This is a genomic window from Compostimonas suwonensis (assembly GCF_002797855.1).
Lineage (GTDB): Bacteria > Actinomycetota > Actinomycetes > Actinomycetales > Microbacteriaceae > Compostimonas > Compostimonas suwonensis.
Window position 1 is genome coordinate 57672 of the sequence record NZ_PGFB01000006.1, and the last position, 57671, is coordinate 115342.

Sequence of the window (57671 nt, forward strand, 5' to 3'; positions counted from 1 at the left end):
TGCTCGATATGGCCGTGCAGATCAGGGGCCGCACCTATGACATGACCGAGCTTCACCGCTTTAGCGACCCCGAATACGCGGCCCTTTCCTTGGCAATGCGTGACCGGGAGAATCCCGGAGAGGTGTTCGACCAGCTTGCCGCTATGGGCCTGGTGACCCTGCACGGCGACGAGGAACACGCCCAACAGCACATCGCCGAGAACGCCCACGACGGCGAAGCAGTCACGGTTGCGACGAACGACGAAGCCGCCGAGCTGAACGAGCGCATCCGCACCGGGCGCATCGAACGGGGCGAGGTCGATGACGCGCTGACGGCAACCGGTAGCGACGGCCTCCCCATCGGGGTCGGTGACCTGATCCAAACCCGCAGAAACGACACCGCGCTCGGAGTCGCGAACCGGCAGCAATGGATCGTCCAACAAGTCACCGACGACGGCACCGTCTACGCCCGTGAGACAGCGGACGCAAGAACCCCTGCACCGTCACCCTGCCGCCGGAGTATGTGGCAGAGCATGCGCACCTGTCTTACGCTGCAACCGCGTATGGTGTTCAAGGCGCAACCGTCACCAGTTCCCACACCGTCTTGTCAGGGGCGACGAGAGCGTCAGGCGTCTACGTCGGCATGACCAGAGGCCGGGAGGCCAACCGGCTGCACATCGTCGCTGAGAGCATGGCGGAGGCGCGAGCACAGTTCGTCGACGCGATGGAACGTGACCCTGCTGACCGGGGCATTGACCACGCTACCCGAGCCGCGAAAGAAGCGGTGCGCGGCTTTGTCAGTGATGGCCCGGTCAAGCTCGTCACCGAAGAACTCGCACGCCTCGACTACGAAGCCGAACGTGCCCGGAGGCAGGCGGAACGGTGGGAACAGATCGCCGAACGACTCGACGCCCAGCGAGCCGTCCAACGCGCGGAGGACGACGAGAGTATTGCCGCGCTCCACACGGCCGAAAACGAGGCTGCACGAGTGCGGGCCGAGGTCGCTGGGCCGCTCACGGCCCAGGCCGCACACGACGGTAAAACCTATCTCGGTGCGGTCGAGGGCGAAGCCGCTGCACGCGCCCGACTCGCCACCGTGGGCAGGTTCGGCAGGCGTAAGGCCCGTGCCGAGCACCGCACCGCGACCGAACACACTCAGAGCTTGCGCGAGCAGGTCAGCACCGAATGGGGCACCACGCCGAGCGGCCCTGACTGTCTCCCGGAATGGGCGTCCCGCGTTGCTGCCAAGCGCGCCGAGACGACCCCGCGCGTGACCGACGCCGCCCGGACCATCGAGGCCGCCATCGCCGATCGGGAAGCGACACTCGGGCGGCACGAGCAGGAACGGCTGGCGTTGCTGGTCAGCGAGTACGGAGCCGAGAGAGTACGCCCTGACCGCCTCGGGATGCGCATTGTCAAGCCTCACCGCGACGCAAGGGACGCCCGAGCGCGAGCCGCCATGAGTCGTGCTGAAGCTGAGGAGCTGCGCGATCTCCCGATAACCGAGGCAGCTCAGCGCGTCGAGGTCAGGCGTGCCGAGCAGAAGAACGCCCGACAACGAGCGGCACAGCGGGCGCGGCAACTGCACGACCCATTCGAGCACAACCCCCACCGAAGCAACCCGCGCCGCGAGGGGCCAACGCGCAGCGTGTAGCCGTAGGGCACCCGCGCTGATGCTAAACGCAACATGTGGTGTTCGCTGCAATCCCGCCTACATTTTCAGTCCGGTATTGCTTTCCTAACCGGGCAGCTCACGTCTAGCGTAAGAGCACCGATACGGGACGGCCCGAGCGCTCGATACCCTGAGTAGATGCGAGATACCCGCCTCGATCCGTTGCCGTCTGAGCTTCGCCGTCGTCGTGCGCAAGCTGCCGCTGAATTCGAGACCGGTATCAAGTGGATCGACGGATGTCCGACCGCGGTGGGCACCGAAGTCATGTCAGCGCTGGAGACCTTCACGAACATGCCTGGACGGGTGCTCAACATGGCGGACAAACGCCTGGGCATACACGACTCAAGGGAATGGGTGAGCGCGAACCGCTTGCGGGGCGAAGGTGACGACCACGAGCGACTCGATGCTCTGGCGGCCGTCGTGAATGCGTTCGTCTGGCTCTCCGAGACTGACGAGGAGCTGGAGGACTCGGGGTACAGCAACCGTCCCGATGAGGAGCCGGAGTACAACCTTGATGCCTTCATTGAGGTTGTTAACGATCGGTTACTCCATGCCCGCTCCGACTGGCTTTTCGAGGACGGGCGCTTCCAGGAGCGTGGGAACTATGTGATGCACTCCGAAGTACTGCGACCAGCAACCGTCCTACTCGGAGACGACCCCGTGTTCCGAACAGCCTCCGACGCCTTCCAGAGCGCGCTCACGCGACTCTCGAAAAACGAGACGGATGTGGCGCTGACGCAGGCCGCGACCTCGCTTCAGGAGTTCTTCCGTGCCCTTGGCGTGGAAGGCAATTCAGTGTCAGACCAGCTCGACAAGGCTCAACGCCAGAAGGTCATCACTCCCGCCGATCGCTCTCTCATGAAGCCATTGGTTGCTTGGGTGAACGCGGATCGATCCGATCGAGGGAACGCGCACCGTCATCGTGAAGGCGATGTGACGAAGGCGGATGCGTGGCTCATGATGCATGTCGTCGGTGCACTTATGGTGCGGCTATCGAACCGAGATCCGCGTGACATCGTAGCCGCGCGAGAGAAGCGCGAGGCCGACGACGCAGCCAAACGCGAGGAGGCGAGACGCGCCGAACGCGAAGCGGCAGCAACTGCGGCCGCGGCGCGCGAGCCTGACCCCTGGGAGCAGCTGGGCCGGGATCGAGAAGACACGCCGTTCTGAATCGCATGCCGCTCAGTTGCTTAGCTCTTAGCTCGCTTAATGAGTTCGGTAACAGCATCGGCGAGTACAGCGAGATCCTCAACAACCGTCCTGGAGAACTCCTTGGGGTTCGACCCTTCGTCGGATCGGAAGTCTCGCGCGCGTGCCACAACGTCCTGCACCCGCGCCAGATGTTCGTTGAGGTCACTCATGAGACCAGAGTAGAACCCATCGCGGCCACGTGCATGACCGCACGCAAGGACGGGATTGTCGTCGGTATCACTCATCCAGTGTCGGGCAAGCCGAGTTCTATGCCATCGATTCTGGCGTCCGTGATGCCTATGGGGCGCTCGAACGCGAGGGGATGGGCGTCGGCGACGTAACCGCCGCGAGTTCACGTAACCCCATCGATCGACGGTCTCGCTTCTCCCTATCCCTCACTACCAGCAAGCTGCTTCTCCAGCACTGCCTTCAGCGATTTGTAACGTTCTTCGAGTGCGGCCATTGCGCTCTGGATTACGTCAACTCTTTGGGTCGACCAGTTCGCAGCATCGGCGGCATAGAGTGCGTTGAAGCGGGGAATCAGCGAGTAGGCGAGGAACAAGCTCGTCTCAAGCATCAGTTCCGGCCGGTCGAGCATGTCCGGGAAATGCAGGCTGTTCCTCCGAACTTCGAAGCCTCCGTCTACGTGTAAGCGCACCTCGTAGGAGTGGTTCTCCTCGCCAACATGGTGAACGAAACAGATGTCGATCGGACCGAGAGTGTCTTTCTCCGCCACCGCGGTGAGGAAGTTGGATCGCTCGAAGTCCACCCCGTACCGCAGATCCGCCGTCCGGCTTGCAGTGTCGCGGCTGCTGATGCCCGCGATCTGATCCAGTTTGATGTCTGCTGCAAGCTGGGGTCTGTCGCGGTGCTGCACCGCCAGCCAAAGGAAAATCTCCTCGTCCATCAGTCGTAGATGCGACTGCCTTCGGTCGACCTTAATAGTCGCGTCCCTGGTCTGCAGGATCTTGTTCAAGGACGCAATAATGCCATCGCCCTTGCCGAGGTAGGACGGTGTTCGAGTTGAGAACAATAGGCCGATTCGCCCCTCCGCCGGTTCAGTAATCATTACGTCGATGGCGTTCAAGCGACGTGTGACAAGCGGGTCATGTCCCTGTTGGTCACCCATCCCCGCCGGGGCAGGATCCCAGTAGTAGAACCGTGCTCGCAGCATGCGCGGCAGCACATCGGTCGCAGCGGTAATCTCCGGCGTCGAAGCAGGCGGTTCGATCCCTGGTCTTCTGAGGTTTGACTCGTAATTGTTGATGCTCGCCCAACCTCCCTTGAAACCGTCCAAGCTTGGCGGGAGTGCTGCCATTGCGTCACGAATCTCCTCCAGCGACATCGCTGAACGGGAGTGCATGGGGAGCGCCTTGACGGAGTCCTGGCTCATTGTCGGCATATCACGGTCCTATTACTCGGAACTTGCGCACGTTCGTCGAACGCCGGATGAACAGATTCAGGAGGAACTGGGACAGCGGCTTCACGTGATTGAACACGTATTCGACGTTGAACTCATCGTCCATCGGGGTCGACTCATCCCTCCAGCGGACGTCGGCCCAGTGCCACGGCCCGGGGCGCCGCGGCACCTGGCCCAGATCCACGATGAACCCGTTCGTTGCGTCATCCGGGGCCACCGTAGGAACACCCGCTGTTTTGAACGAGGCCTCGCATGTGGGCACCACCGATGCTCTCTCGACGCGGATACTCAGCTGCGCCCCTGAGCGAAAGCAGCGCCGGAGGACGTGGTGCCCGATCAAACCACCAGAAGGCACCGATACCTTCAAAGAGAACACCTGCGACTCTCGATTCCCGGGGCGGATTCGCGCTGCCAACTCGGAGATGGGGGCTTCCTCGTCCTTGACACGCCAAGCGATCTTGATCGTTGGCCAGCCGAAGACGAACTGCACCAAGAGTTCAAGGATCAACGCCGCGACGATCGCAGAGACCAGGAAGCGAATCGGATCTCCAACAGTTGGGAACGTCTCTTCAAGCCAAGGGTCGAGCAAGATTACTGCCCACGCGGCGACCGCTACTTTGAGCGCGTCCCACAGCACGCTGATAATTCTGGTTCTCAAGATAGACGCAGCTCCCGCCATGCGGACTTCAGGAGCTGCTCAGCTTCCTGCGTCACAGATGTGTCCACGTAGCCGCGGCGACGCACCGAGATACGCATGCCGCTTGCCGAGCCGATCAAGTTCACCCCGACGATGTACAAGCCGTCGTACTCATTTTGTAGAGCAGCCTCGACCTCGTCACTCCCGTACGCGCGGAGCGCCTCAACAAGATCGTCCGATACCTCGGCTTGCTCGTCAGGAACGAGCGGAACGAGATAGGCGTCAGAGACCATGAATGAAGAGACCACGAAACCGCGCGCTGACGCATAGGCCGCGAGCCTGATCAGATCCTGACTCCCAAGGTGAAGTTCCGTGCCGACCGGAGTCCGCGCGGGGAGGCCTGAACCCACGTCGCTGATGCGCAGATCGGCACGCCCGTTCGCCGACGGGCTCAGCACCACCTTGCTCACCATGACTCCATCTTCTCGGATGGATACGACATTGTCGCCCCGCAGATCGGCGCGCCCAGTCCAAAAGATTCGAGAGTCGCTTCACTGGTCTCGTCACCGCGGCCAAACATCGTCGACACGATCACCGCATGGAGCGCCTCGCCGTGCTCGTACTGGCGTCACTGCCAGACACCGCTATGAAGTCGAACTTCCCATGCGGTATCTACGGGGCTCGCCTCCACCAAGCGGCGCCTAGTGCGCCTCAACGGCACAGGCCCGGAACGGCTCTCTGCTGTCCGAAAATCTGTCCGTTTACTCCCCGTAGCCGTCCGTAAACGTCGGGGGATACACTGAGCCCCAGGCGGCAGATGCCGCCTGGGGCTCAGTAAATCACTGGGCTCGCAGACCGGAAGTGCGGGTCTGCGGACCTCTCGGAGTCAGACGCCGAAGTACAGCTCGTACTCGAAGGGGTGCGGACGCTGCGCGAGGGGCTTGATCTCCTTCTCGCGCTTGTAGTCGATCCAGGTCTCGATGAGCTCCTGGGTGAAGACGCCACCGGCGAGCAGGAACTCGTGGTCGGCCTCGAGGGCGTCGAGCGCCGCGCCGAGCGACGCGGGAACCTGGGGGATGTTCTTCGCCTCCTCGGGCGGGAGCTCGTAGAGGTCCTTGTCGACGGGCTCGTGCGGCTCGATACGGTTCTTGATGCCGTCGATGCCGGCCATGAGCTGCGCGGCGAAGGCGAGGTACGGGTTGCCCGAGGCGTCCGGAGCACGGAACTCGATGCGCTTGGCCTTCGGGTTGGTGCCCGTGATCGGGATGCGGATCGAGGCCGAGCGGTTGCCGGCCGAGTAGACGAGGTTCACGGGAGCCTCGAAGCCCGGCACCAGGCGGTGGTAGCTGTTGACCGTCGGGTTCGTGAACGCGAGAACGGCCGGGGCGTGCTTGAGCAGGCCGCCGATGTACCAGCGCGCGACATCCGAGAGCCCGCCGTAGCCGGCCTCGTCGTAGAAGAGCGGCTTGCCGTCGTTCCACAGCGACTGGTGGGTGTGCATGCCCGAGCCGTTGTCGCCGAAGAGCGGCTTCGGCATGAACGTCGCGGTCTTGCCCCACTCGGCCGCGGTGTTCTTGACGATGTACTTGAACTTGAGGATGTCGTCTGCCGCGTGCACCATCGTGTCGAAGCGGTAGTTGATCTCACCCTGGCCTGCCGTGCCGACCTCGTGGTGGCTGCGCTCGAGGATGAGCCCGGCGTCGATGAGCTTGAGGCAGATGTCGTCGCGCAGGTCGGCGTGCTGGTCGACCGGGCTGACGGGGAAGTAGCCGCCCTTGTACGGGGTCTTGTTGGCGAGGTTGCCGCCCTCTTCGACGCGGCCCGAGTTCCAGGCCGCCTCGCTCGAGTCGACGCTGTAGAAGCTCGAGTGCTGGTTGACCTCGTAGCGCACGTCGTCGAAGATGTAGAACTCCGCCTCGGGGGCGAAGTACGCGGTGTCGGCGATGCCGGTGGAGGCGAGGTACTTCTCGGCCTTCTTGGCGACCTGACGGGGGTCTTTGGCGTAGATCTCGCCGTTGCGCGGGTTGTAGATGTCGAAGACCATGATGAGCGTGCGCTCGGCACGGAACGGGTCGACGTAGGCCGTGGAGACATCGGGGATGAGCTGCATGTCGGACTCGTGGATGTTGGCGAAGCCACGGATGGACGAGCCGTCGAAGAGCTGGCCCACTGAGAAGAACTCTTCGTCAACGGTGGAGGCGGGGATGTTGAAGTGCTGCTGGACACCGGGCAGGTCGGTGAAGCGGATATCAAGGAACTTGACGTCGGTTTCCTTGATGAACGTGAGCACCTCGGACGAATCACTGAACATGAGTGGGTCTCCCAAAGGCTTGGATCGGAACAGGCTGCACAGCGCAGCCGCTTCCGAGGGTATGGCCAAGGGGTTTCCCGACAGTGACGCCCATGTTTCCGGCATGTTACAAGCCCCTCATCAGGGCCGGGCTCGGGCCGGTGTTCAGGCCGCGTTCAGGCCCCGGATACACTGGATCCGTGCCGAGATCCGAGTCCACACCTTCACGTTCCGGCGAGACTTCTCCCAGCAGATACCCGGGTGAGCGCCTCGGTCTGCCCGAGTCGGGTCGGCGATCCGTCGCCCGGGTCGGCCGCCGCATCGGCGCCCTCGCGATCGACTGGGCGATCGCGAGCGTCATCGCTCTCGCGATCTTCGGGCAGACGCAATGGATGCCGCTCCTCATCTTCCTCGCGATGCAGATCCTGTTCATCGCGACCATCGGCGGCAGCATCGGGCACCGGCTGCTGGGCATGCAGCTGGTGCCGCTCAGGGGCGGCTATGTGGGCCTGTGGCGCCCGATCGTGCGCTCCGTGCTCCTGTGCCTCGCCATCCCTGCGCTCATCTGGGACTCGGATCAGCGCGGCTTCCACGACGTCGTCGCGGGCACCGTGCTCATCCGGGTATAGCGCGGATCATCCCGGTGCGGCGCGGGCGGAGCGGCTGACAGCCGGCTCGGCCCGGCCCGGCTCAGCTCAGCGCGCGCGCTGCGGGCGGGCCTTGTACGGGTCGACGCCTTTCGGGATGGGAAGCTGGCCGCCGAGCGAGCTCAGGCGGTTGCTGACCGCCAGCACCTCGGCCTTCGTGAGCGTCGGCTTGATCTTCGTGAGGCGCCGGGAGAGCTTGTGCAGGGGGATCGCGTCGTCATCCGGGCCGACCGACAGGAAGGTCACGGGAACGTTGGGCAGCACGCGGGAGACCTTGCGCTTCTCGTCCTCCATCATGCGCACGATGCGCGTGCGCGGGCCCTCGCCGATGATGACGACCCCGCCGCGGCCGACCGCGCGGTAGACGGCATCCTGCGTCTTGCCGTTGACGGCGACGGGCATCTCGCTGCCTCGCCAGCTGCGGCGCAGGGAGGAGCGCAGAACGGCGCCCACGGCTCCGGGCTGGCCCGCGATCTGCGAGTACGCGGCCTTCTCGGCGCGACGGCTCAGGATGATCATGGCCGTGAGCACACCACCGAGAACGCCCGCGACGACCCAGAGCGCGATGCTCAGGCCGTTGTCGGGGGTGAGGATGAGGGCGAGGGCGATGCCGAGGGCGATCGGCGCGAGGAACCCGAGGGCCATGAACCAGACGGCGCTGGAGTCGTAGCGCCGGGTCATCTGGAAGACCTGGTACATCTGCTTGAGGCGACCAGGCTCCTTCTGAGCGGCCTGAGCCTTGTCGTTGTTGCGTGCCATGCTCTCTAGGATACCGACTGCGCCCGGTCGATCGTCGCGGTTGCGCTCACGGCTTAGCCGGCACTGCGCGGGGCAGGGCGGGAGGGACGACACGCTCAGTCGTTCTGCACAGGCGCGGCGCGGCGCCGGGTTTCCCCATCCCGGCGCCGGCCATCGGATGAGCCGTCTCCGAGCGGTGACGATGGTGGCGTGATCCTCCACCGCAAGCCCGTCCCGGCCGAGCCGTCATCGTCGGCGCCGCCGCTCGGCGTCGGCGCGGGGATCGGTGCGGGTACGGGGATCGGTGCGGTCGCGGGGATCGGTGCGGGTACCGAAGCGGGAGCGCTCGTGGCGGGGTACCCGGTGATCCGGCGGATCGGCGGGGGCGGGCGTTCCGAGCTGTTCCTCGCTCGATCGGACCCCGGGCCGCCCGTTGTGCTCAAGGTCTACCGTCCCGAGGTCGCTCCCGAGTCCGTCCACGCCGAGATCCGCGCGCTCTCGGCCGGGCTGTCGGCGCACATCCTCGAGCTCATCGACGTGGCGAGCCTTCCCGACGGGCGGCTGTGCGTCGTGCTTCCCCACCTGGGCGGCGGATCGCTCGCCCGGATGGTCGACCACGGCCGCGCCATCGACCCGGGGGAGGCCGTGACGATCCTCGCCCCTCTCGTCGCCGCGAGCGGGGCTCTCTGGGCCGCCGGCCTCGTGCATCCGGCTCTGTCCCCCGCGACCGTGCTCTTCAGCGACGAGGGGGCGCCCGTCGTCGTCGGGCTCGGGCAGCTCGAGAGCTTCCAGCGGGAGTCGCGGGAGCAGTCGTCGTCGAGCCTCGACCTCGCCGCCCGCCGCCTCTCGCTCGTCGCTGCGAGCGTTCTGCACCGGGTCCCGAACGCCGCCGATCGGGGAGCTGAGGGCGTTCTCGCCGCCGCTGCGCCGGCACGGGCGGCTGCCGTGCGCGGTCTGGCGTACTTCCACGAGCTCGAAGACGTCGTCTTCGACTTCTCCGAGGCGGCTCCCGTGCGTCTCGAGGCGCCGGCAGCGGCTCGGGTGCCCGTGGCCTGGTCGGCGGCTGCAGCCCTGCGGCAAGAAGCCGCGGCGTCCGCCCCCGCGTCTCTCGTGCGGGCGAGCCCGACGAGCCCGACGGGTACGGGGAACCCGACGAATGCGACGAGCCCGGGAGACCCCGCGATCCCCGCGAACCGGATGCTGCACCTGCCCGGATTCGCGAGCGACACCCTCGAGGCGTTCCTCGACGCGGGCAGTCTCACGGGGCTCGCGCGAGGCCTGCGGGCGTGGCTGTCGCGCCGGTGGAAGCCGCTCGCCGTGGGGGCGGGCCTTGCGGCTGTCGCGCTCGTTCTCGTGCTGACGCTGACCGGTGACGGGTCGGGGGAGGCCGCGCGCGACGAGGCGGCGGACGCCTCGACGTCCGCGCCCTCGGACACCGCTGCGGATCCGGATCCTGCACCCGGCCCCGTGCCCGACTCCGTGCGCGATCCTGCACCCGACCCGGCGGCGCTCGCGGGGGAGGATCCGGTCGCGGCGGCCCGGGAGCTGCTGCGCGGCCGGGAACGCTGTCTGCGCCTCCGGTCGAGCGAATGCCTCGACGGAGTCGACCAGGCGGGGAGCGCTCTTCTCGCCGGCGACCGGCAGCGGGTGGGGGCGGCTGCCGAGTCGGGTGTTGCCGAGTCAGGTGTTGCCGCGGCGAACGTGCCGGAGTCGGCGGACGAGCCGGTCGTCGAGCTCGTGGAGCTTCACGGCGACTCGGCCGTGCTCACCGTCGCGATGGCCGCGACAGCCGGCACAACGGAACCGGCCTCGCTCCTGATCGTCAGGAGCGAGGCCGGTTGGCGTCTGCGGGAGATCTTCGAGCCGTGAGGCGCTGCTCGATGCCCCGGTGCGGCTAGATGCCCAGGTCGGCCTCGAAGTTGCCGTCTTCGAGACGGTTCTTCACGGCGACGAGGAATCGTGCGGCATCCGCACCGTCGATGATGCGGTGGTCGTACGAGAGCGCCAGGTAGACCGTCGAGCGGATCGCGATCGCCTCGACGCCGTCGGCCTTCACGACGACCGGCTTCTTCGTGACGATTCCCGTTCCGAGGATCGCCGACTGCGGCAGGAAGACCACCGGGGTGTCGAAGAGCGCTCCACGCGAGCCCGTGTTGGTGAGCGTGAAGGTTCCGCCGGCGAGCTCGTCGGGCTTGAGCTTGTTGTCGCGGGTGCGCTCGGCGAGGTCGGCGATCTCGGTGGCGAAACCGGCGAGATCGCGGGTTCCGGCATCCTTGATCACGGGAGTGAGCAATCCGCGCTCGGTGTCGACCGCGATGCTCAGGTTCTCCTGCTCGGGGTAGACGATGGACTCGCCGTCGACCGTCGCGTTGATGATCGGGTACGCCTTGAGCGCCTCGGTCGCCGCGAGGGCGAAGAACGGCAGGAAGGACAGCTTGGCGCCCGTCTTGGCGGCGAAGTCGCCCTTGACGCGGTCGCGCAGCGCCGCGATGCGGGTCACGTCGACCTCGACGACCGAGGTGAGCTGAGCCGTCGACTGCATGCTGAGAACGGCGCGCTCGGCGACGACCTTGCGCAGGCGCGACATCGGCTGCGTGGTACCGCGCAGCGGCGAGGTCTCGAGGGCGACGGCCTTGGCCGGTGCGGCTGCCGCTGCCGGGGCTGCCGAGGCGTTGAGCACGTCCTCCTTGCGGATGCGCCCTCCCACGCCGGTTCCCGACAGGGTCGAGAGGTCGACGCCCTGCTCGTGCGCGAGCTTGCGGACGAGCGGGGTGACGTAGCCGGCGTTGCCCGAGCCTGCGGGCGCTGCGGCGGCTGCGGGTGCAGCAGGAGCGGCGGGTGCCGGAGCCGCGGGTGCCGGAGCGGCCGGTGCTGCAGGCGCCGGTGCGGCCGGTGCTGCGGCGACAGGAGCAGGAGCAGCGGGCGCGGCAGGAGCAGGTGCGGCGGCCGGCGCGGGCGGTGCCGCGACGGGCTCCGCTGCGGGTGCCTCGACGGGTGCGTCGGTCGACGGGACCTCGGCCGCGGCCACGGGGGCCGGTGCAGCCTCCGGCGCCGGTGCTGCTTCGGCGGCCGGCGCGGCCTCCTCAGCCGGTGCTGCCGGCGCGGCCTCGCCGGAGCCCGAGCCGTCTCCGATGCGGACGAGGGGGGTTCCCACCTCGACCGTCTCGTCCTCCTGCACGAGGATCTCCTCGACGACGCCGGCGACAGGGGAGGGGATCTCCGTGTCGACCTTGTCCGTCGAGACTTCGAGCAGAGGCTCGTCAACCTCGACGTGGTCACCGACATTCTTAAGCCAGCGGGTGACCGTGCCCTCTGTGACACTCTCTCCGAGTGCCGGGAGGCTGACGGATTCGCTCATGAGCTTTGTCTCCTTCAAGAACCTTTTAGTTTCGATGTTTAGCTTAGTGACGCAAGGGGTGCGACTCGTCAGAGTGCGTGGAGCGGCTTGCCCGCGAGGGCGAGGTGCGCTTCTCCCAAAGCCTCGTTCTGGGTGGGGTGCGCGTGCACGAGGCTCGCGACGTCTTCCGGGTACGCCTCCCAGTTCACGATGAGCTGCGCCTCCCCGATGAGCTCGCCGACGCGGGCTCCGATCATGTGGATGCCGACGACGGGGCCGTCGTTGACGCGCACGACCTTGACGGAGCCCGAGGTGCCGATGATGTGGCTCTTGCCGTTGCCGGCGAGGTTGTAGTCGTAGAACGAGACGTTCTCGGCGCCGTACTTCTCCTCGGCCCGGGCCTGCGAGAGCCCGATGGAGGCGACCTCGGGATCGCTGTAGGTCACCTTGGGGATGTTGATGTCGTCGATGATCACGGGGTTGAGGCCGGCGATCTCCTCGGCGACGAAGATGCCCTGCTGGAAACCGCGGTGCGCGAGCTGGAGGCCGGGCACGATGTCGCCGACGGCGTAGACGCCGGGGATGTTCGTCTGCAGGCGCTCGTTCGTGATGACGAAGCCGCGGTCGAGGGTCAGGCCGACCTCCTCGAAGCCGAGTCCGGCGGTCGAGGGGCCACGTCCGACGGCGACGAGCAGCAGCTCGGCGTCGATGGTCTCGCCGTTCTCGAGGGTGACGACGACGCCGTTGTCGTTCTCGACGACGCCGGCGAAGCGCACGCCGATCGTGAAGTTGATGCCGCGCTTGCGGAAGGCCCGCTCGAGCTGCTTGCTCACCGACTCGTCTTCGTTCGGCACGAGGTGGGGCAGGGCCTCGATGATCGTGACATCTGCGCCGAAGGACTTCCAGACGCTCGCGAACTCGACGCCGATGACGCCGCCGCCGAGGATCGCGACCTTCTTCGGGATGAAGTCGAGCTCGAGCGCCTGCTCGCTCGTGATGACGCGGCCGGCGATGTCGAGGCCGGGGAGCGAGCGCGAGTAGGAGCCCGTCGCCAGGATGACGTTCTTGCCGACGACCGTGTCGTCGCCGACCTGGACGGTCGTAGGCGAGACGAGCTTGCCCTCGCCCTCGATGACGGTGATGCCGCGAGCCTTGATGAGGCCCTGGAGACCCTTGTACTTGCTCGAGACGATGCCCTCGCGGTAGGCGGTCACGCCCGCGATGTCGATGCCGTTGAACGTCGTGTCGACACCGTACTTGCTGGACTCACGCGAATAGTCGGCGACCTCGGCGGCGTGCAGGAGCGCCTTCGTCGGGATGCAGCCGCGGTGCAGACAGGTGCCGCCGAGCTTGCCCTTCTCGATCAGGCCGACGCTGAAACCCAGCTGGCTCGCTCGAAGGGCTGCCGCGTAACCGCCGCTGCCACCGCCGAGCACCACAATGTCAAAATTCTGTTCCGACACTCAGTTACTCCCTCGTGCATCAGGATTTGTGTCACTGATCCGATCGCAGGGCGGCGTCGTGCTCGATGAGTTCAGGCACAGCGCCTCCGCTCGTGACGGATGCATATGGGCAATGATTTTTGCCTCTACGAGCCTACTACCTGCGCGAAAGCTCCTCGCTCAGTTCGAGCAGCGTGCGCACGGCGATGCCGGTCGGCCCCTTGCCCGTGAAGCCGTAGGCGCTGTCCTTGTTGTTGGCCGGCCCGGCGATGTCGAGGTGGGCCCAGGGGATGCGCGGCGCGTCGTCGCCCTCGCCGGTGCGCCCCACGAACTCGCGCAGGAAGACGCCGGCGACGAGCATGCCCGCTGCGGGGTTGCCGGGCTTCGCGTTGGCGATGTCCGCGACATCCGAGCTCAGGATCGAGCGCAGCTCGGCGGGCAGCGGCATGGGCCACATGGTCTCTCCGGCGGCGGATGCGGCAGCGATCACCTGCGCGACGAGCGCGTCATCGCCCATGACCCCGGCGTAGCGGGTGCCGAGCGCGACGGTCTGGGCGCCCGTGAGGGTGGCGACGTCGATGATGTGGTCGGGGTGCTCCTCGCTCGCCGCGACGAGCCCGTCGGCCATCACGAGCCGGCCCTCGGCGTCGGTGTTGAGCACCTCGACGGTGCGCCCGCCGCGGATCGTGAGCACGTCGTTGGGGCGGGTGGCGCTGCCCGACGGCATGTTCTCGGCGATGCACAGCCAGGCGGTGATGCGGATCGGCAGGGCGAGGCGGGCGGCCGCGACCGTGACGGCGAGCACTGTTGCGGCGCCCGTCATGTCGTACTTCATGCCCACCATCGAGGCTGGCGGCTTGAGCGAGAGCCCGCCCGTGTCGAAGGTGATGCCCTTGCCGACGAGCGCCAGATGGCTCGACGCCCCGCTCGGGGCGTAGCTCACCTTGACCAGACGCGGCGGGCGGCTCGAGCCCTGCCCCACGCCGAGGATGCCGCCGAAGCCGTCGGCCTCGAGCTGGGACTCGTCCCACACCCGCACATCGAGCGGAAGACCGTCGGGGAGGCCGGCGGCGAGGTCGACGGCGAACCGGGCGAGCGCGTCCGGGTAGAGGTCGGAGGGCGCGATGTTGACGAGATCCTTGACGGTCGCGATGGCCTCGGCCGCGATCGAGGCGCGGGCGGCCAGCCGGGAGAGGGCGTCCGGGCCGGGGAGACCGGCCTCAGCGCCATCGTCAGCGCCGTCGGGAGCGCCGTCGACGAAGACCGTGATCTCGCCGACGGGGGTCTTCGCCGCCGCCGTGGAGGCCGAGCGGTAGCGCGTGAACGAATAGGAGCCGAGGGCCGCCCCCTCGAGCAGCGCCCCCAGCTCGGTCCCGTCGGCGACGGGCACGGCGAAGGCGACGGATGCCGCGCCGGCGAGCTGCCGCACGGCCGATCCCGCGGCCGAGCGCAGCGCGTTCGCATCGGGGGCGCGGCCGAGCCCGATGACGGCCCACGAGCGCGCGGAGCCGCGAGGAGCGGGCAGGCGCAGGAGCTCGTCGGCCGAGCCGGAGAATCCGAGCGCGGAGAGCTGCTCCGCGACATCCTGCGCCTCGACGATCGAGTGCACGACCACTCCGGCGGGACTGCTGCTCGCGGCGATCACGAGCACCTCTGCGGTGCTCCCGAGCGGGTCGGTTGTGTGGGTGGTCAAAGTCGGCGCTGTCATGCAGGCCATGCTAGTTGTTCGCTCTCGGCATGCCCTCGACGGGCGCGATTCCGGGGGGCGCTGCGCGGGCCGCCGATTAGAGTTGGACCATGCGCGACCCGAACGAACTTTACGAGCTCAGCCCCGAATCGGCTGAGGTGCCGGAGGGCCTGCACCTCGTCGCGGGCCTCACCGGTTTCGCGGATGCCGGAGCCGCTGTCACCCAGTTCAGCGACTACATCCTCGACACCCTCGAGAACCGCGTCGTCGCGACCTTCGACGTCGACGAGCTGCTCGACTACCGCGCTCGTCGCCCCACGATCTACTTCGATCAGGATCACCTGAGCGACTATCGCCCCTCGAGCCTCAACCTGTACCTCGTCTACGACGAGCTGCACCAGCCGTTCCTCTTCCTCGCGGGTTTCGAGCCCGACTTCCAGTGGGAGCGGTTCGCGGCCGCGGTGCTCGAGCTCATCGAGCGTTTCCAGGTGCACGACACGACGTGGGTGCACTCGATCCCCATGCCCGTGCCGCACACCCGCTCGATCGGCGTGACCGTGAGCGGCAACCGCTCCGAGCTCATCGAGAGCCTCTCGGTGTGGAGGCCGCACACGCAGGCGCCGGCCAACGCGCTGCACCTGCTCGAATACCGTCTCGACCAGCTCGACCGCCCCGTGGTGGGCTTCGTGCTGCTCATCTCGCACTACCTGGCCGACACCGAGTACCCGAGCGCGGCCCTCGCGTCGCTCGAGAGCATCAGCGCGTCGACGGGCCTCATCTTCCCGACCGATCACCTCCGTGAGCTGGGCCGCGAGTTCGTGGCCAAGATCGACGAGCAGGTCGCCGCCAACGGCGAGCTGGCCAAGCTCGTCGGCACGCTCGAGGAGCGCCACGACGCGTACATGGAGGGAAGCCCCCTGCGCTCACCGCTCACCGACGTCGACGGGGAGCTCCCGACGGCCGACGAGATCGCCGCGGAGCTCGAGAAGTTCCTCGCGATCAAGCGGCACGGCGACGACGACCTCGGCACCCCCTGAGCACGGAGCGCACAGTCTGCTGATCGCGCCGTCCGATCTCGGCTCGCCCTAGACTGACGAGAGTGAATTCGCGGCGCTCCTGGTTGATCTTCGGCGTCGGAGTGCTCGCCTACGTGATCGCCGTCATGCAGCGCACGAGCCTCGGTGTCGCGAGCGTCTCGGCCTCCGAGCGCTTCGGGGGAGCCGCGTCCGAGCTGGCCGCGCTCGCCGTGCTCCAGCTCGTGGTCTACGCCGGCATGCAGATCCCGGTCGGCGTGCTCATCGACCGTCTCGGCCCGCGGGTGCTCATGATCGCCGGCAGCTCGATCATGGTCGCCGGCCAGGTGACTGTCGCGTTCTCGACGACGATCGGCTTCGCCGTGCTCGGGCGCATCCTCGTCGGGGCGGGCGACGCGATGATCTTCATCTCGCTCATCCGGCTCGTGAACTCGTGGTTCGAGGGCAGGATCGTTCCGCAGCTCTCCCAGTGGATCGGCAACATCGGCCAGCTGGGGCAGGTGCTCTCCGCCGTGCCCTTCGCGATCGTGCTGCACAGCCTCGGCTGGGAGTGGGCGTTCCTGTCCGCGGCATCCGCCTCGGTCGTCGCGGTGATCGGCACGGTCGCGGCGATCCGGGACAGACCGGCGACGAGCTCGGAGCCCCCTCGTGTCACGAGCTGGTCGGTCGCGCTCGGCCAGCTGCGGGCGAGCTTCGCGAGGCCGGGGACGCAGCTCGGGTTCTGGTCCCACTTCGTGAGCCAGTCGCCGGGAACCGTCTTCAGCCTGCTCTGGGGCATCCCCTTCCTCGTCTACGGCCTCGGCTACTCGGAGGAGCTCTCGGCGAGCCTGCTCATCGTGCTCGTCGCGGCGGGAGTCGTCGCGGGGCCGATCCTCGGGCTGCTGAGCGCGCGCTTCCCGCTGCGGCGGAGCAACCTCGTGCTCGGGGTCGTGGCGGCGATGGCCGTCGTCTGGACCATCGTGCTGCTGTGGCCGGGTGTGCCGCCGCTGTGGCTCGTGGTCGTGCTCATCGCCGTGCTGGGCGTGGGCGGGCCCGGCTCGGTCATCGGCTTCGACTTCGCGCGCACCTTCAACCCGATCAGGAGCCTCGGCTCGGCGAACGGCGTCGTCAACGTGGGCGGCTTCCTCGCGAGCTTCGTGATGATGTTCGTGATCGGCCTCGTGCTCGACGCCCAGGCCGGGGGATCGGCGTCATCGGCATCCATCTACACCCTCGACGCCTTCCGCCTCGCCTTCTGCGTGCAATATGCGGTCGTGGGCTTCGGCGTCGTGATGCTGCTGAGGGCTCGCCGCCGCACCAGACGGCGCCTCGTGGACGACGAGGGAATAGAAGTGGCCCCTCTCTGGGTTTCATTGATGAAGGTGTGGAGAGGGGGCGGCCGTGGCTCGGACGGTCGCCAAACCATGCAATAATTGACTAAGGACCCGTTCATCTCCTGTCCGCTACGTTCTCGAAACGTGGTCAATGACGGCAGGACTTGACATGGGTCTTAGTAATGTCCAAATACAACCTGGACCGGGGGATTGGCGCACACGCCGCCGAGTGGTCTCCCCGGTGTGAGAGGTGTTCGAATGGCAACCCGAACGACAAAGTCGGCCGTCGCTGAAGCGATCGCAGACGAAGAGCCGGCTGCCACCGCGGTAGCGACCGCGACGAAGGCAGCCCCGGCCAAGAAGGCGGCGCCCCGGCGCGCCGCCGCAAAGGCAGTACCGGCAGCAGAGAAGGCTGCACCCAAGAAGCGAGCCACCAAGAAGGCCGCGGCCGACGAGGACGTCGACGACGAGGTCGACCCCGAGGCCGAGGACATCGTCGTCGACGACGACGCGGAAGTGGTCGTCGTCGAAGAGGTCGTCGTCGAAGGCGAGACCGAGGAGACGGACGACGACTCCGAGGAGAAGAAGAAGCCCGCCGAGGCCGTTCCGGCCGGAGCCATGGTCTTGTCGCTCGTCGACGACGAGGACGACGTGCCCGTCTACTCGACGGCGATCACCGGCGCGACCGCCGACCCCGTCAAGGACTACCTGAAGCAGATCGGCAAAGTCCCGCTGCTCAACGCGGCCGAAGAGGTCGAGCTGGCGATGCGCATCGAGGCGGGTCTGTTCGCCGAGGACAAGCTCGCCAACACCGAGAACCTGACGCCGCAGCTCAAGCGCGAGCTGCAGTGGGTGGCGAAAGACGGCCAGCGCGCCAAGAGCCACCTGCTCGGCGCCAACCTCCGTCTCGTCGTCTCGCTCGCGAAGCGCTACACGGGTCGCGGCATGCAGTTCCTCGACCTCATCCAGGAGGGCAACCTGGGCCTCATCCGTGCCGTCGAGAAGTTCGACTACACGAAGGGCTTCAAGTTCTCGACCTACGCCACGTGGTGGATCCGTCAGGCCATCACCCGTGCCATGGCCGACCAGGCGCGCACGATCCGCATCCCCGTGCACATGGTCGAGGTCATCAACAAGCTCGCCCGCGTGCAGCGCCAGATGCTCCAGGATCTCGGTCGCGAACCCACGCCGGAGGAGCTGTCGCGCGAGCTCGACATGACGCCGGAGAAGGTCGTCGAGGTTCAGAAGTACGGCCGCGAGCCGATCTCCCTGCACACTCCTCTCGGCGAGGACGGCGACAGCGAGTTCGGCGACCTGATCGAGGACACCGAGGCGGTCGTCCCCGCCGACGCCGTGGGCTTCACGATGCTGCAGAAGCAGCTCGAGTCGCTCCTCGACTCCCTGTCGGAGCGCGAGGCGGGAGTCATCCGCATGCGTTTCGGCCTGGGCGACGGAATGCCCAAGACCCTCGACCAGATCGGCGACACCTTCGGCGTCACCCGTGAACGGATCCGGCAGATCGAGTCCAAGACGATGGCGAAACTGCGCCACCCGTCGCGGTCCCAGTCGCTGCGCGACTACCTCGAGTAAGCAGCACCCGTGCGCTACGCCCCGGCCGTGATCATCGGCCGAGCGGTTCGTGCCGCCGCCCGGATCCGCAAGCCGGGCGGCGGCTCCGCCGTGCCCGGTCTCGTGGTCAACAAGCTCGCGCCGGGCTACCTCGCGCACGCGCTCAACTCCTTTCCGCGGGGCCTCGTGATCGTCAGCGGATCGAGCGGCAAGTCGACGACGACGAAGATGCTCGTGAGCGTGCTGCGCGCCCACGGCATCCGGATCTTCACCAACCCCTCGACCGCGAACATCTCGCAGGGTCTCACCTCCGCGCTGCTCGAGCAGGCCGATGTGCGGGGCCGCATCGACGCCGAGCTCGGAGTGCTCGAGATGGACGAGGGGCACGGCGCCCTCATCGCCGATCGCCTGACGCCGTCGGTCGTCGTTCTCACCAACGTGATGATCGACCAGATCGACCGCTTCCACGACCCGCAGATGGTGCAGGGCATGCTCGCGAAGATCGCGCGGCGTGCGAGCGCCGCCGTTGTGCTCAACGCCGACGACCAGTCGCTCCTCGAGCTCGCCTCCGGCTTGCGCGGCACGGCCGAGGCGCGGTGGTTCGGCGTCTCCCACGGGGTGCGCGTGGCCAACCCGCGCGGCTTCGGGTATGCGGAGACCGCGCCCGAGGCATCCGCCGTGACGGCGGAGACGGTCGTCGAGCGCGTCGACGGCGCGCGCACGACGATCACGGTGGCCGGCGAGGCGATGGATGTCGCGCTGCCCTCGCGCGGCGTGCACTACGCGGTCGACGCGGCGGCGGCGCTCTCCGCCGCCCGGGAGATCCTGGGCGACGGCTTCGAGCCGGCTCGCGCCATCGAGGCGATCGGGGCCATGGAGCCGGTGTTCGGCCGGGGCGAGACGACGACGGTACGCGGCAGGAAGGTCGAGTTCGTGCTCGTGCAGAACCCGGCCAGCTTCCAGCTGAACGTCGACAGCCTGCCCGCGGGCACGGAGCAGATCATGGTCGCCATCGGCTCCGACGTGCGCGACCCCTCCTATCTCTGGCCTGTCGACACGGCCTCGCTCGGCCGGGTGCGCGTCGTCTCGGGGTCGCAGGCCCAGGAGATCGCCCTGCAGCTCGCGTACGACGGAGTGTCGATCGACCGTATCGAGGAGAACCTCGCGACGGCCCTCGATGATTTCCTCGCCCTTCCCGAGCCCTCGAGCGGTGGCGGTGTCAAGACCGTCATCTTCTCCGCGGACTCGATGCGCCGCACCCGTGCCCATCTGGGGCTCACCAGCAACAGCGATGGCGCTGGCGGCGCCGGCAGCAGCACCAGCACCGGAGGAGCAGGGGTATGAGCGACATCCTCACCGTGGTCAGCGTGCTGCCCGCGCTGCTCGACACCAACGGCGACGCCAGCAATGCGCGTGTTCTCGCTCGGCGCGCCGGCTGGGCGGGCTTCGAGGCCCGGGTGGTCGAGGTGTCGACGGCGGCCGAGCTGCCCGAGCGCGTGGATCTCGTCGTTCTCGGCTCGGGCGCCGACGCCGAGTTCGTCGACGCGATCGACGCCGCGCAGCCGCTCCGCTCGGCGCTGCAGGACTGGATCGACGAGGGCGTTCCGCTGCTCGCGGTCGGCACCGGCTGGGAGCTGCTGAGCGCGGGCGTCGACGACCGCGCCGGAGCCTTCGAGACCCTCGGACTGCTTCCGGGGCGCGCCGTGGCGCGCACGCGCAGGGTCAGTGACGACCTCGTCGTGGAATCGGGCTTCGGTCGTCTGATCGGCTACGAGAACCACGCCCACGACTATCTGCTGCCCGAGGGCGTCTCGCCTCTCGGCACCGTTCGCGTCGGCTCCGGCAACGGGGATGCCGTGGGAGGCGCCGGCGAGGGTGTTGCGGGCGCCGCACGCGGCGAAGGACTCGTGCAGGGCTCGGCCATCGGAACCCATCTGCACGGACCCGTCCTGGCGAAGAACCCGTCGCTCGCCGATCATCTGCTCGGCACGGCCATCGAGCGTTCACGCGGGGTTGTCTACGAGACCGTCAGCGCGGAGGCGCGTCACGTCGATGACATAGCTCGAGCCGCACGCAATCGGATTGCGGTGCGGCTCGAACTGGGAATCGAGAGCTGAGCGGGCTGCTCGGCTATCCGACGATCAGCGGCGCTGCTCGTCGAGGAGACGGCTCGACTCGTCGTGCCATCCCGTGGCGACGGTCGAGAGCTTCTCCTGGTACTTCTTTCCGTGGTGCGCGCAGAAGAACAGCTCGCTGCTGCCCACCTCGACGCGGATGTACGCCTGGGCGCCGCAGCTGTCGCAGCGGTCGGCGGCGGTGAGCTGGTAGGGCGTCTCGAGCTGGTCGACGGCGCCGTTCTCGGTGGCAATCTGTGACATTGGCCTCTCCTCCAGACTCGGTACGACGAAAACGCTGTATCTGAAAAGCGTCGTGCACTCATCAAAGCACGTCCTCTCTGAACACGGGATGCGAAAGGGTGGCATTTCGCTGACCGCGTACGTGTTCCACAGGGCAGGGTGTCGGGGCGAGGGCGGCCGTGAGGGCGAACTACGCTTGGTGGTTGTCATCCTTCGAGTCGCACGAGAGTCGCACCGAGTCGCACGAAGTCGCACGAGGTTTCGGCGCTCACGCGGGCTCGAAGGGATTCTGAGGAGATTCTGTGGCGAGTTCTGACTATTCCGCGAGGCACCTGTCCGTTCTGGAGGGTCTCGAGGCGGTTCGCAAACGACCGGGCATGTACATCGGCTCGACCGACTCGCGTGGGCTCATGCACTGCCTGTGGGAGGTCATCGACAACTCCGTCGACGAGGCCCTGGCCGGCAACGGCACCCAGATCGATGTGCTGCTGCACGCCGACGCCAGCGTCGAGGTGCGCGACACCGGTCGCGGCATCCCCGTCGACATCGAGCCGAAGACGGGCCTGAGCGGGGTCGAGGTCGTCTTCACGAAGCTGCATGCCGGCGGCAAGTTTGGCTCGGGCTCCTACGCGGCATCCGGTGGCCTGCACGGCGTGGGCGCCTCGGTCGTCAACGCGCTCTCCGAACGCCTCGACGTCGAGGTCGACCGCGACGGCAAGACCTGGGCCATGTCGTTCCATCGCGGCGAGCCCGGGATCTTCACGGACTCGGGCAGGGAGCCCAGCCCGGATGCCCCCTTCACGCCGTTCGAGAAGGGCAGCGAGCTGCGCGTCGTCGGCACGGTGCGCAAGGGCGTCACGGGAACCCGGGTGCGCTACTGGGCCGACCGGCAGATCTTCACGAAGGGCGCCGAGTTCCAGACCGCCGAGCTCTCCTCGCGTGCACGCCAGACCGCGTTCCTCGTGCCGGGCCTCGGGCTCACGATCGAGGATGCGCGGGGTGAGAGCCCCGTCACCGAGAACTTCCGTTTCGAGGGCGGCATCTCCGAGTTCGCCGAGCACCTCGCCCCCGACACGGCGCTCACCGAGACCTGGCGTCTGACGGGCTCGGGAACGTTCACCGAGACGGTCCCCGTGCTCTCCGACACGGGCGCCATGCTGCCCACCGAGCTGCAGCGCGAATGCGTCGTCGACATCGCCCTGCGCTGGGGCACCGGATACGAGACGGTCACCCGCAGCTTCGTCAACATCATCGCGACGCCCAAGGGCGGCACCCACCAGGCGGGCTTCGAGCAGGGCCTGCTCAAATTCCTGCGGCAGCAGGTGGAGCAGAACGCGCGCCGTCTCAAGGTCGGCACCGACAAGATCGAGAAAGACGACGTGCTCGCCGGGCTCACCGCCGTGCTCACCGTGCGCATCCCCGAGCCGCAGTTCGAGGGCCAGACCAAGGAGGTGCTGGGAACCCCGGCCGTGCGCGCGATCGTCGCGCAGGTCGTGGCGAAGGGGCTCTCCGATCGTTTCAGCTCGCCGAAGCGCGACGACAAGTCCCAGACCTCGCTTCTGCTCGACAAGGTCGTCGCCGAGATGAAGTCGCGCATCTCGGCGCGGGCCCACAAGGAGACCCAGCGCCGCAAGAACGCCCTCGAGAACTCCTCGCTGCCCGCGAAGCTCGTCGACTGCCGCAGCACGGATGTCGGCAACAGCGAGCTCTTCATCGTGGAGGGCGACTCGGCTCTCGGCACGGCACGGCAGGCGCGCGACAGCGAGTACCAGGCGCTCCTGCCCATCCGCGGCAAGATCCTCAACGTGCAGAAGGCCTCCGTCGCCGACATGCTCGGCAACGCCGAGTGCGGCTCGATCATCCAGGTGATCGGTGCCGGCTCCGGCCGCAGTTTCGAGATCGAGGCGGCCCGCTACGGCAAGGTCATCATCATGAGCGACGCCGACGTCGACGGCGCGCACATCCGCACGCTCCTGCTGACGCTCTTCTTCCGTTACATGCGGCCCATGATCGAGCAGGGCCGGGTCTTCGCCGCTGTTCCCCCCCTGCACCGGGTGATCGTCATGAACCCGGGCACGAAGCCCAACGAGACGATCTACACCTACTCCGAGCAGGAGCTCTCGGGTGTGCTCAGCCAGCTCGACAAGGCCGGCAAGCGCTACCAGGATCCGATCCAGCGCTACAAGGGCCTCGGCGAGATGGACGCCGACCAGCTCGCGAACACGACCATGGACCGCAAGCACCGCACCCTGCGGCGCGTGCAGGTCGCGGATGCCGAGAACGCGGCACGGGTCTTCGAGCTGCTCATGGGCAACGACGTCGCACCGCGCAAGGACTTCATCATCAACGGGGCGGGCATCAGTCGCGACCGCATCGACGTCTAGCTCCACCCCGGTTGCGCCTTAGCTTCCGGACACCCGCCCTACCGGGCACGCCCCGCGGCTGTCCGGAAGCTAAGGCGCAACGGGGATTTGGGTGCCGAGGGAGCCGATCACCGCGTCGAGGGGGGTTCCGGAGGCGTCACGGCGTGCACCGGCATCCGGGAGCGTGCGCGCCGCGCCGTCGGTTCCCACCGCGAGCACGGGCGCCGGACCGGCCCAGGCCAGCCCGAGCAGGTCTTCCCCCTTGAGGAAAGCGTGCGCGCGGACGCCCGAGGTGCCGCGGCCCTTGCCCGGGAACTCGCCGAAGGCCGAGACCTTGGCGCGGCCGGGATCGGTTCCCGCGATGGTCGTGGCCGAGGTCGACACCGTCGCGACGACGGCCGAGTCGGGCTCCGAGACGACGCCGAAGAAGATCACCTGGGCGCCGGCCGGCAGCGAGATGCCGGCCATGCCGCCCGCGGAGAGGCCCTGCGGGCGCACGCTGCTCGCCGAGAAGTGCAGCAGCTGGGCGTGGGAGCCGATGAAGACGAGCTCGTCGGAGTCGCTGCTGTGCGCCGCGCCGACGACCTCGTCGCCCGGCTTGAGCGAGACGATCTCGAAGTCCTGGCGGTTCGGGTACTGGCCCGGGGTCACGCGCTTGACCGTGCCGCCCCGCGTTCCGAGGGCGATGGGGCGTTCCTCGCCCAGGGAGACGAGTGCGACGACCCTCTCGCCGCGGTCGGCGAGCGCGATGTAGTCGGAGATGCGCACCCCCGCGTCGAGGTGCACGGAGGAGGCCGGGACGACGGGCAGGTCGACGGGGCTGAGCTTCACGAGCCGGCCGCGGTTGGTGACGGCCCCGATCTCGGAGCGGCTCGTCGTGCGCACGGTCGAGAGCACGGCGTCGTGCTTGGTGCGACGTGCGGGCGCGGGGATCGTGTCGTCGCCGTCGGCGAAGTCGACTCGCGCGACACGGCCCGTGGACGAGAGGATGACGCGGCACTCGACATCCGCGATCTCGAGTGAGACGCCCGCCCGACGCGCGCTCGGTGTCTGCGCGATGCTCGGCTGGGCCTCGGTGAGGAGGGTGCGTCGCGGAGTGCCGAAGCGCTCGGCGGCCTCGGCGAGCTCATCGGAGACGAGCTCGCGGATGCGGGCCGTGCTGCCGAGGATCTCCTGCAGCTCCTCGATCTCGGCACGGAGCTTGTCGCGCTCGGCCTCGAGCTCGATCCGGCTGAACCGGGTGAGCCGGCGCAGGCGCAGCTCGAGGATGTACTCGGCCTGGCGCTCGCTCAGATCGAAGACGTCGATGAGGCGGGTGCGGGCCTGATCGGTGTCGTCGCTCGCACGGATGACCTGGATGACCTCGTCGATGTCGAGGATGGCCACCAGGAGCCCCTCGACGAGGTGCAGGCGCTCCAGCCGGCGGTCGAGGCGGTACTGGCTGCGGCGGGTGACGACGCTCACTCTGTGGTCGACATAGACCTGCAGGAGCTCCTTGAGCCCGAGCGTGCGGGGATTGCCCTCGACGAGCGCGACGTTGTTGATGCTGAAGCCGTCTTCGAGCGGGGTGTGCCGGTAGAGCTGCTCGAGAACCGCCTGCGGGTTGAAGCCGGTCTTGATGCCGATCACGAGGCGCAGGCCGTGGCTGCGGTCGGTCAGGTCGGTGACGTCGGAGATGCCGCTGAGCTTCTTGGAGTTGACCCCGTCTTTGATCTTCTCGATGACCTTCTCGGGCCCGACGAGGTAGGGGAGCTCGGTGACGACGAGACCCGACTTGCGGGCCGTGATGCTCTCGACGGAGACCCGCGCGCGGGTCTTGAAGCTGCCGCGCCCGGTCGCGTAGGCGTCGCGCACGCCCGCGAGGCCCATGATCGTTCCGCCGGTGGGCAGGTCGGGCCCGGGCACGTAGGCCATGAGCTCGTCGAGGGTCGCCTCGGGGTTGTCGATGAGGAAGCGGGCGGCGCCGATCACCTCGACGAGGTTGTGCGGCGCCATGTTGGTCGCCATGCCGACGGCGATGCCGCTCGCCCCGTTGACGAGCAGGTTCGGGAAGGCGGCGGGCAGCACCTCGGGCTGGGTCAGCTGGTTGTCGTAGTTGGGCACGAAGTCGACGACGTTCTCGTCGAGGCCGTCGGTCATGGCCAGCGCCGCGGCATCCAGTCTCGCCTCGGTGTACCGGGGGGCTGCGGGGCCGTCGTCGAGCGAGCCGAAGTTGCCGTGCCCGTCGATGAGCGGAACGCGCATGACGAAGTCCTGGGTCAGACGCACCATCGCGTCGTAGATCGAGGCGTCGCCGTGGGGGTGCAGCTTTCCCATGACCTCGCCCGTGACGCGGGCCGACTTCACGTGGCCGCGGTCGGGGCGCAGGCCCATCTCGCTCATCTGATAGAGGATGCGGCGCTGCACGGGCTTGAGGCCGTCGCGGGCGTCGGGCAGGGCCCTGCTGTAGATGACCGAGTAGGCGTACTCGAGGAAGGAGCCCTGCATCTCGGCGGCGACGTCGACGTCTTCGATGCGCTCGGTCGGCGTGGGCTGTGCTGAGGTGTCTTCGGTTCGGCTCATTCGGGCAATCTGCTGGTGCTGTGTCGGGGCCGTGCCCGCATCGTGCGGGCAGGATGCCGGGACAGCGGGTCGTGGCGGTCGTACGAGGTGATCATACGGATCATACGGATGACGGGACGGCTCTGTGCGAGACTGAGCCGGATGAGCACAATGCTACCCGGCGGCGTATCCGCGGCCTCGAGCCTTGCCGACGTGTTGACAAGTTCCCTCGCGGCTGTCACGGGACGGGTCAACCCGCTCGGCCTCGCCGCCGTCGATCACGTGGTCGTGGTCGTCGTCGACGGCCTCGGCGACGCGAATCTGAAGGCCCGCGCGGGGCACGCCCGCTTCCTCACGAATCCCGCCCACCGGCAGAGGCGCCTGACGAGCTTCCCGTCGACGACCGCAGCGGGCCTCGCGACGCTCACGACGGGCGTCTCGTCGGGGCGGCACGGCCTCGTCGGCTACAGCGTGCGCGACCTCGCCGGCGATCGCATCGTCAACCAGCTGAACGGCTGGGATGCGGGCATGGACCCGGCCACCTGGCAGCGGGCCCGCACGGTCTTCCAGGATGCCGCGGACGAGGGTGTTCCCGCGTTCGCGATCGGCGCGGGCAAGTTCGCCGGTTCCGGGTTCAGCCGTGCCGTGCTGCGGGGGGCGGGGTATCTGCCCGCCGACACCGCGGAGTCGCGCTTCGAAGCCGCGCGCACCGTGGTCGCCTCGAATCGGCGCTCGCTCAGCTACCTCTATCTGCCCGAGCTCGACATGGCGGCCCACGCCCACGGCTGGGAGTCCGACCGGTGGCTCACCGAGCTCGAACGCGTCGACTCGGCACTCGCCGCCTTCGTGACGGGGCTGCCGCGCCGGGTCGGCGTTCTCACGACGGCCGATCACGGCATCGTCGACGTTCCGCATTCGGGTCACGTGCTCTACGACGGCGATCCGGCCCTGCTCGAGGGGGTACGGCACGTGGGCGGCGAGCCGCGGCTGCTGCACCTGTATCTGAACGGGGGAGCCGAGAGCTCCGGGATCGACGGGGCCGGCGACGATGCCCGAACCGAGCTCGCGGCGCGCTGGAGCGACTCGGAGTCCGAGCGCTCCTGGGTGGCCACCCGCGCGGAGGCGATCGACGCCGGATGGTTCGGCGAGGTCGACGGCGAGGTCGTCGACCGGATCGGGGACGTGCTCGTGGCCGCCCGCAAACGCGTCGCCTACTACGACTCCCGCTCGCCCAAACCGTCGGCGCGGGCGATGATCGGGCAGCACGGGTCACTGACCCCCGAGGAGACGCGCGTGCCGCTCGTGGGGATGAGCGCCTTCGCGAGCTGAGGGGTCGGCGGAGCGGGTCGGCGGAATGAGTTCAGCGCAAGCGCAGGGCGCTCAGGCCAGGTCGTCGTCCGTGCGCGCGCCGAAGACGATCTCGTCCCAGCTGGGCATCGAGGCTCGGCCCTTGCGGGCGGTCTTGGTCTGGGCGACCGGCGCACGCTGGGCGTCGCGGGCGGACTCCGTGACGGAGGCCTCCGACATCCGCTCGGCCGGCTTGTCGGCTGCTCTCTCGGCCGCCCGCTCCGTGGCGGAGAGGGGGAGATCGAGGAAGGTCGGAGCGGACTCCTCGCGCGCGGGCGACTCCTCGTCGGATCCGAAACCCGCCGACTCGCGCTCGCCCCGGCGCTTGCGAAGCGCTTCGAGCAGGTCGGCCGTCTGGTTCTGCTGCTCGGGCGGCTCCTGGGCGCGCTTGATGGCGGCGAGGGAGACGGCGTTCGCCGAGGGGCTCGCCGAACGGCCGTAGGGGACGTGCTCGAGATGAGGTGCCGTGTCGTTGGCGCCCGAGTCGTCGTTCGAGGTGTCGCGGAAGGTGAAGGCGCCGCTGTCGAACCGCGATTCGTCGACGGAGCTCGACTCCGGCGTGACCGCCCGGAGCCGGGGGATGAGGGTCGACGGCAGCTCGCCTTGCTGTGAAAGTGTCATGGCTTCTGCGTTGAGCGGAGCGAGTGCGAGCTTCTTCGGCTCGAAGCTCCAGCGGGCGTCGTGGTCGATCTCGTCGGCCGTGAAGGCGAGCTTGACGATCCAGCCGCCCTCCGGCTCCTTCCAACTGGCCCAGCGCTCGCCCGTTGCCGAGAGCGAGGCGAGCCTCTCGCGGATGACGACGCCGAAGGTCGCGTCGGGATCGAGCGGATCGGGGTCGATCGCGGTGTGCACGGGTACGCCGAGAGCGGAACTCACGATGTACTCGCGCTCGGCGAGCACGGGCCCCTCGAAGCGCTGCACGTATTCCAGCGACGCTCCGGTCAGGCGCGCCACGTCTTCGGCGGACATGCCGGAGCGGACGTGGGTCTGGATCTCGCGCGGCGAGACCTTGCGACTGTTCGGCGATTCCGGCGTGCTCTGGCGGAGTTTCGACTGCAACACCTCGTCGATCGCAATCCGGTAGCGATCGCCGTCGTCGGACGCCACAAGCAATGCGCCGTTCTCAACGCCGATAACTTTCAAATCCTGCATGGGAAAGGCCTCTCCAGCTGCCACTCGATATTCGACAGGATGCCACGTGAACCCGCCTTTGGCCGGGAATAAGCCGGGCGTGCCGCAAGTTGTCCCGGGCATCGGCGCGAGGCTCGTGCGCGGTTCGAACGCGGTTTGCTATTCGGACCGGTTTGATGCAAACTGTCGCCGCCGATTGTGTTCAGCAACGGTTTCGAGAAGTGGATGGGCATGGCAACGGATTACGACGCACCGAGAAAGACCGACGACGATTCCGATTCGATCGAGGCACTCAAGGAGCGGGTTCCTGACAAGATGTCCGGCGTCGTCGACGTCGACGACGCCGACAACCCCGGTGGCTTCGAGCTCCCGGGCGCCGACCTCTCCGATCTCGACCTCGACGTGGTGGTCCTCCCGCCTCAGGCGGACGAGTTCACCTGCGTGAGCTGCTTCCTGGTGAAGCACCGCTCGCAGATCGACCACGAGGAGAAGCTCGGCCCGATCTGCATGGAGTGCGCCGCGTAGCCTCCTACGACTCAGACTCTTCCGGTCGCCGCGATCCATTGATCGCGGCGACCAATTCTTTGGGGTGACGGGTCGAGAGCAGCCAGTACGGCGACGGGTCCTCCGGGTCGTTGATCGGCACCTTGACGACGGGCTGCACCCAGCCGCGGATGAGCATCCACGCCCGCGCGTCGAGCTCGGTGCCGCGCTGCCGGGTCGCGTCCTCTCCGTAGTAGCCGGTCGCGGTTCCCGTGAGAGAGAGGTCGATCGTCGCGCGGCCGGCGTGCAGGGTGCCGCCCTCGATCGAGATCGTGGGGGCTGCGGAGATGAGGAGCGCGACGCATCCGCCGTATAGGACGATCGCCGTGATGATGCCCGCGACGATCGAGATCGGTGCGAGGATCACGAGGCTCGCGGGGATGACGAGTGCAAGGGCGAGGTAGAACAGGGGCGACGCCCAGAGTCGTTCGCGGTAAAGTGCCATGTCTCTATTCGATCAGACTTCTGCACTACCCTCGACACGTGACAGATTTCGTCGACGTGCTCATCACGGGGTCTCCCGTGCCGAACTATTCGCATCCCGGAGACGCCGGAGCCGATCTGTGCTCGACCGAGGAGTTCGTCCTCGCCCCGGGTGAGCGGCGCACCGTGGGCACGGGGGTCGCCATCGCCCTGCCCGACGGCTACGCTGCCTTCGTCGTGCCGCGCAGCGGCCTCGCCTCCAAGCACGGCATCACGATCGTGAACTCGCCGGGCACCGTGGATGCCGGCTACCGCGGCGAGATCCGGGTCGCGCTTCTCAACACGGACACCTCGATGCCGTACTCTGTCGCGGTCGGCGATCGGATCGCGCAGCTCATCGTCATGCCGGTGAGCCGGGCGCGCTTCATCGAGGTCGACACACTTCCCGGAAGCCACCGTGGCGAATCCGGGTTCGGATCCACCGGCTACTCCGCATCGGCCGGACAGGGAGTGACAGCACATGAGTGACACTGGCAACAACGACGCCGTGAACGAGAACGTCGAGCAGATCCCCGCGGGCGACGCGACCGCGGCCGCGGTCGCGGCGAAGTCCGCGCCCGAGAACCGGGCCGAGGAAGGCCCCTTCGACGAGAACGAGGCGAACGCCGTACGGCCCTACGTCGACCTGGGCGGCGTGAAGATCGTGCCCCGCGAGGGCCTGCACCTGCGGCTCGAGGTCGAGGAGGGCACGCAGCGCGTCGTCGCCGTCGGCCTCGACTACGCCGGCTCGACCCTCCAGGTGCAGCCGTTCGCCGCACCGCGGTCGTCCGGCCTCTGGCACGAGATCCGCGAGCAGATCTCCGAGCAGATCGCGAAGCAGGGCGGCACGACGACCGAGCGCGAGGGCGTCTTCGGCCCGGAGCTCGTCGCCGAGATCCCCGTGGCCGCGGCATCCGGCGGCGGCGGAACCCGCCTGGCCCGCTTCATCGGGGTCGACGGCCCCCGTTGGTTCCTGCGCGGTGTGATCGCCGGCGAGGCCGCGATCAAGCCCGAGGCCGCCGAGCAGGTCGAAGACCTCTTCCGCAGCATCGTCGTGGTGCGCGGCACGGCGCCCATGCCGCCGCGCGACCTCATCCCGCTCCGGATGCCGCCGGCCGCCAGCGCAGACGGCTCGACGCCGTCGAACGAAGCCAGCAGCTAGGTTCAGCGGATGTCTCAGCACGAGCCTGCACCCGACGCCGACGACGCACAGGCGGCTCCGGACGCCTCGGCGGCTCCTGGCGCGCCCGTCACTCCGGACGCGCCCGCCACCGCGACCTTCGCGCAGAGCATGGCCGAGGCCGCCCGGCGCGCGGGCTTCGCCGAGGCGGTGGACGGCAAGGCCACCGACGGGCGCACGCTGCTTCGCGCCATCGGCGGAGTGCGCGGCATCCTCGAGGCCGTGCTCCCCGGCCTCCTCTTCGTGGTCATCTACACGATCACCCAGAACCTCGTGCTCTCGATCGTGGCCCCCGTCGTCATCGGAGTGGTCTTCTCGGTCGTGCGCGTCGTGCAGAAGCAGCCGCTCACGCAGGCGCTCGGCGGCCTCGCCGGCATCGCCATCTCCGCCGTGCTCGCCCTCTGGTCGGGCCGTGCGGAGGACTACTACCTCTCGGGCTTCTGGACCAACGCCGCCTACGGCGCGGGCCTGCTCATCTCGGTGCTCGTCGGCTGGCCGCTCATCGGGGTCGCCGTGGGCTTCCTGATGGGCGACGGCGTCGAGTGGAAGAAGGTGCCGGCCAAGCGCCGGGTCTTCCAGATCGTGACGCTCTGCTGGGTCGGCCTCTTCGCCGCCCGGCTCGCGGTGCAGCTGCCTCTCTACTACGCGCAGAACATCGAGTGGCTGGGCGCGACGCGCCTGATCATGGGGCTGCCCCTCTACGCTCCGCTGCTCATCGTGTCGTGGCTGCTCATCCGCGCGGTCTACGCGAAGCCGGTCGCCGAGTCGCAGGGCACGACCGCCTGAGCGCGTCGAGCAGATGCCGCACGAGTGCCGTACGAGTGCCGCACGAGTGCCGTATGGACCCGCACGGGTCGCGCGCGGGTGCCGCGGATGAGTGTCGTCCGATGCTAGAATTATCTTGACGTCGAGATAAATAGGGACGTTCGGCCGGGGCTCTGCGGCGAATTCTGCTTAGGGTAGCCTTGCTGGCAGAACGCTCCATCCGGCAACAAAGATGAACTGTGTACCGGGTGATCGTCCGCCCGCGCCAGCGAAGGAGAGGGCAACTGTGTCTGCTGTGAATAGTTTTGGGGCCAAAGACACCCTGCGAGTCGGGTCCACGGACTACGAGGTCTTCAGAATCGACAGGGTCGCCGGTTACGAGAAGCTCCCGTTCAGCCTCAAGGTGCTCCTCGAGAACCTGCTCCGCACGGAGGACGGCGCGAACATCACCGAGGCGCACATCCGTGCGATCGGCGACTGGGTGCCCACGGCGGAGCCCGACACCGAGATCCAGTTCACGCCGGCGCGCGTCGTCATGCAGGACTTCACGGGCGTCCCCTGCATCGTCGACCTCGCCACCATGCGCGAGGCCGTCGCCGACCTCGGGGGAGACCCGACCAAGGTCAACCCGCTCGCGCCCGCCGAGCTCGTCATCGACCACTCCGTCATCGCCGACCTCTTCGGCACCGAGAACGCCCTCGAGCGCAACGTCGAGCTCGAGTACGAGCGCAACGGCGAGCGCTACCAGTTCCTCCGCTGGGGCCAGACCGCGTTCGAGGACTTCAAGGTCGTCCCGCCGGGAACCGGCATCGTGCACCAGGTCAACATCGAGTACCTCGCACGCGTCATCTACACCCGCACCGTCGGCGGCGTGCTCCGCGCCTACCCCGACACCCTCGTGGGCACCGACTCGCACACGACGATGGTCAACGGCCTCGGCGTTCTCGGCTGGGGCGTCGGCGGTATCGAGGCCGAGGCCGCGATGCTCGGCCAGCCCGTCTCGATGCTCATCCCCAAGGTCGTCGGCTTCAAGCTCTCGGGCGCCATCCCCACGGGCGTGACCGCGACGGACGTCGTGCTCACGATCACGCAGATGCTGCGCAAGCACGGCGTGGTCGGCAAGTTCGTCGAGTTCTACGGATCGGGCGTCGCGCAGGTTCCGCTCGCCAACCGCGCCACCATCGGCAACATGAGCCCCGAGTTCGGCTCGACCGCCGCCATGTTCCCCATCGACGACGTGACGCTCGACTACCTGCGCCTCACGGGCCGCAGCGAGGAGCAGGTCACGCTCGTCGAGGAGTACGCGAAGCTCCAGACCCTCTGGCACGACGCCGACGCCGAGCCCGCCTACAGCGAGTACCTCGAGCTCGACCTCGCGACCGTCGTTCCGTCGATCGCCGGGCCGAAGCGCCCGCAGGACCGCATCGAGCTCAGCGTCGCCAAGGCGCAGTTCGAGCACGACCTGGGCGACTACGCCTCCGTCTCGATCTCGCGCGTCGACGCGGCAGTGGAGGGCACCTTCCCCGCCTCCGACCCGCTCGGCTTCACCCCGCAGGACGAGGAGTCGGCGCACGGCGTCTCGCACGGCAGCCACGAGTCGCACCACCACGCGAGCCACGCTCCCGAGAACCACTCGCACCCCTCGCCCGTGACCCTCGACGACGGCTCCTCCTTCACCCTCGACCACGGAGCGGTCGCGATCGCCGCGATCACCTCGTGCACGAACACCTCGAACCCCTCGGTCATGCTCGCCGCCGGCCTCCTGGCCCGCAACGCGAGCAACAAGGGCCTCAAGGCCAAGCCGTGGGTCAAGACCACCCTCGCGCCGGGATCCAAGGTCGTCACCGACTACTACGAGAAGGCCGGGCTCACCGCCTACCTCGAAGACCTCGGCTTCTACACGGTCGGCTACGGCTGCACCACCTGCATCGGCAACTCCGGCCCGCTGCTCGACGAGATCTCGCAGGCCGTGCAAGACAACGACCTCGCCGTCACTGCCGTGCTCTCGGGTAACCGCAACTTCGAGGGGCGCATCAACCCCGACGTGAAGATGAACTACCTCGCGAGCCCGCCCCTCGTGATCGCCTACGCCCTCGCCGGCTCGATGAACTTCGACTTCGAGAAAGACGCCCTGGGCGTCGACACCGACGGCTCGGAGGTCTTCCTGCGCGACATCTGGCCGGACGCCGCAGAGGTGCAGAAGACGATCGATGAGTCGATCTCCACCGACATGTTCACCCACGAGTACTCGGGCGTCTTCGACGGCGACGAGCGCTGGCGCTCGCTCCCGACCCCCGAGGGCGCGACCTTCGAGTGGGATGCGGAGTCGACCTACGTGCGCAAGCCCCCGTACTTCGACGGCATGACGATCGAGACCACGCCGGTCACCGACATCCGCGGCGCTCGTGTGCTCGCGACGCTCGGCGACTCGGTCACGACCGACCACATCAGCCCGGCCGGCTCGATCAAGGCCGACAGCCCCGCCGGCCACTACCTCGACGCCCACGGCGTGGACCGCAAGGACTACAACTCCTACGGCTCGCGCCGCGGCAACCACGAGGTCATGATCCGCGGCACCTTCGCGAACATCCGCCTGCGCAATCAGCTGCTGAAAGACGTCAACGACGGCGCCGGGGTCGAGGGCGGCTACACCCGCGACTTCACCCAGGCCGGCGGCCCGCAGTCGTTCATCTACGACGCCTCGGAGCACTACCAGGCCGAGGGGACCCCGCTCGTGATCTTCGGCGGCAAGGAGTACGGCTCCGGCTCGTCGCGCGACTGGGCGGCGAAGGGCACGAGCCTCCTCGGCGTCAAGGCGGTCATCACGGAGAGCTTCGAGCGCATCCACCGCTCCAACCTCATCGGCATGGGCGTCGTGCCCCTGCAGTTCCCGGACGGCGAGACCTGGGCCTCGCTCGGGCTCGACGGAACCGAGCGGGTCACGATCACGGGGCTCGAGGAGCTCAACGAGGGAACGACCCCCAAGACCGTGCGCGTCGTCGCCGAGCCCACCGAGGACTCGCCCGAGGGCAAGCAGACGATCGAGTTCGACGCGGTCGTCCGCATCGACACCCCCGGTGAGGCCGACTACTACCGCAACGGCGGCATCCTGCAGTACGTCCTGCGCTCGCTCGTCGCATAGTCCGCGAGACTCGCGGGCTGGGTCGATACCCAGCCCGCGAGCAGCCGGACGCGTAGACTCTTCGGAGCGGCTCGCAGCGCGGGCCCGGTCGAAAGGCAGACAGGAATGACTCTTCTCGAGACGATCTCCGGTCCTCGCGATCTGGATGCCCTCTCGAAAGACGAGCTCGGTCAACTGGCCGAGGAGATCCGGGAGTTCCTCGTCCGCGAGGTCTCGAAGACCGGCGGGCATCTGGGGCCGAACCTCGGCGTCGTCGAGACGACGATCGCGATCCACCGCGTCTTCGACTCGCCGAAGGACGCGATCGTCTTCGACACGGGCCACCAGTCCTACGTGCACAAGCTGCTCACGGGCCGCCAGGACTTCAGCCGTCTCCGCCAGCGCGGCGGGCTCGCCGGCTACCCGCAGCGCTCGGAGTCGGTGCACGACATCGTCGAGAGCTCGCACGCCTCGAGTTCCCTCTCGTGGGCCGACGGCATCTCGCGCGCCTTCGAGATGACGGGCCAGCGCGATCGCCACGTGGTCGTCGTCGTCGGCGACGGCGCCCTCACGGGCGGCATGACCTGGGAGGCCCTCAACAACATCAGCGACGACAACACGCGCAACCTCGTGATCGTCGTCAACGACAACGGGCGCTCCTATGCGCCGACGATCGGCGGGATGGCGCGCTTCCTCAACTCGGTGCGCACCCGCCCCTCCTATCGCGACCTCTACCATTCGAGCCGTCGTGCCTTCGACAGGCTCGGCACTCCGGGCCGGGCCTTCTACCGCGGGCTCCGCGGCGCTATGCACGGCTTCCTGAGCCGCGCCTCCAACAACGAGGCGCTGTACTCCAACCTCGACATCAAGTACCTCGGCCCCGTCGACGGGCACGACGAGCAGGCCATGGAGCTCGCGCTCCAGCAGGCGAAGGACTACGGCCAGCCCGTGATCGTGCACGCGATCACCCAGAAGGGCCGCGGTTACGAGCCGGCCATCCGCGACGTCGCCGACCAGTTCCACGCCGTCGGCCAGATCGACCCCGAGACGGGGGAGCCGATCTCGGCCAGCGGAGGGGTCTCCTGGACGGGCGTCTTCGCCGACGAGATCGTGCGCCTCGCCGAGGGGGACGACCGGATCGTCGGCATCACGGCCGCGATGCTGCGGCCGACGGGACTGCACAAGATGGCCGAGCGGTTCCCCGCGCGGGTGCACGACGTGGGCATCGCCGAGCAGCACGCCGTCACCTCGGCCGCGGGCCTCGCCTTCGGCGGCCTGCATCCTGTCGTCGCGGTGTACGCGACCTTCATGAACCGGGCTTTCGACCAGGTGCTCATGGATGTCGGCCTGCACAAGGCCGGCGTCACCTTCGTGCTCGACCGCTCCGGCGTGACCGGGCCCGACGGCCCCAGTCACCACGGCATCTGGGATCTCGCGATCCTCCAGGTCGTGCCGCACATCCGCCTCGCCGCACCGCGCGATGAGGCGCGGCTGCGCGAGGAGCTCGGCGAGGCCGTCATCGTCTCGGACGCTCCGACGGTCGTGCGATTCCCGAAGGGCTCGGTGGGCGAGAGCATCCCCGCTCTCGAGCGTCTCTCCGACGGCGTCGACGTGCTGCGCGAGACGGAGCAGAAAGACGTGCTCATCGTCACGGTCGGCTCCATGGCCGGGCTCGGGCTGCAGGTGGCCGACCGGCTGGGCGCACAGGGCATCGGTGCGACCGTGATCGACCCTCGCTGGGTGGTGCCCGTTCCGCGTTCCGTCGTCGAGCTCGCCGGCGAGCACCGCATCGTCGTGACGATCGAAGACGGCATCCGCGTCGGGGGCATCGGCACCCGCATCCGCCAGGATCTGCGCGAGGCCGGGGTCGACACGGCGGTCACCGAGCTGGGGCTGCCCGACGAGTTCCTCGACCACGCGACGCGCGAGCAGATCCTCGAACGCGCGGGGCTCACCCCCCAGCACATCGCCCGCGACGTCGTGGCCCAGGTTCTCGGGAGCAAGATCCCGATCGCCCGCCCGCTCACGGACGACGTGGCGCGCCGGGTCGGCTCCGCCGGCGCCGAGCGCTAGCGCAGAACCGCTAGCGCAGAACCTCTGGCCCAGACCGCTGGCCCAGACGGTACACGAGCTCGATCGCTCCGAGATCGAAGCTCGTCGTGCGCACGAGCTCGAGCGGCCGGGAGATGCTCGCGACCGGGAGGAGCGGTTTGCCCGCGCCCAGAACGATCGGCATGACGCTCAGCCAGATCTCGTCGAGCAGACCGCGGTCGGCGAACTGGGCCGCGACATCGCCGCCGCCCATGACCCAGACGTTCTTGCCGCCGGCCGCGGCCAGGGCGTCGCGATGCACGGTCTCGACGGGCTCGGCGCTGAAGACGATGTTCGCGCCCTCGACGCTCGGCAGCTCGCGGTGGGTGAGCACCCAGACGGGCATCGTTCCGTACGTCCACGCCTCCGGCCCCTCGCCGAGGACGAACTCGTAGGTGGCCGCGCCCATGACCAGAGCGCCGACATCCGCGAGAAAACGGTCGTAGTGCTCCTGGAAGTCGTCGAAACCGAACTGCAGGAGCCAGTCGAGGTTGTCGTGCGGATCGGCGATGAAGCCGTCCAGGCTCGAGGCGACGTAGTACTGCGTCACAGCGGAGGCAGGGGTGGGAGCGGAGTCGTGAGCGGTGGTCATGGCAGGGACCCTATGCCCTGCCTCCGACATCGCTGACAGTCGCGGCATCCGTTTGACTTCGAGTGCGCTCGAAGTCCTATCGTTGCCGTATGCCCACTCTCGATGAGCGGCTCTCCATCTCGGAGGTCGCGGAACGAACCGGTCTGACCACACACACCCTGCGGTACTACGAGCGGGAAGGGCTCATGCTCGAGACGGTCGACCGGGCGTCCTCGACCCATCGCCGCTACACCGAGCAGGATGTCGGGTGGGTCGTGTTCCTCACGAAGCTCCGCTCCACCTCGATGCCGATCGCCCGCATCCGCGAGTACGTCGAGCTCGCCCGGGTGGGCGACACGACGAACGCCGACCGTCTGGAGCTGCTGCTGCGCCACCGCATCACCGTGGTCGCGCAGCTCGAGGAGATGCAGCGCAGCCTGCACGCCATCGACTACAAGATCTCCCTCTACTCAGAAAGGACCGGAAGACAATAATGAAGCACATCACTCTCGGAACGAACGGACTCGAGGTCTCGCGCCTCGGGCTCGGAGCCATGGGCATGTCGGCCTTCTACTCGGGAGCGGGAGCCGACGACGCGCAGTCGACGCGGACCCTCCACCGTGCGATCGACCTCGGGGTCACCTTCTTCGACACGGCCGAGATGTATGGCCCGTACCTGAACGAGGAGCTGCTGGGGGCGGCGTTCAGGGGCAAGCGCGATCAGGTGGTCATCGCCACCAAGTTCGGAACCATCCTGCACCGTGGCGACGGGACCCGCGGTCTCGACGGCAGCCCGGAGAACGTGCGGCTCTCGGTCGAGGGCTCGCTCGCACGGCTCGGGACCGATCACATCGACCTCTACTACCAGCACCGGATGGACCCGGACGTGCCCGTCGAGGAGACCGTCGGCGCACTCGCCGAGCTCATCGCGGAGGGCAAGATCGGGCACTACGGACTGTCGGAAGCCGCGCCGGCCACCATCCGGCGCGCTCACGCCGTGCACCCGATGACCGCCCTCCAGACCGAGTACTCGCTCTGGTCCCGTGACCCCGAAGCGGAGATCCTGCCCGTGCTCCGCGAGCTGGGCATCGGCTTCGTGCCGTACTCGCCGCTCGGCCGCGGCTTCCTCACCGGCGCGATCCGATCCCTCGACCAGCTCGACGAGGACGACTTCCGCCGGGCCAACCCGCGTTTCGAGGGCGAGAACCTCGCCGCGAACATCAGGATCGTCGAGCAGGTCGACGCCGTCGCGTCCGAGATCGGAGCGACCCCCGCGCAGGTCGCCCTCGCCTGGCTGCTCGCGCAGGGCGACGACATCGCCCCGATCCCGGGCACGAAGCGCGTCGAGCGGCTCGAGGAGAACGTGGCCGCCGACGCCATCGAGCTCACCCCCGAGCAGCTCGCGACGCTCGACGCGATCGAGGCGCCCGTCGGCGATCGCTACGCCGATATGAGCCCCCTCAACCGTTAGTCCCCTCCGCGTCCGAACCGCAAACGACGGAGATTCCGCCCCCAATTGCCCCGAAACGCCGTTTTCGGGGCAAAATGGGCGGAATCTCCGTCGTTTTGAGTAGGGGGAGAGCAGAGGGAGGAGAGCGGGAGGATGGGGCGAGGGAGCTAGTCCGTGCCGCGGATGACCGGGTGGTGGAAGGTGTCGCCGAAGACCCGCTCGCTCGCTCCGACGCGATCGAGGTAGGGCGTGGCACCGCCCATCTGGAACGGCCAGCCGGCTCCGAGGATCATGCACAGGTCGATGTCCTCGGGGCCGTGCACGACCTCGTCGTCGAGCATGCGCTTGATCTCGTCGGCCAGGCCGTCTTCGACCCGGCGCAGGAACTCCTCGGCGGTGATCGGCGTCGTGCCGCCGGAGACGAGCTTGACGGCCCCCTTGTCGAAGCCCTTGACCCGTCCCTTCGAGTCGCGCTCGAGCACGTGGCCGTAGTCGGCGAGCTTGTGCAGCGCCGGGCTCCCGTAGAAGCGGTCGGGGAACGCGGCGTGATGGGTGTCGAGCACGTGGGCGCCGACCGTGAGCCCCACGAGCTCGAGGAGCTCGAACGGGGTCATCGGCAGCCCGAACGGGGCGATCGCGCCGTCCACGACCTCGAAGGGGGTGCCGGTCTCGACCGCGTGCATCGCCTCGCCGAGCAGCTTGGCGAGGATGCGGTTGACGACGAAGCCCGGGGTGTCGCGGGTGATGACGGCGTTCTTGCGCAGCTTCGCGGCCGTGACCATCGCGGTCGAGAGCGTCGCCTCGTCGGTGTGCGGTGTGTGAACGACCTCGATGAGAGGCATCACGGCGACGGGGTTGAAGAAGTGGAAGCCCACGAGGCGCTCGGGGTGCTCGAGCTTCGCGCCGATCTGCTCGACCGAGAGCGAAGAGGTGTTGGTGGCGAGCACCGCCTCCGGCGAGATGTGCTTCTCGATCTCGGCGAAGACGTCCTGCTTCACCCCGAGCTCCTCGAAGACGGCCTCGATGACCCAGTCGGCGTCGGCGAAGAGCGCCTTGTCGGTCGTGCCGGTCACGAGGGCCTTCAGCCGGTTCGCCTCGTCGGGTGAGATGCGGCCCTTGCCGAGAAGAGCGCCGATCTCGTCGTGGATGTAGGCGACGCCCTTGTCGACGCGAGCCTGGTCGAGGTCGGTGATGACCACGGGAACGCGCAGCCGGCGCACGAAGAGCAGGGCGAATTGGCTCGCCATGAGCCCGGCGCCGATGACGCCGACCTTCGTGACGGGCTTCGCGAGCGCTTTGTCGGGGGCCCCGGCCGGCCGCTTCGCGCGCTTCTGCACGAGGTTGAAGGCGTAGATGCTGGCCCGGAACTGGTCGCCCGAGATGAGGTCGGCGAGCACCTCGTCTTCCCGGGCGAAGCCCTCGGCCTTCGTGCCGCTCTTGGCGGCCTTGAGGAGCTCGAGGGCGGCGTAGGGCGAGCGGGCGACCGTGCCGATCCGGCTCTCGAGCGTCTTGCGGGCGATCGAGATCGCGGCGTCCCACTTGACCGCGCGCTCGAGCTTTCCCGGTGCGTTCGGGCGCTTGACCGTGACCGCGCCGGAGAGGACCCCGTCGGCCCAGCGGATCGAGTCCTCGAGGAAGTTCACGGAGTCGAACATCGCGTCGGCCATGCCGAGCTCGAAGGCTTGCGGCCCCGTGAGCATCCGGTTGTTCTTGAGCGGGTTCTCGACGACGACCTTGAGGGCGTTCTCGATGCCGATGAGGTTCGGCAGCAGGTAGGCGCCGCCCCAGCCCGGGATGATGCCGAGGAACACCTCGGGCAGCGCGATCGCGGGGGTCGAGGCATCCACGGTTCGGTAGTCGGCGTTGAGGCCGATCTCGACGCCGCCGCCGAGCGCGAGGCCGTTTATGAAGACGAAGGAGGGCACTCCGAACTCGGCCTGCTTGCCGAGCACGAAGTGACCCAGCTGTGCCATCTGCTTGGCGGTCTCGCGGTTCGGGATCTCGCTGACCTTGCTGAGGTCGGCGCCGGCCGCGAGGATGAACGGCTTGCCCGTCACGGCGACGCCGTGGATCTCGCCGCGGCCCGCGCGCTCGCGCAGGGCGTCGAAGGTCGCGCCGAGCTCGAGGAGCGTCGCCGGCCCCAGGGTGTTGGGGCGCGTGTGGTCCTTGCCGTTGTCGAGGGTCACGAGCGCGAGGGTCCTGCCCCCGGAGAGCGGGATGTCGCGCACGAAGGAGTGCGTGACGACCTCGTCGTCGGCGAGCGCCGCGAGGGCGCTGAAGTCGATGGTCGCGTAGTGGCTGGTCGCAGTGTCGGTCATCGCGGTCACGCCTTCCCGTTCCAGTTGGGGTTCTCCCAGACGACGCTTCCGCCCTGGCCGAGGCCGATGCACATGGCCGTGAGGCCGTAGCGCACCTCGGGGTGCTCGCCGAACTGGCGGGCGAGCTGGTTCATGAGCCGGACGCCCGATGAGGCGAGCGGGTGGCCGATCGCGATCGCGCCGCCGTACTCGTTGACCCGGGGATCGTCGTCGTCGATGCCGAAGTGATCGAGGAAGGAGAGCACCTGAACGGCGAAGGCCTCGTTGAGTTCGAAGAGCCCGATGTCGTCGATGCCGAGGCCCGCCTTGCGGAGCGCCTTCTCGGTGGAGGGCACGGGCCCGATGCCCATGATCTCGGGCTCGACGCCCGCGAAGGCGAAGCTCACGAGACGCATCTTGGCGGTCAGCCCGAGCTCGGAGGCGGTCTCGGCGCTCGCGAGCAGAGCGGCCGTCGCGCCGTCGTTGAGGCCGGAGGAGTTGCCCGCGGTCACCCTGCCGTGGGGGCGGAAGGGCGTGCGCAACCCCGCGAGGCCCTCCATGGTCGTGTCGGGGCGGGGCGCCTCATCCTTCGTGGCCAGGCCCCAGCCGGACTCGCTGCGGATGGCGACCGGGATCAGGTCGGGCTGGATCGCGCCGGCCGCGTACGCGGCGGCGACCTTCTGCTGACTGCGCAGGGCGAAGCGGTCTGAGCGCTCCTTCGTGAGCTGCGGGAAGCGGTCGTGGATGCGCTCGGCGGTCGCGCCCATGACGAGCGCGTCTTCGCCCACGAGCTTCTCGGCGAGGAACCGGGGGTTCGGGTCGGCCCCGAAGCCCATCGGATGCCGGCCCATGTGCTCGACGCCGCCCGCGATCGCGAGATCGTAGGCGCCGAAGCCGATCGCCGACCCCATGGTCGTGACGGCCGTCATGGCGCCCGCGCACATCCTGTCGATCGCGAAGCCGGGCACCGACTGCGGCAGACCGGCCAGGAGCGCCGCCGTGCGGCCGAGGGTCAGACCCTGGTCGCCCTGCTGGGTGGTCGCCGCGATGGCCACGTCGTCGATGCGGTCGTGGGGGACGTTCGGGTTTCTCTCGAGGAGCCCGATCATGGCCTTCACCACGAGATCGTCTGCTCGAGTATTCCAATACATGCCTTTTTCGCCGGCCCGCCCGAACGGGGTGCGAACCCCGTCGACGAAGACAACGTCAGCTCTTTCGGCCACTCTGCCACCAACCCTTCGATCAGCTATCGATCCTATGGTCGGCACCCTGGGCGGGAGAATCCTTTGACTGTTCCTACGAAGCGGATTCTGGGCTCGGCACGGGCGATTGGCGGGCTTCTACAAAGGCCTCCGCGATGAGCTCCGCGGTCGCCTCGCGCTGCCACGGGCGGGCGCCGAGCTCCTCGAGCCGTGCGGAGATCGTCTGCACGTCGAGCTCCTCGGGCGGCGTCCAGGCGATGCGCCGCAGCGTGTCGGGCGTCAGCAGGTTCTCGACGGGCATGGTGAGCTCCTCCGCCCGCTCGAGGATGGCCTGCCGGGCGGCCTTGAGCCGCACATCCGCCTCCGGGTTCTTGTCGGACCAGCTGCGCGGCGGCGGCAGGGTGTCGCCGTTGCTGCGGACCACGGGCAGGTCGTCGGTGGTGCGGCCGGTCTCGATCGCCGCCCACCACCGATCGATCTCGGAGCGGCTCGCGCGGCCGGTGAACTCGCGCAACGCGCCCAGCTCGCGCTTCGTCGGAGGAAGGGCCTTCGCCGCCGCGACGAGCGATGCGTCGGGCACGAGGCGCCCCGGCGACACGTCGAGCTCTTGGGCGAGCGCGTCACGGGCCAGCCACAGCTCACGGGCGGCCGCCAGATTGCGGATGCCGCGGATGGAATGTATCCCCGAGAGCCTCCGCCACGGGTCCTGACGCACGACGCGCAGCTCCTTCGCGAGCACGGCGTCGAACTCCTGCTGGGCGATGCCGGACTTGCCCGCCTCGCTCAGCAGCTGGTCGATGCTGTCGCGGAGGTCGACGAGCAGCTCGACGTCGAGCGCCGCGTAGCTCAGCCACGACTGGGGGAGCGGGCGGGTCGACCAGTCGGCGGCCGAGTGCTCCTTCGCGAGATGGATGCCGAGCAGCTCCTCGACGACGACGCCGAGGCCGACCCGGGGGATGCCGAGCAGGCGGGCCGCGAGCTCGGTGTCGAAGATCCGGGTCGGATCGAGCCCGACCTCGCGCAGGCAGGTGAGATCCTGGCTCGCCGCGTGCAGCACCCACTCCTCGCCGGCGATCACGTCGTTGAGCTCGTCGAAGCGCCCGACGGCCGGGGGGTCGAAGAGGAAGGTGCCGGCATCCCGCCGGAACATCTGGATGAGGTAGGCGCGCTGCGAGTAGCGGAAGCCCGAGGCGCGCTCGGCGTCGACCGCGATGGGTCCCTGGCCCGCCGCGATCGCCTTCACCGCCTCGAGGTAGTCCTCGCGGGTTTCGATCACAGTATGGTCAGCGAGAGTCGGGTCAGCCACGTTGATTCCGTTTTGTCTGGAGCAGGCTGACTCCGTCGCTCACGGGCGGCAGACCGGCGAGCATGCAGAGCAGTTCGCCCCACCCCTCGACGTGTGCTGCGATCTCGTGATCGAGCGGAGACCAGGAGGCGCGCAGTTCGATCTGCGCACCGTCACCCTGCCGGGCGAGCTCGCCGAAACCGGTCGAGATGATCTTGGTCGCGGTTCCGGATGCCGCGGTGTACCGCGCCCCGCGAGTGTCGAGTGCGTCGACCAGCCACGACCACGCCACGTCGGCGAGGAAGGGATCGAGTCCGATGTCGGTCTCGAGGGGCGCTTGGGCGAAGCACACGATGCGGAAAGGCCCGCCCCAGGCCTCGGGTTCGTCGGAGTCGTAGAGCAGCACGAAGCGCCCCGTTCCGAGCTCGGAGTCGGCGGAGTGGCGTGCGGGGGAGACGTCGGCCGCGAGCGCGGTCGCGTGCGGGGCCAGGCTCGTGGGGGCGGCGATGTCGTGGATCACGAGTTCGGCACGCGTCGAGGCCCGTGCGATGGAATCCAGCGCAGCCTGGAACTCCGGGGGAGTCCGGGGTGCGGTGGCGGATGCTGACACCCCTGAAGACTAGAGTTTTCTGCGGGCAGTTGTGTGCAGGCACGCCGTCGTGCACGGCCGAGAGCGGCGACTGCGGGAACGACTCGGGGAACGAGTGCGGGAACGACTCGGGGAACGGCTGCGGGAACGGTCCCGCGAAGGGGGATGGCGTGGTGCGACGGCGATCGGCTCGTGAGCGTGCGTACTGGAGGGTCCCCCGCGCGGTCGGGGTGGCGCTGGCGGCCCTGGCCGGGATCGTGGGGGTGCTCGCCCTCGTGGTCGCGGCCGCGGCATCCGTCTCGGTGTACTTCGCCCGCGCCGTGGTGACCCCGCCGCGGCGACGCTCGGAGGACACCCGGGTGCTGGGCATCGACGCGGGCGCCCACGAGATCGTGCTCACGGCGTCGGCCGACGCGCGCGTGCCCGGCGTGTACAGCTACTGGTTCGCGCAGGGCAGGGGGCACGCTCGGGTGGGGGACATCCTCTCGTCGCAGTCGAACAGGGTCACCCGCGAGCTGCTGGGAGTCGACTCCGGCGAGCTCGCCGTGGGTGTGCAGGGGCGGTTCAGCGGCTGGGTCTACCTGAACCCGCGCGACCTCGGGCTTCCCGTCGACGACGTCGAGATCGAGACGCCTCTCGGCCCGGCGCCCGCCTGGCTCGTGCCCTCCGCCGAGGGGGGAGACCACTGGGTCGTCATCGTGCACGGTCGGGCGGTGACGCGCGCGGAGGGCATCCGGGCCGTGCCCGTGTTCCGGGAGAAGGGCTACACGAGCCTGCTCGTGTCGTACCGCAACGACGGCGACGCGCCCTCGAGCGGCGACCGCCGCTACGGCCTGGGCGACACCGAGTGGCAGGACGTCGAGGCCGCCGTCGACTTCGCGGTCGCCCACGGCGCCCGGCACGTGATCCTCATGGGCTGGTCGATGGGCGGCGCGATCGTGCTGCAGACCGTCACGCGCTCGTCGCGGATGGGTGTCGTCGAGGGGCTCGTCCTGGAGTCGCCCGTGATCGACTGGGTGAGCACCCTCGACTTCCAGGGAACCGGCTACCGTCTGCCCTGGCTCGTGAAGGAGAGCACCCTCGAGCTGCTCTCGCACCGGCACGGCGGCCTCGCCACGGGTCTCGCGGCGCCGATCGACCTCAAGCGCCTCGACTTCGTGAGCCGCGCGGGGGAGCTCACGCTGCCCGTCCTCCTGATGCACAGCGACGACGACGGCTACGTGCCCTCCGACGCCTCGAGGGCGCTCGCGGCCGAACGCCCCGACATCGTGACCTTCGACCCGTGGTCGGTCGCCCGGCACACCAAGCTCTGGAACTACGACCGCGAGCACTGGAACGGGTCGATCGCCTCGTGGCTCGAGCGGTTCGCGCAGGGCGAGCCCGAACGGGGATAGCCCGCTACATCCGTTCGCGCACCTGGCGCTTGGCGCGGCCGAGCAGCGCCGTCATGCCGCGGATGCGCAGCGGCGAGACGGCCTCCATGAGCCCGATCGTCTGCGGGAAGTCGTCGGGCACAGCGAGCACCTCCTCGGCGGTGAGACCGGCGAGGCCCTGCACGAGGATCGAGGCGAAGCCGCGCGTCGTCGGCGACTCGCGCGGGGCGGTCGCGTAGAGGTGCACAACACGGTCGTCGTCGACCTCGACGAAGATGAAGACGGGCGACTGGCACTCGACGACCCGCTCGAAGAGGTCGGGGTGGTCGCGGTAGCGCTCCGGCAGCTCGGGCAGCTCGTTCGAGAACTCGAGGAGCAGCTGGAGGCGGTCGGGCAGCTCGAGGGCGAGGAAGTCGTCCCTGATCTCCGCCAAGGCTGGTGCAAGGGTCGTGTCGCTCATCTCATCGATTATCCCACCTCCGGCCGCGACGGGGCAGGTCTGAGCAGACGCGGTCTGAGCAGACAGTGAGCAGACGCTGAGACGACACTGAGACGACGGATGCCGGCCCCCGCCCTCGAGGGGCGTGCGACCGGCATCCGCTGATCTGCTCTGAACTGGTCTGAGGCTCGGGCTAGCGGGCCGGCACCTCGCCGGGCTCGGAGCCCTTCACGATGGGAACGCGCACGGCGCTGCCCCACTCGGTCCACGAGCCGTCGTAGTTGCGCACGCCCTCGAAGCCGAGCAGGTGGGTGAGCACGAACCAGGTGTGGCTCGACCGCTCGCCGATGCGGCACAGCACCACGACGTCGTCGCCGTCGGCGAGGCCGGCGCCGTCGCGGTAGATCGCGTTGAGCTCGTCGAGGCCGCGGAAGGTGCCGTCCTCGGCCGCGGCCTTCGCCCACGGCACGTTCTGCGAGCTCGGGATGTGCCCGGCGCGCAGGGTGCCCTCTTCGGGATAGGCGGGCGCGGTCGTGCGCTCGCCGCTGTACTCCTCGGGGGAGCGCACGTCGATGAGCGGCTTGCCCAGGTGGGCGAGCACGTCGTCTTTGAAGGCGCGGATGGCGGTGTCGTCGCGCTCGACGACCGGGTACTCCACGGCGGCCGGGGTCGAGGCCTCCGTCGTGATCGCGCGGCCGTCGGCGATCCACTTGTCGCGCCCGCCGTCGAGCAGCCGCACGTCGTCGTGGCCGAAGAGGGTGAAGACCCAGAGCGCGTAAGCCGCCCACCAGTTGTTCTTGTCGCCGTAGATCACCACGGTCGTGTCGCGGGCGATGCCCTTCGAGCCGAGCAGGGCGGCGAAGCGCGCGCCGTCGATGTAGTCGCGCTCGACGGGGTCGTTGAGGTCGGTGTGCCAGTCGATCTTGACGGCGCCGGGAATGTGCCCGGTCTCGTAGAGCAGCACGTCTTCGTCGGACTCGACGACGACCAGTCCCGGTTCGCCGAGGTGTTTCTCGAGCCACTCCGCGGTGACCAGCCGCTCGGGGTGAGCGTATTCGGCGAACTTGGCGGCTGAGTCGTTGTCGACGGCCATGGATACCTCCTCGTGCGCCCTCTCGGGCGTGAAACATGGGACCTGCGGCGGATTAGGCTTGTATCCTCATCCACCCTCGAATCTACGCGGCATGCGCACGCGCACGCACGCGATTCGTAAGACAGAGACACACAAGGCAGCCAGGAATGACGTCAGAGCAGTCCGGAACGATCCTCAGCCTCTCGAGCGTGACGCCGACCATCACCGGTGCGGAGATCGCGGCCGAGCTGCAGCCGCCCCGGCAGTTCGAGACCGCGAGCTTCGAGTCGTACCGCCCGGATGCCGCGTACCCCACGCAGGCCGGAGCCGTCGAGTCCCTGCGGGCCTTCGCGGGCGCCTGGGGTGTCGCAGGCGCGGCCCGGCAGCCCTTCTTCTCGCGCAGGAAGAAGGCCGTGGCGAAGCCGGGCGTCTACCTCGACGGCGGGTTCGGCGTCGGCAAGACCCACCTCCTCGCCGCCCTGTGGCACGTCGCACCCGGCCGCAAGTACTTCGGCACCTTCATCGAGTACACGGCGCTCGTCGGCGCGCTCGGCTACGCGGCCGCCGTCGAGTCGCTCAAGGGCGCGACCCTGATCTGCATCGACGAGTTCGAGCTCGACGACCCGGGCGACACCATGATGATGACCCGGTTGCTGTCGGAGCTCGTCGCCTCGGGCACCCGCATCGCCGCGACATCCAACACCCCTCCGAACTCTCTCGGCGAGGGGCGGTTCGCGGCGGCCGACTTCCTGCGCGAGATCCAGGCGCTCTCCGCCCACTTCGAGACGATCCGCATCGACGGGGTCGACTACCGGCAGCGGGATTCGAGCGGGCACGCCCTCTCGACGGATGCCGCGGGGCTCGACTCCGAGGTGGCCCGGCTGGTCGCGGCCGGCCGAGCCGTCACGGTCGACGCCTTCGGCAGCCTGATCGCGCACCTCGCGAGCGTGCACCCTTCGCGCTACATCAAGATGATCCGCGGTGTCGACGCGATCGCCCTCTCGGACGTCTACGAGCTGACGAGCCAGACCGATGCCCTGCGCTTCGTCGCGTTCATCGACCGTGTCTACGACGCGCAGATCCCGGTTCTCGCCTCGGGCCTCCCGCTCGACGAGGTCTTCGCCGCCGACATGCTCGGCGGGGGTTACCGCAAGAAGTACCTCAGGGCGCGGTCGCGTCTCATCGCCCTCACCGCCGAGCAGTAGCGCATCGGACCTCGCGGGGCCAGGGTCTCCACGGCTTCTTCGACGTGTTGCGAAGCAAACCCGAAGCCGTGCGAAACACGGTATTTACACTGGCGCTCTCTGCGTAACAGAACCGAAACACAGAACTTGAACTCCCGAAACCTCGCGCCACGAAACTGTTGGCGTACCCGGAGTTAGGCCCCGACCAGTGGTGGTCTTCGCACAGCGGTGCAATTCTGTGCTCGGTTCGAGAGAGGTAATTATCAATATGGACCCGACAATCGAAGACGTCGCCGGCAACGTGGACAGCCTCTGGCTCCTTGTGGCGGCGGCCCTCGTCCTCCTGATGACCCCCGGTGTGGCCTTCTTCTACGGCGGCATGGTCAAGGCCAAGAGCGTCGTCAGCATGATGATGATGAGCTTCGGCGCCATGGCCCTCGTGGGTGTGCTCTGGGTGCTCTACGGCTACAGCATGGCCTTCGGAGACCCGGTCATCCCGGGCCTGCTCGGCGACCCGTTCCAGTACTTCGGCCTCACGCCCTTCCTGGGCATCACCGACGGCGGCGCGATGGACCCGGATCTGGGCGGACTCGCGTTCGCGGGCTTCCAGGCGACCTTCGCGATCATCACGGTGGCGCTCATCTCCGGTGCGATCGCCGACCGCGCCAAGTTCGGCGCCTGGCTCGTCTTCGCCGGCGTCTGGGTCACGGTCGTCTACTTCCCCGTCGCGTTCTGGGTCTTCAACCTGGCCGAGGGCTGGGCTCCCGTCTGGGGCGTCAACGACTTCGCCGGTGGCACCGCGGTGCACATCAACGCGGGTGCCGCGGGTCTCGCCCTCGCACTCGTGCTCGGCAAGCGCGTCGGATTCCAGAAGGGCATCCAGAAGCCGCACAACGTGCCGCTCACGCTCCTCGGCGCCTCGCTCCTGTGGTTCGGCTGGTTCGGCTTCAACGCCGGCTCCGAGGCCGCGGTCGACGGTGTCGCGGCAGTCGCCTGGATCAACACGCTCGCCGCTCCGGCCGCGGCCATCCTCGGCTGGCTCATCGTCGAGAAGCTTCGCGACGGCAAGCCCACCTCGATCGGTGCGGCCTCGGGTGCGGTCACGGGCCTCGTCGCGATCACCCCGGCCTGTAACATCCTGACCCCGGGCTGGGCGATCGTGCTCGGCGTGCTCGCCGGTGTCATCTGCGCCCTCGCGGTCGACCTGAAGTTCAAGCTCGGCTTCGACGACTCGCTCGACGTCGTGGGCATCCACCTCGTCGGCGGCCTCATCGGTACCCTCTACATCGGCATCTTCGGCGCCGGCATCGGCCTGCTCGACACCGGCTCGTTCGAGCAGCTCGGCAAGCAGGCGGCCGCCGCCTTCGGCGTGATGATCTACTCCTTCGTGCTCGCCTGGGTCATCGGCTTCATCATCCAGAAGACCATGGGCTTCCGGATCAAGAACGAGGACGAGGTCGCCGGAGTCGACACCGTCGTGCACGGCGAAGAGGGCTACGCGCTCGAGACCGTCTAGCGACACCCGGCACGACCACACAGCACGACCAACACAGCGCAGCACAGGTGAGGCCCCGCCGATTCGGCGGGGCCTTTCCCGTCGTCGGAGGTGGTGCGGGCGTGCAGCTGCACGGATCGGGGGTTGCATAGGCTGGGGAGTCGCGGCGCATCCGCCGCATCCGCCGCATCCGCACGCACCGATCGAGGAGTGCATGGCCCCCTCTCCGCTCCGCCGCCTGAGCCCCGCCCTCCTCGCGGCGGCGCTGGCACTCCTCATCGGCACGGCGGGGTGCGCGTCCGCTCCGCCGACGGTCCCGAGCGAGACTCCGGCCGTCGTGCCCTCCGCGACGCCGACCGAGGCCCCCGTGCCTCCGCCTCCCTCGAGCGCTTTCCCCGGCCTGGGCTGCGAACTGCTCGCGAGTCCGGCGGTGGTCGCGGGTCTGCTCGGCGACGAGGCGTCCCTGCGCCCGGCGGAGGGCGCGGACGTCGCGATCGCGCAGGAGGGCGGCCTCGCCTGCACCTGGAGCGTCTCCGGGCCGCTTCACGCCACCGATCTGCTCCTCGAGGCGGCGGAGAGCCCGGCTCTGCAGCTCCGGGTGCTCCCGCACGGCTCCGAGTTCTGGGACGCGTTCAACAGCGGGACGGGCCACCTCGACTGGCCCGACGACATCGGGGACACGTACGGAGCCGAGTGCGCCTCCGAGGCGGGGCGATGCTCGCTGAGCGTGCTCGACGGAGAGATGTTCGTCGAGGTCGCGACGGTCGGGCTCGAGGCAGGCGACGGCGAGCTGGAGCGCCTGCGCGGCTTCGCCGCCTCCGTGCTCGACGTCGCACATGCCCATCTCGTGCCGGGCGAGGAGCCGTCGCGCCCGATAGCGCCGCCCATGGCGCAGCGCTGCTGGAACGCGCTGTCCTCCGAGGGGACGAGCGATCCGCTGACGCGCCCGTACGGGCTGAGCGGCAACACGGCGGCGCTCACCGCCTGGGAGCTGACCCGCGCGACGGTGTGCACGCGGGGGGAGCTCGTGTTCGCGATCGTTCCCGGCGCGGCCTGGGTGTTCGGGCCGGAGGCGTCCGTCCGCCCGGCCGGTGCCGGCATCCCGGCCGCGGGAGGGCGCCCGGAGTCGTTCGCGAGCACACCCGACGAGCTCGGCAGGCAGCTGCTGGAGTTCCGCGTCGGCGACGACTGGGTGGGCATCTGGTCGCGGACGAGCACCTCGGCGGCCGTGAGGGACGAGCTGGCCGCGACGCTCGTGCGGGCGGCCTCGGAGTCGTGACGGCATCCGCTATCGTGCCTTCTGTGTCTCTGACGTCTCGGATCGCCCGCTCTGTCGCCTCGCTGTTCCGCTCCCCGCGTCGCGGAGGCGCGACGACGGCGCCGCCCCGCCCTTCGGCCGGCACACGTTCGCCGGGCCCGCTCGTCGCCGGGAGCTCGCCCGGGCAGTCGGGCCCCTCGGCGACGATCGAGGTCGATCCGGCGAGGATCGGGAGGGTGCGGATGAGCTACGCACCCGTGACCGACGGCGATCCGGACCCCGGCGAGATCGTCTGGACCTGGGTGCCCTACGAGGAGCGCGACGGCCGGGGCAAGGACCGGCCCGTGCTCGTCGTCGCCACGGAGCGCGCGGGCACCCTGCTCGCGGTCGCCCTCACGAGCAAGCCGCACTCGGGCGACGGCGACTTCGTGCCCATCGGAGCGGGAGGCTGGGACTCCCAGGGACGGCCCAGCTGGGTCAACCTCGACCGGGTCTTCCGGGTGCACCCGGCCGGCATGCGCCGCGAGGCGGCGCTGCTCGCGCGCAAGCCCTACGAGGGCGTGGAGGTGCGGCTGCGGGCGCGCTACGGCTGGTCGGTCTGAGCAGATTCAGCGCTTGACGGTCGCCTGCGCGGTTTCACGGAGCCTGGCGGCGTGATCGACGAGTGTCCGGGTATGGGCTTCGCGAACCGCGGCAGTCCCGTATTGGTATCCATTGGTATCCGGACTTACACGCGTGTAGACGGATTCCCAGTTGAGATCAAAGGTCAGGGCACCACCGGCTTGAGGGTGGGGCGACGGGACTCGAATGCGGCGATCTCGGCCTCGTTCTGCAGCGTCACGGCGACCTCGTCGAGTCCGTTGAGAAGGCGGTAGCGTGTGTGGTCCGGGATGTCGAAGCTCACGACGGGCGCCTCGTCGCACTCGCCGACACGGATCGACCTGCTCTCCAGATCCACGCGGAACCGGATGCCGGGCTCCGCCTCCGCCGCGCTCATCAGGAGCTCGACGTCGTCGTCGGCGACGAGCGCCGCGACGAGCCCCGCCTTGCCCGAGTTCGAGCGGAAGATGTCCCCGAACTTCGACGAGATGACGACCCGGAAACCGTAGTTCTGCAGGGCCCACACCGCCTGCTCCCGTGAGGAGCCGATGCCGAAGTCCGATCCGGCGACGAGCACGGAGCCCGCCCGGTACGGCTCCTGGTTGAGCACGAACGACGGATCCTCGCGCCAGGACGCGAAGAGCGCGTCCTCGTAGCCGTCGCGGGTGATCCGCTTGAGGAACTTCGCGGAGATCACCTGGTCGGTGTCGACGTTCGAGCGGCGCAGCGGCACGGCGATCCCCGTGTGCGAGACGAAGGGTTCCACGGTCATCGCCCCCGTCCTGCGCCGACGAGCGCGTCCTCGAGGTCGGCGGGCTCGGCGAGACGGCCGAGCACGCCGGTCGCCGCCGCGACCTGCGGAGAGACGAGGTGGGTGCGCGCGCCCTTGCCCTGACGGCCCTCGAAATTGCGATTCGACGTGGAGGCGCAACGCTGGCCGGGGGAGAGCGAGTCGGCGTTCATTCCGAGGCACATCGAGCACCCGGCCCCGCGCCACTCCGCGCCCGCATCCAGGAAGACCCGGTCGAGACCCTCGGCCTCGGCCTGGATCCGCACCTGGACGGAGCCCGGGACCACGAGCATCCTCGTCGTCGGGGCGATCCGCCGCCCGCGCAGCACCTCGGCCGCGGCGCGGAGGTCGTCGATCCGCGCGTTGGTGCACGAGCCGATGAACACGACGTCGATCCCGATCGACTTCATGGGCGTGCCCGGAGCGAGGTCCATGTAACCGAGCGCTCGCTCGGCCGCGCCCCGCTGCTCCTCGATGAGGTCGTCGGGGAACGGCACGCTGCCGTCGAGCGGCACGCCCTGGCCGGGATTCGTGCCCCAGGTCACGAACGGCCGCACGCGCGAGGCGTCGAGCACGACGGTCTTGTCGAAGACCGCGTCGTCGTCGCTCGCGAAGCCCATCCAGTAGTCGACGGCGCGCTCCCACTCCTCGCCGTCGGGTACCGCCGCGCGTCCGCGGAGATAGTCGAGCGTCGTCTGATCCGGCGCCATGAGGCCGGCCTTCGCGCCCCACTCGATCGACATGTTGCAGATCGTCATCCTCTGCTCCATCGTCATGGCCCGGACGGCCTCGCCGCGGTACTCCACGATGTAGCCCTGCCCGCCGCCGACCGTCTCCTGGCTGATGAGGGCGAGGATGACGTCTTTCGCGGTGACGCCGGGCGAGAGGGCCCCCGAGATCTCGACGGCCATGAGCTTCGGCCGCAGCTGAGGGATCGTCTGCGTGGCGAGCACGTGCTCGACCTCCGAGGTGCCGATGCCGAAGGCGAGCGCGCCGAAGGCGCCGTGCGTCGCGGTGTGGGAGTCGCCGCAGACGATGAGCGTTCCCGGCTGGGTGATGCCGAGCTCCGGGCCGATCACGTGGACGATGCCCTGGTGCTCGCTGCCGAGCGAGAAGAGCTCGATGCCGAACTCCGCGCAGTTGTCGCGCAGCGCCGCGACCTGGTCACGGGCGAGCGGGTCGTCTCCGATGCGGTCGAGGTTCACCGTGGGGATCACGTGGTCCTCTGTCGCGAGGGTGAGATCCGGGCGCCGCACGCCGTGTTCCGACATCCGCAGCCCGTCGAACGCCTGGGCGCTGCTCGCCTCGTGCACCAGGTGCAGGTCGGCGTAGAGCAGGTCGGGCTCGTCGTCCCCCTGGCGGACGACGTGCTCGTTCCAGATCTTCTCCACCATCGTCGTGCCCATGATCGCGCTCCGTCCGCTCAGAGTCTCACGTTGACGGCCTTGAGCTGCGCGTAGCTCAGCAGCTCCTCGACCGATTCCTCGCGCCCGACGCCCGAGTCCTTGAACCCGCCGAACGGCACGCCGATGAAGTGCGTCGAGGCGTCGTTGATCCAGACGTGCCCCGACTCGATGCGGTGCACCATCCGCTGCGCCTTCCAGAAGTCGCTGCTGCACACTGAGCCCGTGAGCCCGTAGCGCAGGGAGTTCACCTGGTCGATCATCTCCTCCTCGTCGTGCCAGCGGATGGCGGCCAGGACCGGCCCGAAGACCTCCTCGGTCGCCAGTCGCGATGTCGGTGAGACGTGATCGAAGATCGTGGGGCGCACGAAGTAGCCGGACTCGTCGTCCACCGCGGTGCCGCCGGCGACGAGGGTCGCGCCCTCCGACGTCGCGATCTCGATGTACCCGAGGGCCTTGTCGAACTGCGCCCTCGTCGCCATCGAGCCCATGGCCGTCTCCGGGTCGAAGGGGGAGCCGATCCGCAGCTCGGCGACTTTCGCAGCGACCTTCGCGACGAGCTCGTCCGCGATGTCGTCGTGCGCGAAGAGCCGCGTCGTCGAGCCGCAGGACTGGCTCTGCCAGCCGGAGAAGTTCATGCCGCGCACGACGATGTCGGCCGCGACGTCGAGATCCATGTCGGGGTAGACGATGACGGCGTTCTTGCCGCCGAGCTCGAGCGAGATGTTCTTGACCGCGACCTCCGCGGCATCGCGCTGGATCGACATTCCCGTCGCCGGGCTGCCGATGAAGCCGATGCGCCGGATGTCGGGATGCCGCACGATCGCACGCGACGTCTCGATGCCCTTGCTCACGACAACGCTGAAGAGGCCTTTCGGCAGGAGGTCCTTGATGAGCTCGCCGACCCAGAGAGCCGTGAGCGGCGAGGCGTCGGAGGGCTTGAAGATGAGAGCGTTGCCGGCCACGAGCGGGGCGGCGATCTTCATCGTCGCGTACAGGGTCGGGTGGTTGAAGGCGACGATGCGTGCGGTCACCCCGTACGGCTCGTAGCGGGTGTAGTTGAAATGCGTGGAGCCGGCCGGGATGACCTCGCCGCCGAGGCTCATCGCGTGGTCGGCCATGTACTCGAGGGAGCCGATGCCCATGTCGGCGTCGCCGAGCATCGACGAGACCGTGTTGCCGACGTCGATCGCGTCGAGCACGGCCAGCTCCTCCCTGTGCTCGCGGAGCACCCGCCCGATGTCGCGCACGATGGCGCCGCGCTCGCGCACGGGAACCTCGCGCCAGACGCGGTAGGCGTCCTTCGCGGCGGCGACCGCGTCGTCCACATCGCTCGTCTGCGCGTCCGGCACGCTGCAGAACGTCGAGCGGGTCAGGGGCGACTCGTTCTCGTACGTCGCGCCTCCCGCCGCGTCACGCAGCTCGCCTCCGATGAGCAGTTTCCAGTCGTGGGTCCTCGCCCATTCGAGGTCGCCGGCCTGTGCCGCTTCGATCACGTTCATCTCTTCGCCTTCCGATTGCGTTCGTGCGGCTCCGCTGCCGCAGTGTCGTGTGTCTTTGTGTGTGTCCGGGTGTCCGGGTGTGCCGGTCAGTCGCCGAGCAGGTGCCCGGCGCGCGACCAGTCGTCGATCCGCGTCCCCATGCCGATGACGCGCGCACCGGCGGCGAGGAAGGCGGGGGAGTTGTCGAGGTCCATGCCGCCCGTCGTGATCCACTTCGGCCAGGGGAACGGCCCCCTCATCGCCTGGAACCAGGCGGTGCCGAGCTCGCGGGAGGGGAACGCCTTGAGCCAGGTGTGGCCGAGGGCCTCCGCCGCGGTGATCTCGCTCGCCGTGCCGACCCCCGGCATGTGCGGCAGGGCGATCTCTCGGCAGGCGCGCGAGACGTCGGCGCTGAGCCCCGGCGCGACCGTGAAGGCGGCCCCGAGCTCCGCGACGATCGGCACCTGCGCCACGCGGTAGATGCTTCCCGCGCCGACCGTCGCCGAGCGGCCGCGCGCCGCGGCGACGACCGCCTCGAGCGCGTCGAGGTGCGAGCGCTCCGCGACGGTCACCTCGACGGCTCTGACCCCGTGGTCCCAGGCGTCCTCGGCCCGGCGCACGGCGTCGTCGGGGGCGAGGCCGCGCAGGATCAGCATGACCTTGGTGGGGCCGAAGAGGTTCTCGAAGAACTGGTCCTCGAGCGAGTCCCGTGTGTTCGCATAGTCGACGGTCGCGTCGACGTCCGTGTGGATACCCGTGTCGATTCCCGTGCCGGTCTTCGCTGTCATGCCGTCTGCTCCCTCACTTTTCCGTAGGCGAGCGCTGCGCTCGCCCATTCCGCCTCCGGCACCTCGAGCTGGGCGTCGAGCCACGCCGACGAGGGCGGCTCTGCCGCGTCCTCGTGCACGGTGAGCGCCGTCGCCGCGAGCAGATGCCCGAGCCGCAGGCGCTCCGCCTCGCCCCGGCCGTCCAGCAGGCTCTTCAGATAGCCGGCCGCGAACGCGTCGCCCGCGCCGACCGGCTCGACGACATCGACGGCAAGGCTCGGCACGAAGGTCTCGCGGCCCGAGCTCAGCGCATAGGCGCCGACCGCGCCGTCCTTCACGACGACCGTGCGCGCTCGCGGCAGCATCTCGCGCACCTCGCGCGGCGTCGCGCAGCCCCAGAGGTGATGAGCCTCGTCCATGCCCACGAAGACGAGATCCGAGGCATCCGCGAGTCGTCGCAGCACGGGGGCGGCGACGTCGACCGGCCACAGCCCGGGTCGGTAGTTGACGTCGAAGCTCACGAGCTCCGCCCCGGTCTCGCGGCCGAGCACGGCGGCCTCGACAGCGGCGTTCGCGCTCTCGGAGAGGGCCGGGGTGATGCCGGTGAGGTGCAGCACCGCGGCCGAGCGGAGCCGCTCGTCCTGCCACAGGGCGGGGTCGATGAGGCGGGCTGCCGATCCCTGCCGGTAGTAGTAGACGGCCGTCGACTCGGCGCCCGGGTCTTTGAGGTACAGACCGGTCTGCGCGACGTCGCGCCACGAGATCGCAGAGACGTCGACCCCCGAGCCCGCGAGCTCCGTGGCGATGCGCCGCCCGAGCGGGTCGTTGCGCATGACGCTCGCCCAGCGCACGGGAACCCCGAGCCTCGCCAGGTAGAGCGCGACGTTCGACTCCGCGCCGCCGATGTACGAGTCGAAGCGCCGTGTCGCGGCGAGGGTCGAGCCCTCCTCCGGCACGAGCATGATCATGGTCTCGCCGACGGCCACGACGTGCGCGGCGTTCGGCGGGAGGGCGCCGCCCGCTCCGATGCTCATCGGCTGAGCCATCCGCCGTCGACGGCGATGTGCGTGCCCGTCACGTAGCCCGAGGCGCGGGAGGCGAGGAAGACCGCTGCGCCGACGAGGTCGTCGGGTGTGCCCCAGCGGCCCATCGGGATCCGCTCCTCGATCGACCGGCGACGCGCCTCGTCGGTGGTGAGCGGCAGGGTATTGTCGGTAGCGATGTAGCCGGGCACGATCGCGTTGACCGTCACGCCGTGGGGCGCCCACTCGTTCGCGAGCGCGTGGGTGAGGCCGAGGATCCCGGACTTCGCCGCCGTGTAGCTCACGACGTTGATGCCGCCCTGGAAGCTCAGCAGCGAGGCGGTGAAGATCACCCTGCCGTGGCCGCGCTCCACCATCCCCGCGCCGAGCGCGCGGGTGATGCGGAAGTGCGAGGTCAGGTCGACCGCGAGCGTCGTGTCCCACTGCTCGTCGCTGTGCTGCAGGGCGGGAGCCCGCGCGATCATCCCCGCGTTGTTGACGAGGATGTCTGGGGCGCCCGTGTCGGCGAGCACCGC

The 57671-nt window shown here is 68.8% G+C and carries 51 protein-coding genes (2 of these 51 cut by a window edge); 24 read left to right on the forward strand and 27 right to left on the reverse strand.

Going from position 1 to position 57671, the window contains the following annotated elements:
- Positions 1 to 626 carry the 3' end of a MobF family relaxase gene (gene mobF, locus CLV54_RS15820; RefSeq protein WP_342745300.1) on the forward strand. The gene continues 1552 nt to the left of window position 1, outside the view, so only the last 626 of its 2178 coding nucleotides appear in the window; its start codon lies beyond the left edge, outside the window; the stop codon is at positions 624 to 626.
- Here mobF and CLV54_RS18035 read toward each other — a convergent pair.
- Entirely contained in the window at positions 605 to 1582 is a 978-nt protein-coding gene (locus CLV54_RS18035; protein ID WP_245861779.1) for a hypothetical protein, read from the reverse strand. The genes mobF and CLV54_RS18035 overlap by 22 nt on opposite strands.
- 207 nt (positions 1583 to 1789) lie before the next feature.
- Between CLV54_RS18035 and CLV54_RS15825 the strand changes: the two genes are divergently transcribed.
- A complete protein-coding gene (locus CLV54_RS15825) occupies positions 1790 to 2821 on the forward strand; it encodes a hypothetical protein (RefSeq protein ID WP_157803029.1) in 1032 nt (343 codons plus the stop codon).
- 20 nt (positions 2822 to 2841) lie between these two features.
- Here CLV54_RS15825 and CLV54_RS17620 read toward each other — a convergent pair whose 3' ends face one another.
- The 5 genes from CLV54_RS17620 to glnA all read right to left on the reverse strand — a co-directional run bounded on the left by CLV54_RS17620 (position 2842) and on the right by glnA (position 7210).
- Complete coding sequence (locus tag CLV54_RS17620) at positions 2842 to 3012, reverse strand: hypothetical protein (RefSeq protein ID WP_157803030.1); 171 nt, start codon at positions 3010 to 3012, stop codon at positions 2842 to 2844.
- Positions 3013 to 3230: 218 nt separating this feature from the next.
- Positions 3231 to 4244: a hypothetical protein gene (locus CLV54_RS15830; protein ID WP_100345973.1), complete on the reverse strand. Its 1014-nt coding sequence runs from the start codon at positions 4242 to 4244 to the stop codon at positions 3231 to 3233.
- 1 nt (position 4245) lies between these two features.
- Complete coding sequence (locus CLV54_RS15835; RefSeq protein ID WP_100345974.1) at positions 4246 to 4899, reverse strand: hypothetical protein; 654 nt, start codon at positions 4897 to 4899, stop codon at positions 4246 to 4248.
- Positions 4900 to 4916: 17 nt separating this feature from the next.
- Positions 4917 to 5372: a hypothetical protein gene (locus CLV54_RS15840; RefSeq protein WP_100345975.1), complete on the reverse strand. Its 456-nt coding sequence runs from the start codon at positions 5370 to 5372 to the stop codon at positions 4917 to 4919.
- A gap of 413 nt (positions 5373 to 5785) precedes the next feature.
- A complete protein-coding gene (gene glnA, locus CLV54_RS15845) occupies positions 5786 to 7210 on the reverse strand; it encodes a type I glutamate--ammonia ligase (RefSeq protein ID WP_100345976.1) in 1425 nt (474 codons plus the stop codon).
- Between the two features lie 179 nt (positions 7211 to 7389).
- Here glnA and CLV54_RS15850 point away from each other — a divergent pair, with 179 nt between their 5' ends.
- Positions 7390 to 7818 (forward strand): RDD family protein, encoded by a 429-nt coding sequence (locus tag CLV54_RS15850; protein ID WP_245861780.1) that lies wholly within the window; start codon positions 7390 to 7392, stop codon positions 7816 to 7818.
- A 66-nt stretch (positions 7819 to 7884) separates the two neighbouring features.
- Here CLV54_RS15850 and CLV54_RS15855 read toward each other — a convergent pair whose 3' ends face one another.
- Complete coding sequence (locus tag CLV54_RS15855) at positions 7885 to 8595, reverse strand: DUF4191 domain-containing protein (protein ID WP_100345978.1); 711 nt, start codon at positions 8593 to 8595, stop codon at positions 7885 to 7887.
- 189 nt (positions 8596 to 8784) lie between these two features.
- On the opposite strand from CLV54_RS15855, the gene CLV54_RS15865 reads away from it, so the two are divergent.
- Positions 8785 to 10443, forward strand: a complete 1659-nt coding sequence (locus CLV54_RS15865) for a serine/threonine-protein kinase (protein WP_157803031.1) — start codon at positions 8785 to 8787, stop codon at positions 10441 to 10443.
- A gap of 25 nt (positions 10444 to 10468) precedes the next feature.
- Here the strand turns inward: CLV54_RS15865 and sucB are convergent, their stop codons facing one another.
- The 3 genes from sucB to CLV54_RS15880 form a co-directional block, all read right to left on the reverse strand.
- On the reverse strand, positions 10469 to 11932 hold the full coding sequence (sucB, locus tag CLV54_RS15870; RefSeq protein WP_100345981.1) for a 2-oxoglutarate dehydrogenase, E2 component, dihydrolipoamide succinyltransferase: 1464 nt from the start codon (positions 11930 to 11932) through the stop codon (positions 10469 to 10471).
- A 68-nt stretch (positions 11933 to 12000) separates the two neighbouring features.
- Positions 12001 to 13374, reverse strand: coding sequence for a dihydrolipoyl dehydrogenase (gene lpdA, locus CLV54_RS15875; protein WP_100345982.1), 1374 nt, complete (start codon positions 13372 to 13374; stop codon positions 12001 to 12003).
- A gap of 136 nt (positions 13375 to 13510) precedes the next feature.
- Positions 13511 to 15061: a leucyl aminopeptidase gene (locus CLV54_RS15880; RefSeq protein ID WP_100345983.1), complete on the reverse strand. Its 1551-nt coding sequence runs from the start codon at positions 15059 to 15061 to the stop codon at positions 13511 to 13513.
- Between the two features lie 89 nt (positions 15062 to 15150).
- Here CLV54_RS15880 and CLV54_RS15885 point away from each other — a divergent pair, with 89 nt between their 5' ends.
- From CLV54_RS15885 to CLV54_RS15905, 5 genes are all read left to right on the forward strand, one after another.
- On the forward strand, positions 15151 to 16077 hold the full coding sequence (locus CLV54_RS15885; protein ID WP_100345984.1) for a proteasome assembly chaperone family protein: 927 nt from the start codon (positions 15151 to 15153) through the stop codon (positions 16075 to 16077).
- 62 nt (positions 16078 to 16139) lie between these two features.
- Complete coding sequence (locus CLV54_RS15890) at positions 16140 to 17486, forward strand: MFS transporter (RefSeq protein WP_100345985.1); 1347 nt, start codon at positions 16140 to 16142, stop codon at positions 17484 to 17486.
- Positions 17487 to 17645: 159 nt separating this feature from the next.
- A complete protein-coding gene (locus tag CLV54_RS15895; RefSeq protein ID WP_100345986.1) occupies positions 17646 to 18977 on the forward strand; it encodes an RNA polymerase sigma factor in 1332 nt (443 codons plus the stop codon).
- 9 nt (positions 18978 to 18986) lie between these two features.
- Positions 18987 to 20300, forward strand: coding sequence for a MurT ligase domain-containing protein (locus CLV54_RS15900; protein WP_100345987.1), 1314 nt, complete (start codon positions 18987 to 18989; stop codon positions 20298 to 20300).
- Entirely contained in the window at positions 20297 to 21073 is a 777-nt protein-coding gene (locus CLV54_RS15905) for a type 1 glutamine amidotransferase (RefSeq protein ID WP_100345988.1), read from the forward strand. Before CLV54_RS15900 ends, CLV54_RS15905 begins: the two co-directional genes overlap by 4 nt.
- A gap of 24 nt (positions 21074 to 21097) precedes the next feature.
- On the opposite strand, the gene CLV54_RS15910 is transcribed toward CLV54_RS15905, so the two are convergent.
- The gene (locus CLV54_RS15910; protein WP_100345989.1) at positions 21098 to 21334 is read right to left on the reverse strand and encodes a DUF7455 domain-containing protein; all 237 of its coding nucleotides are present in this window, start codon (positions 21332 to 21334) and stop codon (positions 21098 to 21100) included.
- Between the two features lie 281 nt (positions 21335 to 21615).
- Between CLV54_RS15910 and CLV54_RS15915 the strand changes: the two genes are divergently transcribed.
- Positions 21616 to 23697: a DNA gyrase/topoisomerase IV subunit B gene (locus tag CLV54_RS15915; RefSeq protein ID WP_100345990.1), complete on the forward strand. Its 2082-nt coding sequence runs from the start codon at positions 21616 to 21618 to the stop codon at positions 23695 to 23697.
- Positions 23698 to 23766: 69 nt separating this feature from the next.
- On the opposite strand, the gene CLV54_RS15920 is transcribed toward CLV54_RS15915, so the two are convergent.
- Positions 23767 to 26238, reverse strand: coding sequence for a DNA gyrase/topoisomerase IV subunit A (locus CLV54_RS15920; RefSeq protein ID WP_100345991.1), 2472 nt, complete (start codon positions 26236 to 26238; stop codon positions 23767 to 23769).
- A gap of 192 nt (positions 26239 to 26430) precedes the next feature.
- Here CLV54_RS15920 and CLV54_RS15925 point away from each other — a divergent pair, with 192 nt between their 5' ends.
- On the forward strand, positions 26431 to 27546 hold the full coding sequence (locus CLV54_RS15925; RefSeq protein WP_245861781.1) for an alkaline phosphatase family protein: 1116 nt from the start codon (positions 26431 to 26433) through the stop codon (positions 27544 to 27546).
- A 51-nt stretch (positions 27547 to 27597) separates the two neighbouring features.
- Here CLV54_RS15925 and sepH read toward each other — a convergent pair whose 3' ends face one another.
- A complete protein-coding gene (sepH, locus tag CLV54_RS15930) occupies positions 27598 to 28716 on the reverse strand; it encodes a septation protein SepH (protein ID WP_100345993.1) in 1119 nt (372 codons plus the stop codon).
- 210 nt (positions 28717 to 28926) lie between these two features.
- On the opposite strand from sepH, the gene CLV54_RS15935 reads away from it, so the two are divergent.
- Complete coding sequence (locus CLV54_RS15935; protein WP_100346060.1) at positions 28927 to 29220, forward strand: DUF4193 domain-containing protein; 294 nt, start codon at positions 28927 to 28929, stop codon at positions 29218 to 29220.
- Between the two features lie 4 nt (positions 29221 to 29224).
- Here CLV54_RS15935 and CLV54_RS15940 read toward each other — a convergent pair whose 3' ends face one another.
- A complete protein-coding gene (locus CLV54_RS15940; protein WP_100345994.1) occupies positions 29225 to 29683 on the reverse strand; it encodes a DUF3093 domain-containing protein in 459 nt (152 codons plus the stop codon).
- Between the two features lie 38 nt (positions 29684 to 29721).
- Here CLV54_RS15940 and dut point away from each other — a divergent pair, with 38 nt between their 5' ends.
- The 5 genes from dut (at position 29722) to dxs (ending at position 36839) form a co-directional block, all read left to right on the forward strand.
- Positions 29722 to 30189 (forward strand): dUTP diphosphatase, encoded by a 468-nt coding sequence (gene dut, locus CLV54_RS15945; protein ID WP_100345995.1) that lies wholly within the window; start codon positions 29722 to 29724, stop codon positions 30187 to 30189.
- The gene (locus CLV54_RS15950) at positions 30182 to 30862 is read left to right on the forward strand and encodes a DUF3710 domain-containing protein (RefSeq protein ID WP_100345996.1); all 681 of its coding nucleotides are present in this window, start codon (positions 30182 to 30184) and stop codon (positions 30860 to 30862) included. Before dut ends, CLV54_RS15950 begins: the two co-directional genes overlap by 8 nt.
- Before the next feature lie 9 nt (positions 30863 to 30871).
- On the forward strand, positions 30872 to 31666 hold the full coding sequence (locus tag CLV54_RS15955) for a DUF3159 domain-containing protein (RefSeq protein ID WP_100345997.1): 795 nt from the start codon (positions 30872 to 30874) through the stop codon (positions 31664 to 31666).
- A 265-nt stretch (positions 31667 to 31931) separates the two neighbouring features.
- Positions 31932 to 34787: an aconitate hydratase AcnA gene (gene acnA / locus CLV54_RS15960; RefSeq protein ID WP_100345998.1), complete on the forward strand. Its 2856-nt coding sequence runs from the start codon at positions 31932 to 31934 to the stop codon at positions 34785 to 34787.
- 105 nt (positions 34788 to 34892) lie between these two features.
- On the forward strand, positions 34893 to 36839 hold the full coding sequence (gene dxs, locus CLV54_RS15965) for a 1-deoxy-D-xylulose-5-phosphate synthase (RefSeq protein ID WP_100345999.1): 1947 nt from the start codon (positions 34893 to 34895) through the stop codon (positions 36837 to 36839).
- A 10-nt stretch (positions 36840 to 36849) separates the two neighbouring features.
- On the opposite strand, the gene CLV54_RS15970 is transcribed toward dxs, so the two are convergent.
- The gene (locus CLV54_RS15970) at positions 36850 to 37449 is read right to left on the reverse strand and encodes a dihydrofolate reductase family protein (RefSeq protein ID WP_100346000.1); all 600 of its coding nucleotides are present in this window, start codon (positions 37447 to 37449) and stop codon (positions 36850 to 36852) included.
- Between the two features lie 89 nt (positions 37450 to 37538).
- Here CLV54_RS15970 and CLV54_RS15975 point away from each other — a divergent pair, with 89 nt between their 5' ends.
- Positions 37539 to 37922 carry a MerR family transcriptional regulator gene (locus tag CLV54_RS15975; protein WP_100346001.1) on the forward strand — a complete coding sequence of 128 codons (384 nt, stop codon included), beginning with the start codon at positions 37539 to 37541 and terminating at the stop codon, positions 37920 to 37922.
- Positions 37922 to 38899: an aldo/keto reductase gene (locus CLV54_RS15980; RefSeq protein ID WP_100346002.1), complete on the forward strand. Its 978-nt coding sequence runs from the start codon at positions 37922 to 37924 to the stop codon at positions 38897 to 38899. Before CLV54_RS15975 ends, CLV54_RS15980 begins: the two co-directional genes overlap by 1 nt.
- A 146-nt stretch (positions 38900 to 39045) precedes the next feature.
- Here CLV54_RS15980 and CLV54_RS15985 read toward each other — a convergent pair whose 3' ends face one another.
- The 4 genes from CLV54_RS15985 to CLV54_RS16000 form a co-directional block, all read right to left on the reverse strand.
- A complete protein-coding gene (locus tag CLV54_RS15985; RefSeq protein ID WP_100346061.1) occupies positions 39046 to 41196 on the reverse strand; it encodes a 3-hydroxyacyl-CoA dehydrogenase NAD-binding domain-containing protein in 2151 nt (716 codons plus the stop codon).
- Positions 41197 to 41201: 5 nt separating this feature from the next.
- A complete protein-coding gene (locus CLV54_RS15990; protein WP_100346003.1) occupies positions 41202 to 42398 on the reverse strand; it encodes a thiolase family protein in 1197 nt (398 codons plus the stop codon).
- A gap of 73 nt (positions 42399 to 42471) precedes the next feature.
- Positions 42472 to 43653, reverse strand: a complete 1182-nt coding sequence (locus tag CLV54_RS15995; RefSeq protein ID WP_245861782.1) for an HRDC domain-containing protein — start codon at positions 43651 to 43653, stop codon at positions 42472 to 42474.
- A 22-nt stretch (positions 43654 to 43675) separates the two neighbouring features.
- Complete coding sequence (locus tag CLV54_RS16000) at positions 43676 to 44272, reverse strand: DUF3000 domain-containing protein (protein WP_100346005.1); 597 nt, start codon at positions 44270 to 44272, stop codon at positions 43676 to 43678.
- 149 nt (positions 44273 to 44421) lie between these two features.
- Between CLV54_RS16000 and CLV54_RS16005 the strand changes: the two genes are divergently transcribed.
- A complete protein-coding gene (locus CLV54_RS16005) occupies positions 44422 to 45645 on the forward strand; it encodes an alpha/beta hydrolase family protein (RefSeq protein WP_157803032.1) in 1224 nt (407 codons plus the stop codon).
- 4 nt (positions 45646 to 45649) lie between these two features.
- Here CLV54_RS16005 and CLV54_RS16010 read toward each other — a convergent pair whose 3' ends face one another.
- The gene (locus tag CLV54_RS16010; RefSeq protein WP_100346007.1) at positions 45650 to 46084 is read right to left on the reverse strand and encodes a SufE family protein; all 435 of its coding nucleotides are present in this window, start codon (positions 46082 to 46084) and stop codon (positions 45650 to 45652) included.
- A 172-nt stretch (positions 46085 to 46256) separates the two neighbouring features.
- The gene (locus CLV54_RS16015) at positions 46257 to 47156 is read right to left on the reverse strand and encodes a sulfurtransferase (RefSeq protein WP_100346008.1); all 900 of its coding nucleotides are present in this window, start codon (positions 47154 to 47156) and stop codon (positions 46257 to 46259) included.
- Between the two features lie 146 nt (positions 47157 to 47302).
- Between CLV54_RS16015 and zapE the strand changes: the two genes are divergently transcribed.
- From zapE to CLV54_RS18045, 4 genes are all read left to right on the forward strand, one after another.
- Positions 47303 to 48340 carry a cell division protein ZapE gene (zapE, locus tag CLV54_RS16020; RefSeq protein WP_100346009.1) on the forward strand — a complete coding sequence of 346 codons (1038 nt, stop codon included), beginning with the start codon at positions 47303 to 47305 and terminating at the stop codon, positions 48338 to 48340.
- A 247-nt stretch (positions 48341 to 48587) separates the two neighbouring features.
- Entirely contained in the window at positions 48588 to 49835 is a 1248-nt protein-coding gene (locus CLV54_RS16025) for an ammonium transporter (RefSeq protein WP_100346010.1), read from the forward strand.
- 193 nt (positions 49836 to 50028) lie between these two features.
- Positions 50029 to 51093, forward strand: a complete 1065-nt coding sequence (locus CLV54_RS18040; RefSeq protein WP_245861783.1) for a hypothetical protein — start codon at positions 50029 to 50031, stop codon at positions 51091 to 51093.
- 23 nt (positions 51094 to 51116) lie between these two features.
- Entirely contained in the window at positions 51117 to 51674 is a 558-nt protein-coding gene (locus CLV54_RS18045; RefSeq protein ID WP_245861784.1) for a type II toxin-antitoxin system PemK/MazF family toxin, read from the forward strand.
- 164 nt (positions 51675 to 51838) lie between these two features.
- On the opposite strand, the gene leuD is transcribed toward CLV54_RS18045, so the two are convergent.
- From leuD to CLV54_RS16060, 6 genes are all read right to left on the reverse strand, one after another.
- A complete protein-coding gene (gene leuD / locus CLV54_RS16035) occupies positions 51839 to 52438 on the reverse strand; it encodes a 3-isopropylmalate dehydratase small subunit (RefSeq protein ID WP_100346063.1) in 600 nt (199 codons plus the stop codon).
- Positions 52439 to 52440: 2 nt separating this feature from the next.
- The gene (gene leuC / locus CLV54_RS16040; protein ID WP_100346011.1) at positions 52441 to 53868 is read right to left on the reverse strand and encodes a 3-isopropylmalate dehydratase large subunit; all 1428 of its coding nucleotides are present in this window, start codon (positions 53866 to 53868) and stop codon (positions 52441 to 52443) included.
- Between the two features lie 17 nt (positions 53869 to 53885).
- Positions 53886 to 55367: an aldehyde dehydrogenase family protein gene (locus tag CLV54_RS16045; RefSeq protein WP_100346012.1), complete on the reverse strand. Its 1482-nt coding sequence runs from the start codon at positions 55365 to 55367 to the stop codon at positions 53886 to 53888.
- A gap of 86 nt (positions 55368 to 55453) precedes the next feature.
- Positions 55454 to 56134, reverse strand: coding sequence for a bifunctional 4-hydroxy-2-oxoglutarate aldolase/2-dehydro-3-deoxy-phosphogluconate aldolase (locus CLV54_RS16050; protein ID WP_100346013.1), 681 nt, complete (start codon positions 56132 to 56134; stop codon positions 55454 to 55456).
- Positions 56131 to 57147 (reverse strand): sugar kinase, encoded by a 1017-nt coding sequence (locus CLV54_RS16055; RefSeq protein WP_157803033.1) that lies wholly within the window; start codon positions 57145 to 57147, stop codon positions 56131 to 56133. Before CLV54_RS16055 ends, CLV54_RS16050 begins: the two co-directional genes overlap by 4 nt.
- Positions 57144 to 57671, reverse strand: the 3' portion of a protein-coding gene (locus CLV54_RS16060) for an SDR family oxidoreductase (protein ID WP_100346015.1). It continues 234 nt past the right edge of the window; the window shows 528 of its 762 coding nt (coding positions 235-762); the start codon falls outside the window, past its right edge; the stop codon is at positions 57144 to 57146. The genes CLV54_RS16055 and CLV54_RS16060 overlap by 4 nt, the downstream gene beginning before the upstream one ends.

Bases quoted from the DNA above. Each gene is read 5' to 3' on its own strand.
- CLV54_RS18040 (WP_245861783.1), top strand. From the start codon at position 50,029: ATGGCCCCCTCTCCGCTCCGCCGCCTGAGCCCCGCCCTCCTCGCGGCG.
- CLV54_RS15895 (WP_100345986.1), top strand. From the start codon at position 17,646: ATGGCAACCCGAACGACAAAGTCGGCCGTCGCTGAAGCGATCGCAGAC.
- CLV54_RS16010 (WP_100346007.1), bottom strand. From the start codon at position 46,084: ATGAGCGACACGACCCTTGCACCAGCCTTGGCGGAGATCAGGGACGAC.
- CLV54_RS16025 (WP_100346010.1), top strand. From the start codon at position 48,588: ATGGACCCGACAATCGAAGACGTCGCCGGCAACGTGGACAGCCTCTGG.
- CLV54_RS15980 (WP_100346002.1), top strand. From the start codon at position 37,922: ATGAAGCACATCACTCTCGGAACGAACGGACTCGAGGTCTCGCGCCTC.
- CLV54_RS16055 (WP_157803033.1), bottom strand. From the start codon at position 57,147: ATGAGCATCGGAGCGGGCGGCGCCCTCCCGCCGAACGCCGCGCACGTC.
- CLV54_RS15985 (WP_100346061.1), bottom strand. From the start codon at position 41,196: ATGACCGACACTGCGACCAGCCACTACGCGACCATCGACTTCAGCGCC.
- glnA (WP_100345976.1), bottom strand. From the start codon at position 7,210: ATGTTCAGTGATTCGTCCGAGGTGCTCACGTTCATCAAGGAAACCGAC.
- CLV54_RS16045 (WP_100346012.1), bottom strand. From the start codon at position 55,367: ATGAACGTGATCGAAGCGGCACAGGCCGGCGACCTCGAATGGGCGAGG.
- CLV54_RS15975 (WP_100346001.1), top strand. From the start codon at position 37,539: ATGCCCACTCTCGATGAGCGGCTCTCCATCTCGGAGGTCGCGGAACGA.
- CLV54_RS15905 (WP_100345988.1), top strand. From the start codon at position 20,297: ATGAGCGACATCCTCACCGTGGTCAGCGTGCTGCCCGCGCTGCTCGAC.
- CLV54_RS16015 (WP_100346008.1), bottom strand. From the start codon at position 47,156: ATGGCCGTCGACAACGACTCAGCCGCCAAGTTCGCCGAATACGCTCAC.
- sepH (WP_100345993.1), bottom strand. From the start codon at position 28,716: ATGCAGGATTTGAAAGTTATCGGCGTTGAGAACGGCGCATTGCTTGTG.
- CLV54_RS15885 (WP_100345984.1), top strand. From the start codon at position 15,151: ATGCGCGACCCGAACGAACTTTACGAGCTCAGCCCCGAATCGGCTGAG.
- CLV54_RS16050 (WP_100346013.1), bottom strand. From the start codon at position 56,134: ATGACAGCGAAGACCGGCACGGGAATCGACACGGGTATCCACACGGAC.
- CLV54_RS15970 (WP_100346000.1), bottom strand. From the start codon at position 37,449: ATGACCACCGCTCACGACTCCGCTCCCACCCCTGCCTCCGCTGTGACG.
- CLV54_RS15825 (WP_157803029.1), top strand. From the start codon at position 1,790: ATGCGAGATACCCGCCTCGATCCGTTGCCGTCTGAGCTTCGCCGTCGT.
- CLV54_RS15855 (WP_100345978.1), bottom strand. From the start codon at position 8,595: ATGGCACGCAACAACGACAAGGCTCAGGCCGCTCAGAAGGAGCCTGGT.
- zapE (WP_100346009.1), top strand. From the start codon at position 47,303: ATGACGTCAGAGCAGTCCGGAACGATCCTCAGCCTCTCGAGCGTGACG.
- CLV54_RS15910 (WP_100345989.1), bottom strand. From the start codon at position 21,334: ATGTCACAGATTGCCACCGAGAACGGCGCCGTCGACCAGCTCGAGACG.
- sucB (WP_100345981.1), bottom strand. From the start codon at position 11,932: ATGAGCGAATCCGTCAGCCTCCCGGCACTCGGAGAGAGTGTCACAGAG.
- dxs (WP_100345999.1), top strand. From the start codon at position 34,893: ATGACTCTTCTCGAGACGATCTCCGGTCCTCGCGATCTGGATGCCCTC.
- CLV54_RS15935 (WP_100346060.1), top strand. From the start codon at position 28,927: ATGGCAACGGATTACGACGCACCGAGAAAGACCGACGACGATTCCGAT.
- CLV54_RS15955 (WP_100345997.1), top strand. From the start codon at position 30,872: ATGTCTCAGCACGAGCCTGCACCCGACGCCGACGACGCACAGGCGGCT.
- leuC (WP_100346011.1), bottom strand. From the start codon at position 53,868: ATGGGCACGACGATGGTGGAGAAGATCTGGAACGAGCACGTCGTCCGC.
- CLV54_RS15950 (WP_100345996.1), top strand. From the start codon at position 30,182: ATGAGTGACACTGGCAACAACGACGCCGTGAACGAGAACGTCGAGCAG.
- CLV54_RS15830 (WP_100345973.1), bottom strand. From the start codon at position 4,244: ATGCCGACAATGAGCCAGGACTCCGTCAAGGCGCTCCCCATGCACTCC.
- CLV54_RS15840 (WP_100345975.1), bottom strand. From the start codon at position 5,372: ATGGTGAGCAAGGTGGTGCTGAGCCCGTCGGCGAACGGGCGTGCCGAT.
- CLV54_RS17620 (WP_157803030.1), bottom strand. From the start codon at position 3,012: ATGAGTGACCTCAACGAACATCTGGCGCGGGTGCAGGACGTTGTGGCA.
- CLV54_RS15940 (WP_100345994.1), bottom strand. From the start codon at position 29,683: ATGGCACTTTACCGCGAACGACTCTGGGCGTCGCCCCTGTTCTACCTC.
- CLV54_RS15880 (WP_100345983.1), bottom strand. From the start codon at position 15,061: ATGACAGCGCCGACTTTGACCACCCACACAACCGACCCGCTCGGGAGC.
- CLV54_RS15920 (WP_100345991.1), bottom strand. From the start codon at position 26,238: ATGAGCCGAACCGAAGACACCTCAGCACAGCCCACGCCGACCGAGCGC.